This window comes from Brevibacillus laterosporus (assembly GCA_007833815.1).
Lineage (GTDB): Bacteria > Bacillota > Bacilli > Brevibacillales > Brevibacillaceae > Brevibacillus_B > Brevibacillus_B laterosporus_D.
This window is the reverse complement of record CP033464.1, coordinates 1-57,671: the sequence shown is the minus strand read 5'-3', so window position 1 is coordinate 57,671 and position 57,671 is coordinate 1. Positions and strand designations below refer to the sequence as shown.

The window sequence follows — 57,671 nt, the reverse complement described above, 5'->3', positions numbered from 1 at the left end:
TGAGCAAAGATGAGCCAATTCTATTAGCTTTAACTCGTCAAAACTTGCCTATTTACCAAGAGACCAAGGATTTGGCTCGCGAAGGTCTGGCTAAGGGTGCTTATGTTCTAAAAGATGCATCTACAAGTGAACCACAAGTGGTGTTAATCGCTACAGGTTCTGAAGTATCTCTGTGCATGGAAGCTCGTGAAAAATTAGAAACAGAAGGTATTCCAACTCGCGTAGTCAGTATGCCTAGCTTTAACCTATTTGATCGTCAATCTAAAGAGTACCGTGATTCTGTCATTCCTCCGCACGTTAAAGCGCGCGTTGGTGTAGAGATGGGTTCTCCACTAGGATGGGAACGTTACACAGGTGATCATGGAGCAATTATTGCTATTAACCAATTTGGTGCATCTGCTCCTGGCGATATCATCATGAAAGAATACGGTTTTACTGTAGAAAATGTGGTTAAAACAGCGCAAAACCTAGTAAAATAAGAAATGCTTTACCATGTACAAAACCTCCTCTAGCAAACAGAGGAGGTTTTACGATTTTCCATACTTAATTTGTGAAAGAGTTCGATTGACTTTTATTCATACTCTTCTTAAAATAAGTGAGAAACTTTTGATTTTAATCGTTAGAAACTTGCCTGTATAACAACATGTAAGTGGCGAAATTTTCAAAAGAGATGACATTTTGTACATTTCTTTTTTTCGTTCGCCCCCTATCCATCGGATGGGGGGTTTTGTGCTTGCAAAAATTAGATTCGAAAAGAAAGGAAGGCAACAAAAATGCTTAAATATGCTCTGCTGGTCTTTTTAGGGGCTTGTAGTTATGGAAGTTTGTCTACCATTATTAAGCTAGGTATGAAAGAAGGTTTTCAGGTAAGTCAATTGGTAGGAAGTCAATTTTTTATTGGTTGGTTGCTGTTAATCATTCTTACATTCCTGTTCAATAGAAAGCGTGTTTTTTTTCGTTCAATTTTACAATTGATATTGGGTGGTTTCGCATTAAGTGGTACCACAATTTTTTATAATTTAGCTGTAGCTGAATTACCTGCGTCTATTGCGGTTGTGCTATTATTCCAGTTTACTTGGATTGGTGTCTTATTAGAAGCTGTAGTCGATAAGAAAAAACCAAGCAAAGAAAAGGTTTTTTCCATTGTTGTATTGCTTACGGGAACGGTTCTTGCTGGAGGATTACTAGATCGGGGATTTGAATCGCTTACGGCAGCTGGAACGGTTTATGGTTTATTATCTGCAATTACATTTGCGCTCTATATTTTTGCTAGTGGTCGTCTGGGGCTTGATGTTCCTGTGTTTACGAAGAGTTTAACCATGGTTACGACGGCTGTGGTTATTGTGTTTGCAGTATTCCCACCAACCTTTTTCGTGGATGGATCACTAGAACAGGGTTTGTGGATGTATGGAATGGCATTGTCTTCATTAGGAATCATTATTCCTGTTGTATTTTTCTCTGTAGGTGTACCAAAAGTCGGTTCAGGATTGGGAACGATTCTTGGAGCAGCGGAATTGCCTGCCGCAGTTATTGCCTCTGTAACGGTATTAGGGGAACATGTAAGTACATTGCAATGGAGCGGTATTTTACTGATATTGCTTGGAATTATTGTGCCGCCATTGATGCTTAGTAAGCGTCAAACAGGGCATACGAGACCAGTTGTTCAGTAGGAGAAGCTAAAAAAATAATCTGACCTTGTTTCTTTCAATAGATAAAACTACGAATGGCTCTCTATTGGCAGGAATTGTTTGGTACAAAGCAGCCACTTTATACTATCATGGTAAAGTGGCTAGTTTTTATCTGTGGTTCGATTTTTGAAAGCAGGTGAATATACATGATACATCTTGATAAGCCCGATTATTTACAAATAGGCAATGACCGACAAAAACAAGCATTTATTGTGTTACAGGAACTTGAATTGTTTAATCAGTTGTCTATCTACGATCCAGTGCTAACAGGGACTATCCCACTTGGGATTGATATTGCTACAAGTGACCTTGATATAATCTGCCAGGTGGGATGTTCAGAGTTTGACCAGTTTACCCATGAGGTTGTGAATTTGTATGGAGATTGCGCAGATTTTCAATTGGAGCATGTAGATGAACTACGAGGAGGAAGGGCAATCGTTCTATCGTTCTCTTATCAAGGATGGCTAATCGAAATCTTTGGCCAATCTATACCTGTACGACAGCAGAATGCGTATCGACATATGATTGTTGAAGAACGAATGCTGCGGTTAGCAAAGGACTCGGCACGCACTGATATTCGATTATTGAAGGAGCAGGGATATAAGACGGAGCCTGCTTTTGTTTACTATTTTCAATTGGGTGGGGAAGACCCATATGACCGTATGCTACAGCTTTACGACTACTCAGACATCAAGCTGTTGGAGATGATGAATTCATCAAAAAGTAATGAGGGTAGTAACTAAATAAACGCTAACCAGAAACTTTTTTTTGACTTAATCGTCTAAAAAGGTGGAGAGAGGAAAGAAATCTGGAGGTAATGTATGGCTCAAGCCAAGAAGAAAAAAAAGAAAAAACTAGTCAATAAGTGGATACTGCTTATCATTGGGTTTGCGGTCTTTTTAATTTTATCCGTCATCGGGGGTTACTTCGCTCTCTTATATGCGGGTGGCAAAATGGTGGATATGGATGAGAATAAATTAAAAGACATCAAACTAGAAGCAACCAAAATTATTGATGTAAATGGAAAAGAACTATCAAAGTTATATGTGCTAGAAGATCGTGAATACGTCACAATTGACAAAGTCCCTAAAAAATTGGTGGATGCATTTGTGGCTGTAGAAGATAAACGCTTTTTTGAACACAATGGTGTAGACATGATTCGGATAGGTGGAGCAATTTGGAAAGATATTCGAGCAGGTAGTACGGTAGAAGGAGCAAGTACGATAACGCAACAGCTTGCGAAAAATGTGTTTCTCTCTCACGAAAAAACGTTTTGGCGAAAAACGAAAGAGGTTAGTATCGCGATTAACCTAGAGAACAGATTTACGAAAGATCAGATCATGGAGATGTATTTAAATAAAATTTATTTAGGTCATGGTGCATATGGAGTAAAGGCTGCCGCTAATTATTACTTTGGAAAAGAAAAGGCGGAACATCTCGATACATTAACTACGGCTGAAATTGCCCAATTAGCAGCCATTCCGAAAGGACCGACCATCTATTCTCCGTTTAAAAATCCGGAGAAATCAAAAGAACGTCGAGATACGATCATTCGCTTAATGGCGGAACAAGGAATTATTACGGTACAGGAAAAGGAAACTGCTCAACAACAATCACTACCTGATCCAAGTCGTGAAAAAGCCATTGGGGGAAACAAGGCGTATCAGGCTTTCCTAGATTACGTTGTTGATGAGGCCGAAGAACGATACGGTATTGCTGAAGATGAGCTGTATAGCGGAGGATATCTAATCTATACTACGCTAAACACGGATGTACAGGATGCAATGGTGAAGAACTTTGCTAATGCTAAGAACTTCCCGAAAGATGGGACAACTAATAAGGTAGACTCTGGAATGGTAGTCCTTGATGCTAAAACAGGTGGTATTGCTGGGATTGTAGGCGGCCGTAACTATGTGCATAAGGGCTGGAATAATGCATTAAGTCTGCATCAGCCTGGTTCCTCCTTTAAACCATTAGCGGTTTATGCACCAGCACTAGATACAGGCAAATGGCATGCAGGCTCTATGTTGAGTAATAAGCGCCAAAGCTTTAACGGTTATGAACCAAGGAACTGGAATAATCAATACAGCGATTCCATTCGGATGGATAAAGCTGTTCAGATGTCACTCAATATTCCTACTGTCTGGTTGTTAAATGAAATTGGAATCGATAAGTCATTGAAGTACATCAAGGATTTTGGTATTACGTTAGATCCGACTGATCGCAACTTGTCGATTGCATTAGGTGGTCTGCATAAAGGAACATCACCACTTCGGATGGCACAAGCGTATACAGCATTTACAAATGGCGGTAAGGTAAAAGAAGCTCACGCCATTGATAAAATTAAAGATATCAGAACAGGAAGAGAAGAGACTAGACCTGTTAAAGAAACGCAAGCTATTTCACCAAATGCTGCTTGGGAAATGCACGAGTTACTACGTAATGCTGTTCAAAGTGGTACAGGAACGAGTGCGAAAATGAAAAACTGGCCTGTAGCAGGTAAAACGGGAACCACACAATCAGCATTAAGCTCCAGTGCAAATAAGGATGCTTGGTTTGTTGGTTACAATCCTAGATATATCGGCTCGATTTGGATGGGCTTCCCAAAAGAAGATAAAGGCCACATCATGTATGATGGTAGTAGTAAGACTGCACATATGTTTAGTGTAATTATGCAAGAAGCGTTAAAGAACGAAAAGCCAACTGAGTTTGTACGACCAGACGGAGTTGCAGACCACCAAAAGGTTGAAGAGACTCAAGAAGAAGCAACAACCCCACCTTCTCTCTCAGTTCGACTTACCATTGAAGGTTCCCAGCCGGTTGCCTTATTGATGTGGGAAGATACTAATGAGAAAACAACGGGTTACGATGTGATGCGCTATTTGAACAGTCCTGAGTCGGCTGAAAAAATATCGTCCAAACAAAGTGGAAAAACCTTTGTTGATCCGGTTAAGGAAGGCGTATTATACAAATACTTTGTTGTACCTTATGATGAAAATGGTAACCCTGGAAGTTCATCCAATATTGGTGAAGTAAACACTAAACAATTGGAAGAACTTCTGCAAAATGGCGAAAATCAGAACGAGGACAACAATAATTCAACGGAGAATGGTCAACCTCCGAATAACGGTTCGAATGGTTCTAATGAACATGATGGCAATGGCAACGGTGATAACACTGGTAATGACAATTCGACACCGCCAGGCTTGCCAAATGGAAATAATCAAGATAACGGACAAGGGCACGGTCAAGGACAAGGAAATGACTCCTCAGGCAACGGATTTGATCCCAATGCTAACAACCAGAGACCAGCCGATATTCCAGATCCAAACCAAACGGTTGATCCCAACCAACAAGAATCAGGTAATTAACGAGTAAGAACAACAGATAGATCGCAATAAAGATTAGGAAAATAACGATGTAGAAATATGCATCAGTAACAAAAAGTAATAGAGAGAGGGCAACCGGAATGCAGGACGGGTGCCCTTTTTTTGTAGGTAAGATGTACTCCAACATTCTTACTGGTTACATTGACAAGATTATGACTATTTTCACAGACACAGGTGCGTGTTAGAATGGTGATATAAGTTTTGTTGGTTACTCGAATGAGGATTCTACATACAACGAAACTGTAAATGGAAAACTGGGGGGATTCATATGTCTACCTTTGCTCAGAAGGATTTGCAATCTTACTTCCAGGAAAAACTGGAACATGCGAAAGTTCACTTTGAACGGGCTCTTGACTGTAAACATACAGAGTTTGATGATTTGTATCCATATATGAATGAACAGCCGCAATTTTTCTGGTATAAGCGTTATGTGGCTTGGTCGGAGTTGTTAACGGTGGTGAGGATGGCCGAAGAGCTTAGTTTAGAATGGAAATCCTGTTTTTCCAGCAATCAGATTCAGTTTATTGAAGGACGTGTCCTTCAAGGCAAAGTATTGGATCATTGGCATCCAGAAGAGGAAAGAGAAGTAGAAGAGGTAGGTCAGCTAGAAGAATAACCAAATGTGTGGGTGCAGTTGCATAGTGGTTTTTATAGAAAACGCGTAGCGAACATGTTATGCGTTTTTTTGTTTTTGTGGTGTGAAAAATAAGTGACTTGATAAAAAAGAGCCCCCAACTAGTGAGGGCTAATGACCAGTTTTATTAAAAAGAGGGTGTAAAGAGAGAATACTTACATCTTAACCAAAGATTGCTGTACTTTTGAAAACCTCACCTTTAGTTGAAGAAGTGTTACCAGTTGCTGGTGCAACAACATTTGTTTCTGTCACTTGAATAGGAGTAGAAACTGGAGCGAAGATAGAGAAATTTACTACTTCACCTTTTGTAGTGTCACCAGTAAATTGAGTTGGCACAATAACAGATGCAGGTGCAACTGTTTGTGGTGCTACTTGAACATTAAAAAATGATTGTGGAGCAATAGTTTCGTGTTTTGTTGCGTTCTTATCTGCAGCAAATGCAGAAGTCGCAGAGAATGCACAGGCTAAAACAGTGATACCTAAAATTAGTTGTTTTTTCATAAAGTCCACCTATCCTTCCAAAGTACATTATTTTTTGTATTGACCAGTCAGCACAAAAGTCTTTCAGCAATTCTTATTTTACTCCTTTTATGTGATTTGTAAAGTAGTTATCTGCTGAAAAAGTGCTGATAAGTAAATTTTAATTTTTTGTAAAATATATAACCCGACATCTATTATAAGTAATTGATGGAAAATATATACTAAATAAATGTAGATAACCCACAATTTTCTGGATTTTTATTGCTTACTTAGGAGATTTTACACTAATTTCGAGAAAATAAAACAGTTTAAGTGCAAAAAAGTGTAAGTAACTATTCCTAATTTTCTTATCTTTTTATTTTTCATATAAATGAAATGAGTATATGATTATATGTGGCAAAAGAATGACATTTTGGTGTTTATATACAAAAAAGCAACCATTTGGAAAAATGGATGCTTCGTTTCACTGATTTCATAAAGATTCGTTTGGTTATGAGAGGAGAGCTATTTAGTTGTCTTTAGCTGGTTTATCTGTGGGAGCAATTGGTTTACACAGTGCCTCCGTGCGGAAGATGCGTTGCCCACGATTAGAGAAACGTTCTTCATATTCTGTCATCACATTGGTTGCGGCTTGTTCAGATGAATGAAGATCCAGTGAGACATGACGTAATTGAAACAGTTCGTTGGCGAATTGATTTAAAGAAAACTCAAACAGATTTTGATTATCTGTTTTCAAATGAATTTCACCGTCCTGTTTCAACACAGCCCGATACTGGCGCAAAAAGGAGAAATGCGTCAGACGGCGTTTGCTATGACGTTTTTTGGGCCATGGATCACTAAAGTTCAAGTAAATCCGATCCAACTCACCTGGCGCAAACAATTCCGTAATTTTGAAAGCATCAAATTGGATCAATTTTAGGTTGGGAATGTCTTTTTGTTCCGTACGTTGTGCTGTGCGATACAACACTTCTGCTTTTAGCTCAATCGCGATAAAGTTGGTTGAAGGAAAACGAGACGCCAACGTGTTAATAAAACGCCCTTTACCACTACCAATCTCAACATGAATCGGATTGCTATTCCCAAAGCAGTCGGACCAAGTTCCCTTATATTGAGCAGGATTATTTACATAGGTTGGAAATTGGCGCAGCATATCTTCTGCACCTGGAATATTGCGTAAACGCATAAAAACCTCCTTGCGAGCATTTGCGACCATCTAAGGACTAACTCTTCTACTTTATTATGCATGAGCGTTGGTTTCAAGTTAATTTTGTTGCCATTCCTTCTGTTTTTCAGATAAAAGAAAGAAGACCCCCTGTAGAAAAGGGAGCCTACGTACATTACATTTTTGATGTAATCACTTGATACAATATTTATATTTTTAATACGCCACCAGTTGATGCATTGGTGACTAGCTTAGAATAGCGAGCAAGATAGCCCGTTTTTACTTTTGGTTCGAATTCCTTCCAGCTTTCTTTGCGTTTTGCCATTTCCTCATCAGAAATTTCTAGTTGCATGGTACGTGCTTCCATATCAATGCTAATGATATCTCCATCATGGACGAAAGCAATCGGTCCTGCTTCAGCTGCTTCTGGTGAAACGTGACCAATACTGATTCCACGGGAAGCACCTGAGAAACGTCCATCCGTTACTAGAGCGACCTTGGTACCAAGTCCCATCCCGACGATTTGTGAAGTAGGCGCAAGCATTTCAGGCATACCCGGACCACCTTTTGGTCCCTCATAACGAATGACTACAACATGACCCTCTTTAATTTTACCATTCGCAATCCCTTCTAAAGCTTCTTCCTGAGAGTCAAAGCAAATAGCTGGACCCACGTGTCGCTGAATCGAACTATCTACGGCTCCAGTTTTAATGATGGAACCTTCTGGAGCTAGATTGCCGAAAAGAACAGCAAGACCCCCACGTTCACTGTATGGTTGCTCAAGAGGATGAATTACAGCTTCATCTAAGATTGTTGCTTCAGCTACGTTCTCACGTAGTGTCTTGCCTGTTACGGTAATGCGGTCAGGATGCAAAATTCCTTCTCTTTTCATTAACTCTCGTAAAATCGCTGACACGCCGCCAGCATTATGACAATCCTCAATATGAAAATCTGAGGCAGGAGCTAACTTGCATAGGTGAGGAGCGCGCTCCGCCACCTGATTGATCCGTTCAATTGGATATTCAAAGCCAGCTTCGTGGGCAAGCGCTAACGTATGCAGAACGGTATTTGTGGAACCGCCCATCGCCATATCTAAAGCAAAGGCATCATCTAATGCGTCCAATGTAACGATATCGCGCATTTTGATGTCATGTTTAATTAGGTTCATCAGAGCGCTCGCAGTAGATTTAACCAGCTCACGACGTTCTGGAGAGGTAGCCAAGATGGTACCGTTCCCTGGTAAGGCAATTCCTAACGCTTCTGCCAAACAGTTCATGGAGTTGGCTGTGAACATACCTGAACAGGAACCACAGGTTGGGCAACCGTATTGTTCTAATTCCAATAGTTTATCATCATCAATTATGCCAGCTTGGTGGGCACCAACGCCTTCAAAAACGGAAGACAGGGAGATAGAGCGTCCATCGCTTGTTTTACCTGCTTTCATCGGACCACCGGTGACGAAGATAGTTGGAATGTTTACACGTAAAGCCCCCATAATCATGCCTGGTGTAATTTTGTCACAATTCGGAATACAGATTAAGCCATCAAACCAATGAGCGGCAACTACGGTTTCTAAGCTATCGGCAATCAATTCTCGGCTTGGTAAAGAATAGCGCATCCCGATATGTCCCATGGCAATTCCGTCATCTACACCAATTGTGTTAAACTCAAAAGGTACACCGCCTGCTTCGCGAACGGCTTCTTTTACTATCTTACCAAACTCTTGCAAATGGACGTGACCAGGAATAATATCTATATAAGAGTTGCAGATGGCAATAAAAGGTTTGCCAAAGTCTTCTTCTCGTACACCTGCTGCTCGTAGTAAACTCCGATGAGGAGCTCGGTCAAAACCTTTTTTGATCATATCGCTTCTTTGTCTCATGTCACCTATCCTCCAGTATGGTTTGTCAGACATCATAAAAGTTGTTTCTTTGAGAGAATGAAGCCGTACGACAACACCCTGTCCAAGTATTTTCACTATTGTAGCACTACACTAAAGCATGAAACAAGCAAAATGATCTGAACATTTGTTCATTTGGGAAATAAGGAAATGTGATAAAGAGTGAAATCAGCAGAGACTGTCGCACGTATATGTAAGAGGAGGGATATTTAATATGAAGAAATTACCTAAATGGGCAAGAGAGTGGCTCCCAATAATAGCAATTGCCCTCGTGTTGAGCTTTACAATTCGTACGTTTGTGGTCCAAGCTGTTTATGTGCCATCCACGTCCATGGTTCCTACCTTACAAGTAAATGACCGTCTTTTCATTGAGAAGATATCCAACCCAGAAAATTTCCAATATGGCGATATTGTTGTGTTTTCTCCTCCCATACAGGGAAATAAAGATTTGTTCATTAAACGCTTAGTTGGAAAAGGCGGGGATATCATTGAGGTGAAAAATGGTGCCTTGTATCGTAATGGTGTAAAAATAGAAGAACCCTACTTACAAGAAGAAATGAACTATGATTTTGCTCCAGTACATGTGCCTGCAAATCACTACTTCTTTTTGGGGGATAATCGGAATGGCAGTTTTGATTCTCATTTATGGCCAACACCATTTGTTGAGAAAGCGGCAGTGATTGGTAAGGGGATCTTTTTGTACTATCCGTTTAATCATATGCGAATTATGTAAAAAACTGAATTGAAACAGGATAAAAAACCCGTGAAACAGTAACTCGTTACGCGGGTTTTTATTTTTGTTAAAAACGAATAATTATACATTATTCCGTTTATTATATTCATTTTTCCATCCGGTTATATGTACTGAAGTGTTGTAATATCTCAATGCACAAACGCTTTTGTGTATGAAAGCAATGAATAAACGCGTAATTTTGAAAAAATTCAGATATACCTAAAACAGCATATCTGGGTGTTACAATAACATCGGAACAAGCATGATTGTAACAAGTTCTACATATTTGATGGAAGGAAGGGAATCGGAGTGGGTACTCAAGGAACAAATAAAGCTAATCGAATCATCTATTTGATTCCCCTACTAGCTACTTTGTTGTGGGGAAGTAATTTCTTAGTTGGAAAAAATATATTACAACATGTACCTCCGTTTACCCTTGGACTTTTACGTTGGTCTTTTGCTCTTATTGTGTTATTACCTTTTACTTGGAAAGCATTGTGTGAAAATTGGAAATTGTATCTAAGGTATTGGAAAGAAATAGTACTGATGGGTTTTTTGGGCATTGCTTTTTTTACAGGGGTGGTATATTGGGGAATGGAGCATACCAACACGGTACATGCATCGTTGCTTTCTTCATTATCGCCAATCTTCATTACGATAGTAGCTTACTTTATGCTACATGAAAGAATAAATAGCAACCAAGTGATTGGTATTATTTTATCGTTGCTGGGAGTTTTGTGGATTGTAAGCAAGGGACACATCGGAACCATTGCTGATATGCGACTTAACAACGGCGATATCGTATTGATATTAAGTAATGTGATGATGGCCATTTATTCTGTTATGTTACGGAAAACAGCAGATCGGCTACCTGGCTTGATTGGTTTTACTCTGATTGTCTTGGCAGGCGTGATTACCGCAGTGCCGCTGATGCTGGTGGAAGTGAGCTTCCGTCCGGTACAGTTGTTCCTATGGAGTAATCTATGGTCAATAGCCTATCTAGGTATCTTTTCATCCGTGATTGCCTTCTTTTGCTGGACCAAGACTGTTCATCTTTTGGGGCCAACGAAGGCTTCTCCGTTTATGAATCTAGTCCCGGTTTTTGCTACCATGTTTGCTGTGTTATTTTTGGGAGAGGCTTTGCTTGTTCCTCAAGTAATAGGTGGGGTGTTCGTGCTATTGGGTGTCTATTGGTCATCGCGTCCGAAGAAGAGTCTTGTACCGATTTCACACACAAATCCGAGAGTTCAGGAGTTAAAGCTTTGAACCTCGCATGGCTAAAGCCACGAGATTCCTAAGTACGAAATAGTCAGCTCAAGTAGGCGGTCTCGATCCGAACGGTTATCGGAATGAGATGCCTACTTTTTCTTTTACGTGATAGGGTACACACGGTAGTAGATGTCTGCTTTTGTTTCCCCTTCTTTTTTTGTATGATCATAAGAGGATCAACATTACCATATGTCAGGCTATCGTTAGCTAAGGAGGCTTTATTAGATGCAGGAAGAATGGCAACAAATCATAAGTGAAGGCACGGATGAGGAGCGAGAAATTCTTCGTTTGGCCCTACAGGCAATTAAGCAGAAGCGTGAGCGAAACAGTGCTTATCTGTCCGGATTCTTAGGATTGCAAGGAGCTTTTATTGACGAAACAACTTATCAATTTGAGGTTCCGATCACTCCTTACATGCATAATTCCTTGAAGATTGTTCATGGTGGTGTTACGGCAACACTAATTGATAATACGATGGGTTCCCTGATTAATAAATTATTGGCCAAAGAAGGAAAGGCTGCTGTTACGAGTGATCTACAAATACGTTATGTGCGCCCAGGGAAAGGTAAGAAGCTGACATCAGTCGCCAAGCTCATTCATAAAGGTGGGCTAATGGCAACAATGCAGGGGTGTGTCTATGACGATCAAGGGCACCTGATTGCGCATGGTACAGGAACCTTTGTTATGATTGATCGGGGGAGAGTCTAGGCATTACCTAATCAAGCCCTGGGATGAATGATATGTGCAATATGAACAGCTAAAGAGAGATAGGAGAGTGGCCATGTTAGAAATCGCTAAAGAGGCAGCACATACAGCGGGAGCTTATTTAAAGCAACGTTTTTCTCAACAATTAATCCCTGAATTGGAATCGCACAATGATGTAAAGTTAGTAGAAGATCGGGAGAGTGAGCGTCGAATTATTGAAGTGCTTCACCGGCATTTTCCCGATCACTCCATTTACTCTGAAGAAATTGGGACAGTAAGCCGAGGTGACGAGTATTTGTGGGTTATTGATCCAATGGACGGTACTAATAATTTCTTTGTGGGACATCCTTATTTCTCTGTTTCGATAGCTCTAGAGTACCGTGGAGAGTTGATATTGGGAGTCGTGTATAATCCGATAGCTGACCAACTATTTTGGGCAGAAAAGGGCAAAGGAGCTTATTTAAATGGCAAGCCTATGCAGGTAAGTGACAAAAATGTGCTTGCCCGTGCGACCGGTTCTTATGTGCGAGGCAGAGATGCTTTGACAAGAGAGCAGGAACAGGAGACAACTAGAGGTTTGTTCTTACATACGAAACGTTTAATGAGAAATTATTCTCCTGCGTTAGACTTCTGCTTGCTGGCAAATGGCTGGCTTGATTATGTAGTAATGGAAAAAACAAATATGATGGACGTGGCTGCTGGTGTATTAATCGCTCAAGAAGCGGGAGCAAAAATTACTGGTTGGCATGAAGAAGTCTTTACGTATGAACCTTATCATCCCGAACGCCTAGTTAGCATGATTGTAAGTGGAGGAGCACTGCAAAACGAGTTGTGTGGTATGATGCGAGATTATTGTTAGTTAATTTTTTTCTTGAAAAGATTGCCAAAACCCCTAATTTTTGATTACAATACGGGAGGAAATCTTCCACAATCTAAGGGGGAGAGCTATGCCGAGATATAAGCGAGTGTTGGTCAAATTAAGTGGTGGAGCTGTAGCTGGAGACAAGGAATTTGGTTTTGAACCAAGCAAATTGACACACATTGCTGATGAAGTAGAGTCGTTACTACAGTTAGGCGTGGAGGTAGCCATAGTCATTGGTGGAGGCAATATTTTTCGAGGAAATATGGCCAATGAATGGGGTATTGGACGAGTGGAAGCAGACAATATCGGAACCATGGCAACCGTTATTAACAGTCTGATGCTACGTGGTGTGTTGAACAACAGAACAGATCATGAGGTACGTGTGATGACTGCGAACCCAATTAATTCAGTAGCAGAGCCTTACATTCGTTTACGAGCTATCCATCATTTAGAAAAGGGGCATGTCATTATTTTTGCAGGTGGAAATGGTCAGCCTTATGTGACAACGGATTATCCTGCGGTACAACGAGCTTTAGAGATGGAAGCAGATGCAATCCTTGTCGCTAAACATGGTGTAGATGGCGTACTGAATGGAGACCCTCGTATTTTGGCAGATACAAGGCTGTATGAATCACTTGGTTATGATGATGTGATTAGCCAAGGCTTGAAGGTGATGGATCAGTCCGCCATCATTTTGGCTCGTGACTATGCTCTGCCTATCCATGTCTTTAATTTTGATAAAAAGCATGTGATGAAGCGAATTTGTGAAGGCGAGAATCTCGGAACACTGGTTTCTGATCAAGTAAATACGGTACTTTCGCCTCTTTAAAAGGAAAGAATGGGCTTTTTGCCGAACTTGTCTTTATAAAGGAAAACAGAACCTCCTGTATCTAACGGGAGGTTCTTCCTAAACTTACTTCAAACGAATAATGCGTCGATCTAAAGTAAGAAAAGTTTGAATCATCTGTTAAAATTACAGCGCTTACAACGAGAAAAAGGTAGAAGGGAGAATAACATGAATTTGAATCAAATAGGAGTACGAATAGAACAGCAGCTCCAATTTTTAAGAGAAATTGATCAAATGAAACATATCTACCGACAGACCTTACTATTGAACGGCTCTAGGCGTGAAAATGACGCGGAGCATTCATGGCATGTAGCGATGTTAGCGACAGTTTTACAGGAACATGCTAGTGACACAGAGGTAGATTTGTTACGAGTGATAAAAATGTTGTTGTTGCATGATATTGTGGAAATTGATGCGGGAGATACATATGTGTATGACGAACAGGGGAATCTTGATAAAGAAGTACGTGAACAAGCTGCTGCCAAACGAATTTATGCCTTATTACCTGAAGATCAGGAATTGGAGCTTAAGGGATTGTGGGAAGAATTCGAACAGAGGAATACCCCAGAAGCACGTTTTGCTGCCGCTTTGGATCGTTTTCAACCTCTGTTGTTTAATTACTACACAGAAGGAGCTACCTGGAAAACAAATCACATTACTAGGGATCAAGTGATCAAACGTGTTAAACAACCGATTCAGGAGGGTTCTGAGTCACTTTGGACATATGCCGAGGAATTGATTAACAGTGCGGTAGAAAAAGGGTATTTGTTAGCGTAAAATGTGAAGAAAGACCGTAGATGATTGCATCTACGGTCTTTCTTGTATAAGCTAAGTGCTTATTTTGCTTTCGTTTCAGGAGTTTTTGGTTTAGCTTCAGCAGCCTTTTCTTTAGCTTCTAATTCTTCCATTTCAGCTTCAAATGCTTTCATTTCTTCTTCTTGTTTTTGTACTTCTTTAATGATTTTGTGGAAGAAGCCTTTTTCATCAAAGTTTTTGATCGCTTCTTTATCTTTAGCTAGATCAGAATAGTTAATGAAATCATTCTTGCCAGGAACTACGAATGGTGTTGCTTTACCAAAGTTCCATTGGTAGCTTTCAGAAATTAGACCAAAAGTAATCGGCGTTGCGTCTTTCGCGGTTGCTGATGGATCTTTCACGGCAACATCAATTGTAACGCTAGAGCGTACTGGCAATTTATCTTTATCAATCCAGTAGTCCAATTTCAACTTCAGGTTTTGTAATCCACCTTCTGTTTTAGCTAATTCTACTAGTTTTTCTGGGCTATTTTCTTTTTCAAAATCAGAAATACCAACCTTCGCAGCAGCTACCAAAAGATCTACTTGCTCTGTAGCTGTTTTGCGATATTCTTCGTCTTTTAGAAGAGTTTTCTTAGGCTCAATGATTTGATCAGAGAATTTGTTAGCCATAGACGCCAAATCAATTGCGAAAGAGCGAACTTCTGGATTAACAGTAGCATCTTTTGCAATATAGTAAGCTAATTCAATGATGTTTTTCGTATCTAGCTCAATAGTCAAGTGAGTTGCTTTTAATTCTTCACCGTTTGGTAATTTAACAGTTTCTTCTCCTTTGTTTTGTACAGAGGAGCCTTTAAAATCAAAGCCTTTGATGTATTTGTTAGCGAAATTCATCGATAGTTTGTTTACATCTTCGCTAAACTTTTTCACAAGGGCTGGATCAAGGTTATTTGTGCCAGCCAATTGCATATCTTGAGCATATTTTAGATATTTCTTGTCGATAGGAGACTTCAGATAGATATCTTGTTTATCAACAATCATTTCAACAGACGCTTTGTCTTTACCTTCCCACACTTTGTGGTCACGTAAAGCTTTATCGTTGTTTAGAGTCATTGTTATTTTAGAACTTGTGTCGGCTTGAACACCTTCAAATGAAATGCCGTCTTTCACGCTTTGCAGAATTCCTGCTTGTTCATCTGTTAGCGCTTGTTGTTTTTTCAAAACTTCATCAAAATTACCTGTTAGTTTAAATGAGCCAGCAAGATTGTAACTTCCTTTTTCTAAACTATTTAGGGTAGCATCTCGAAGCATTACTCCATCCGTTGAGCAACCTGTCATTACTAAAACAGATGACGCCAATACAGCAGCTCCTACAGTTGTTTTTTTCATAAAAAAAGCACCTCTTTTCAAATGGGTAGTCATAGTAGAAGATCTAGGTTGTATAAATTCCTTCAAAAGGTTATACGCATGAGAATCCAGATGGTTTCGAAATTTGTTCCAAAAAATTGAATTGACCCCTCTGGTTGTACAATTCGTGATAAAATGGATGACATACCCTTCTGTGCAAACAGGAAACAGAAGGAAGAGGAATTCAAAGTAATCCCTCAGCATCGCTTCTCTAAAGTTTATCGGGAAAAGCAGCCAGTTACGTAGCGAGAACACAGAAAAGCCAGCTTTTCTAAATTAAGAGAGGAAGAGAGGACTAGTAGGTATGGCTAGTTTGTTTGAACGTTTAAAGAAATTTTGGCAAGAGATGATGGAAGTAGAGGTAGAAGTAAGTGACCAAGGGGATAATCGGGAAGCTAAATACGTTCCTATAGATGAAGAGCAACCGACAGAATCTGTTAGCCGTCAAGCGAGGCAGACTTCTTCTACGAAAGCGCGCACCAAAAATATTTATCCGCGTAATCATAATGAACAAGATTTAGACGAGTTTATGGAAAGAACACGCCCGCGATTTTTCCGTTTCCCTGTGGTGTCAGACAACGAATTAGATAAGCAACGGAAAACAAAAAGGCATCTGACGGATATTGCTTCGGATAAGATGCCGTCTCAGTACCAACGCAATCAACAACAAAAAAGCGAGCAGGGACTGCGGAATTCAAGAGAGAGTAAGAGCGATGCGGATTATCTTTATATGCAACAGGAACGAATGGCTTCTGAATCAGAAGATCGTCAGAAATGGAAAGAAAGTTCCCTAGAGCGACCTATTACAGATAGCTACACGCAACGAGGGCAGCAAATGGATACAGATCCACGATATAGTAGTCGTTCTCCTCAGTCTGCACATCATGATGGAAATATTGCTAGTCCCACTCCACAAGACGACTACAATCAGCCTGAGCTATATAGACCTAAAAAACCATTTACACCCACAGAAATTTTCTCTCCGATCTATGGGAAAATCAAAGAAGGCGATAGCACAGTTAAAAATGAACAGGTTCGACAAGCTCGAATTAATGAGGATGGACAGATCGTTATTGTGAAAGTTGGAGAGTCGATTCAGGGAGAAAAACAACAGCAGGAGCAAGAAAATGCAGAAGTCGATTCTTGGAGAGAGCAAGCGGCAGCTGCGGCGGCTCAACGTTTACAAGAAGCAAGGCGAGGGAGAATGACCGAGCAAAGCGCAAGGGAGCTGACGAAGCGCACAGAACCAGAAGCGACAGAGGTTATGAAACCAGAAGTAATAGAGCAAGCGAAGCTAGAAGCGGCAGAGGATATGAAACCAGAAGCAGTGGAGCAAGCAGAGCTACATAACCTAGTGGTTGCTAATGGACAGGTAGATTCTGAGCAGCAGGGGCAGAACTCTATTATTCAACACCATTTGCGTGACGAGCATGATACTGGGAATACCATGCTACAACAGGATCATGTACACGGCTCTTCAATAGCTGATGAAGAGATTAAGATGGGGGTTAACAAACCAATCTTGCCTATTCCATTTTCCTATGTGGCAGCAAAGATGGAAAACACATTGGATGCATCTGCGTATTCCGTCCAAGCCGAAGAATCTGTGCCTCAACCTGTGCAACCAACAGAGCCAGTGCAATACGCTCAAGTAACGCAATCAGCACCACCGCTTCACACTACAAATCAATGGGAAAAGCCTGCATCTACGCAAGAAGAATTGTCCGAACAACTACCTGTGTATGAGTTTCCTACGATCTCTCTGTTAACACCTACTGTGGCTTTAACCGAAGATGATTACGAGCATACATTGGAGCAGAAGAGATTGCTAGAAGAGACACTTAGTAACTTTAATGTAAATGCGAATGTGGTTAATATAGTCAAAGGTCCTTCGGTGACGCGTTTTGAGCTACAACCGGCACCTGGAGTTAAAGTAAATAAAATCACTAGTCTCTCTGATGATATTAAATTAAATTTGGCTGCCAAGGATATTCGTATAGAAGCTCCCATCCCTGGACGAAATGCAGTCGGTATAGAGGTTCCGAATAGTAAAAGTGAGCCTATATTTATTCGACGTATACTGGAGTCTGATAAATTTAAGAACCACCCTTCGCCACTTGCTATCGCACTTGGGATGGATATTGGTGGAGAGCCGATCGTAGCAGATATTAAAAAGATGCCACACGGCTTAGTAGCAGGATCAACTGGATCAGGAAAAAGTGTTTGTATCAATTCGATTATTATAAGTTTGTTATTTAAATCTACACCAGAGCAAGTACGATTGTTGCTCATTGATCCTAAAATGGTGGAATTAGCCCCATATAATAATCTGCCTCATCTGGTTACTCCTGTTGTCACGGATGCCAAACAAGCAACTGCCTCCTTAAAATGGGCTGTGGAAGAGATGGAAAAACGCTACACCCTATTCGTTGAGGCAGGCGTACGTGATATTGAACGCTACAACCAAACAACAGACGATCAATTACCATATATTGTAATTATCATTGATGAATTGGCTGATTTGATGATGGTTTCCCCGCAAGATGTTGAGGACTGCATTATCCGAATTGCCCAGAAAGCACGAGCTTGCGGTATTCATTTATTGCTTGCTACGCAGCGTCCATCCGTAGATATCATTACGGGAAATATTAAAGCTAACGTTCCTACACGTCTTGCCTTTGCTGTTTTCTCTCAAATTGATTCCCGCACGATCTTGGATCAGAGTGGAGCAGAACGATTGCTTGGAAGAGGGGACATGCTTTTTTTAGAAAGCGGAACGGCACCGATTCGTTTGCAAGGAAACTATGTAAACGATGACGAAATTGATGCAGTGACATCTGTGATCAAGAAACAACGTAAGCCAGAATATATTTTTACGAGGGAAGAATTAGAGGCACAAGTCTCATCAATTGAGATGGGGGATGATCCCCTGTTCCACGAGGCACTTGTGTTTGTAGCCGAGCAAGCGCAAGCGTCCGCTTCAAGTTTACAACGTAGATTCCGTATCGGATATAATCGTGCTGCACGTTTAATTGAAATGATGGAGGCTAGCGGTTACGTTGCGGGTCAAAATGGTGGCAAACCACGCACAGTGCTAATTACAGCAGAGGATGCTCAAGCATTAGGGGAAGGAAGTAGTTTATTTTAGCGGGTAAGAAAAGCTACCAACTACAAGGGGGTTCTGAAGATGGAAGTGAATCATGATCGAAAGTCGTACCAGCTTGTTACAGAGGAGCTGGCGCTGTTTAATGAAGAATACTATCTATCTGTCTGGCGTATCTCAATTCCTACAACTCAAGACCTGACAACCTCTGATTTATTCGACACGCTATTTGCTTTTGAGCATCCTGATATCGAGTTTTCCGTAGATGTATCGGAGGAAGAGAAGGGAACGTGGTATTATCAACTATTGGTACCCGCTATGTTGACAACACCTGATGCTGCTATACGCCGTATGGAAAAAGGAACGAAAGCCTTATCGGAATATCTTACACAGCATAACATGTCGGCTGAGCATGCGGTTTTACAAAAAGAGGAGATGTTTCATTACCTTAAACGATACAATCCAGGCGTAACCATGGAGAACAAGTAAACAGAAGAATGATGAAAAGAGAACAACAGTGATCTGCTTTTGAGAAGGAGATCACTGTTGTTTTATGAATTATTCGAGAACACTACGTGATTTTAATCATGAGATGAATCGGCTTCGGGCAAAGCGTGTCTTCTGACATGTTAATTGTCCGACATATGTTGACTTGGTGATCAATAAAAACGCTGATATTTAGACAGAATAATTTGAAAAACTTTGACATGTGCTATCCTATCATTGAGGTGAATAACATGGGAGGGGAAATGATTGTAGTCCGCAACATTCAATTCCGAGTATCATCAAAGCGTTAAAAGGCGTTTCGGCAAGGTTGCTATTTAAAGAGTTCCCCCAGCTTAAAAAGAAGCTTTAGGGTGGGAATATTTGGAATCCTTCTTATTTTGTGGCAACGGTTAGTGAACACACAGAAGCACAAATACGACAATACATTCAAAATCAGAAAGTGAGGTGAGATCAATGGTAGTGAACAAAGCATACAAATTCCGTATATTTCCCAACAAGGCACAAGAAGTTCTCATTGCTAAAATGATTGGATGTAGTCGATTCGTTTTCAATCACTTTTTGGCTAAGTGGAACGATACGTACAATAAGACAGGTAATAGGTTGTCATATGGAACGTGTTCTTCCGAACTACCTAATCTGAAAAAAGAATTAACTTGGCTCAAAGAAGTAGATAGCATAGCTATTCAATCGTCTTTAAAGAATCTTGCAGACGCCTTTTCACGATTTTTCAAAAAACAAAATGATGCACCACGTTTCAAAAGCAAAAAGAACAAGGTTCAATCCTATACAACCAAACACACGAACGGAAATATGGCGATTGTAGAAAATAAAATCAAACTCCCAAAACTTGGTCTTGTTCGCTTTGCAAAATCAAGAGAAGTGGAAGGTCGTATTTTAAACGCTACAATCAGACGTAATCCTTCTGGCAAATACTTTGTCTCGTTGTTAGTGGAAACAGATGTACAACAATTGCCGAAAACGAACAAAGAAGTCGGGATTGACGTTGGACTTAAAGATTTCGCTATTCTATCCAATGGAGAAGTATTTAAAAATCCAAAATTCCTGAGGAATATGGAACGAAAACTAATTCGTGAACAACGCATCCTTTCCAGACGTGTGAAAGGTTCCTCAAATTGGAATAAGCAACGGATTAAGGTTTCTCGAATCCATGAACGGATTGCAAATGCACGAACAGACTATTTGCAAAAGATTTCAACGCATATTGTCAAAAACCACGACATCATTGCGATTGAAGATTTGCAGGTATCAAACATGATGAAGAATCACAAGTTAGCCAAAGCTATTAGCGAAGTGTCTTGGTATCAGTTCAGAACCATGCTTGAATACAAAGCATCCTGGTATGGTCGCACTGTCGTTGCAGTAGGAAAAACATTTGCTTCCTCTCAGATTTGTTCGTGCTGTGGATACCAAAACAAAGAGGTTAAAAACCTGAATTTGCGTAAATGGACGTGCCCAAGTTGCCACAGCGAATGGGACAGAGACGTAAACGCAAGTTTGAACATTCTTGCCGAAGGCAAAAGACTATTGACTGCATAATCGCATTAACCACAGGAACTGTGGGGATAGCCTAATCAATTAGAAACCGTTAGGTTTCCGTACTTAGGAATCTCGTGGCTTCAGCCGTGAGAGGTTCAAGAATGGGAAAAATGGTTACAGCGGCCAATAAATCGGTTATACTTATAAAATAGAACATGGTTTCACTAGGTGGAACGACCGTGAGAAGGAAGGGAATAGTCATGGAAGAACCCAAGGCAACCGTTCGTAGCGTAGAAAGGGCACTAGATGTCTTACTTTGTTTTACGGATGCAACGGAATTAGGATTAAGTGAAATCGCTACCCGGATTGGTTTGCATAAAAGTACTGTGCATCGGTTGTTGGCCGCACTTGAAACCAAGGGATTTTTACAACGTAATGTCCAAACGGAAAAATACCGTCTAGGATTTCGAGTATGGGAGTTATCTGCTAATTTGACCCGTGAGGATGATCCAGCAGTCATTTTATTACCAGAGATGGAGAAGCTACGCGATCTATTAGGAGAAACGGTAAGTTTGTATGTAATAGATGGGCTTGAGCGAATTCGAATTCAGGCGGTCCAAAGCAATCAGCCGATTAGACGAGTAGCGCCTGTGGGAGCTAAAATGCCGCTGGTGGTAGGAGCTTCCAGTAAAGTACTGGTGGCGTTTGCCGATAATAGACTGCTACAAGAATTAGTAATGGATCCAAATTGGCCGGATTCGGTAGATAAACATCAATACCAAGAGCAGTTGGAACAGATTAAGCAAGTCGGATATGCCACTAGTAGTGAAGAGCGGGAAATAGGTGCAGCAGCTGTATCTGCACCGATTTATGACAAGCAGGGAAACGTATTTGCTGCCTTGTCTGTTTCCGGTCCGTCTAGCCGATTAACTGAAGAGAAGATGAAGGAAATTGCTGCTCCTATTATGCATGCAGCGTTTCGAATGGGTAAAATGCTTATGTAGGAATGTAAAAAGACTCGAGTTTAGTGGCTCGAGTCTTTTTTGTGGAACAACAGATAAAAAATATGTTTTGTCCAAGTTGGAGAAAAAGGGCATTTCTATCGTTTTTTAGGTACATCACGCATTGACTTCGTAATCTTTTTCCAACGATCTTTTTCCGCAGATTGTGCCTGCCTGTTCTCTTTACGCGCGAGAAAGGCTAGCTCACGTTGTAGCTTTACATAGTTCTGATATCGTTTGTCAGTGAGTGTTCCATCTTCCAGTGCGGTTTGAATAGCGCAGCCTGGTTCTGTTGTATGTTTGCAGTCATAGAAGCGACAACGTTCTGCCAGCTCCTCTATATCTTTAAAGGTATCTGCTAATCCTTCATTGGAATCCCAAAGTTGTAGCTCCCGCATTCCTGGGGTATCAATCATCAGTCCCCCAGAAGGTAAAAAGAACAACTCGCGGTGGGTGGTCGTATGTTTTCCTCGATCATCACCGCTACGGACTTCCTGTACGACCTGAAGCTGTTGGTTACTTAACGCATTGACCAGTGAGGATTTACCAACCCCAGATGATCCAAGCAATGCAACAGTTTGCCCAACTTGAACATAGGGGAGTAGCTGCTCCAAACCTTGGTGAGCTACAGAACTAATCGCAAAAATTGGTACTCCTAATGCAATGGATTCCACTTCAGCGATCTTGTCCTCGATATCTTCGCATAGGTCTGCTTTGCTAAGTACGATAACTGGATTAGCCCCTGATTCCCATGTGACCAGCAGATAACGCTCAATACGACGAAGGTTAAAATCTAAATTAAGAGCATTGACTAAAAATACGGTATTTACGTTCGCTGCGACGATTTGTTCCTCTAGAGAACCGCCAGCGGCTTTACGTGAAAACTTACTTCGTCGTGGTAAAATAGCATGAATGGTAGCTTTTTGCTCTTCCCAGCGGGGGTGCATTACGACCCAATCTCCTATTGCTGGATAATCTTCCCGATCAAAAGCTTGATACCGCATTTTTCCACTGATCTCAGCAAGTAATTCGCCACCTTCAGTCATGACGCGATATATACGTTTATGCTCTAATGTAACCCGCCCTACAATTAACGTGGGATCGGTGTATGATGCAAAATGTTGTTCGAAATGTTGGTTCCAGCCTAATGTTTTGAGATCCAAAGTAGGACTCCTCCTCTAATCATGTATAGAACTATGACATGACCACAGAAGAATCCAGTTCTAGGAAATATGCCTATGTTAACAGGATTCTCTGTGATCCCCACCAGCAATTGGATGTACGACAATACTATTTCTCATATTACACATCTCCTTTCGAGTACAAGCGGTTTGTTTTCAACAGTAGTGTACTACATTTTTCAAATAAAGGAAAAAGAAATTTGTTTATTTTTCTGAAAGTTATTCGGATTTCTGTATAGCGTATGCAGGTAGTGCATTTTGTCTACTCCTTAAGCAGAAAATAAGGCGATTGGAGAAGGTGCCAGGATTGTAGCCTTTGATATCAACAAAAGCCTCTATTATCTGAAACTGATTTTATTTTATAAAAAAATCCCCCGCTCCTATTAGCAGGGGATTGTACTCTCAACAAATTACTTGCTTTCTTCAAACAATTGGCGAAGTACCGTTTGTAGGATACCGCCATTTCGATAGTAGTCGATATCAACCGTACTATCCAGACGAGCGATGGTTTCAAATACAAAGGTAGAGCCATCTTCGCGAGTAGCTTCAACTTTCAAGATTTGACTTGGTTGAACATTATCGCTTAGACCAATGATGTCAAATGTTTCACGGCCTGTTAATCCAAGCGTTTGCCAGTTCGTACCTTCCAAGAATTGTAGTGGAAGTACTCCCATACCGACCAAGTTAGAGCGGTGAATACGCTCAAAGCTTTCTGCGATAACAGCCTTGACGCCTAACAGGAATGTACCTTTTGCAGCCCAGTCACGGGAGCTTCCAGTACCATATTCTTTACCAGCAATAACAACTAAACCTTTGTTATCCGCTTGATATTTCATAGATGCATCATAGATGGACATCACTTCATCAGTAGGTAGATATTTCGTAACGCCACCTTCTGTACCTGGAGCTACTTGGTTACGGATACGGATATTAGCAAACGTACCACGCATCATGACGTCATGAGAACCACGACGAGCACCATAAGAGTTAAAGTCCTTGCGTTCTACACCGTTTGCTTGCAGGTAGACACCAGCAGGGCTAGTCGGTGTGATGTTACCAGCAGGAGAGATATGGTCGGTTGTTACGGAATCACCAAGGAGCGCCAATGTGCAAGTACCTTTGATTTCACCGATATGACCAGCTTCTTTTGCTAGATTTTTGAAGAATGGAGGTTCTTGAATGTAGGTAGATTTGCTATCCCACTCATACAAATCTCCAGTTGGAGCATCAATTTTATTCCAGCGCTCGTTCGCAGTAAATACATGTTCGTACTCAGCACGGAACAGGTCTGGATTTGTTGCTTTTTTCATTGCTTCATCTAGTTCAGCAGGAGTTGGCCAGATATCTTTTAGATATACAGGCTTACCGTCATTACCGATACCGATAGGCTCTGTGGTTAAGTCAATATTTACTGTACCAGCTAACGCGTAGGCGATTACCAATGGAGGTGATGCCAAGTAGTTCGCTTTCACCTGTGCATGGATACGACCTTCGAAGTTACGGTTACCAGAGAGTACGGCTGCTACAGTCAAATCATTGTCGGCAATAGCTTGACTAGTTTCTACAGGCAATGGACCGGAGTTACCAATGCAAGTAGTGCAACCAAATCCAACGATGTTAAAGCCGATTTTATTTAAAGAATCGATAAGACCTGCATCTTCTAAGTATTGAGCTGCTACGCGGGAACCTGGAGCCAAGGAGCTCTTAACGAAAGCTGGTTTGGTTAATCCACGTTCTACCGCTTTTTTCGCTACGATACCAGCAGACAGCATTACGCTAGGGTTAGACGTATTTGTACAGGAAGTAATCGCAGCAATCACTACGGCACCTGTTTTCAATACAGCTTTTTCCCCATTCGCATACGCAACGTCAACAGAAGTAGAGATCTTCTCATCACTTAGTCCGAAACCACCTTTTTCGATCGGAGTACGGATGCTGGAGTTAAAGGATTCTTTCATATTAGTTAATTCAATACGGTCTTGCGGACGTTTTGGACCAGCAAGGCTCGGTACTACTGTAGATAAGTCGAGAGAGAGTGTCTCAGAATAAACAGGCTCTTCTGTGTCATCTGTACGGAACAAGCCTTGAGCTTTGGTATATGTTTCAACTAGTTCGATTAAATCTTCGCTACGACCTGTTTGACGCATATAGTCTAAAGTCAGATGGTCAACTGGGAAGAAGCCCATTGTTGCACCATACTCTGGAGCCATATTGGCAACGGTTGCACGGTCAGCAAGAGAAATATTAGATAGACCGGAACCATAGAATTCAACGAACTTACCTACAACGCCTTTTTTACGAAGCATTTGTGTAATCGTAAGGGCTAGGTCAGTTGCCGTAGAACCTTCTTTTAAAGTACCAGTTAATTTAAAACCAACGACTTCAGGAGTAACGAAGTAAAGCGGTTGTCCAAGCATACCAGCTTCTGCCTCGATACCACCAACACCCCAACCAAGTACGCCTAATCCATTGATCATAGTAGTGTGAGAATCCGTACCTACCAAGGAATCTGGATAAGCAAATGTTTCACCATTGACTTCGCGATTAGCAACAACAGATGCTAGGTACTCAAGGTTAACCTGGTGAACGATACCTGTAGCAGGTGGCACAACGCGGAAATTATCAAATGCAGTTTGCGCCCAACGAAGAAAGCGGTAACGCTCTTCATTGCGTTCAAATTCTAAATCCATGTTGGTTTCCAAAGAATTTGCTAAACCGTATGAGTCAACCATAACGGAGTGGTCAATTACCAAATCCACTGGGACAAGTGGGTTGATACGACGAGGATCTCCACCATTGTTTTTCATTGCGACACGCATAGCAGCCAAGTCTACAACCGCAGGTACACCGGTAAAGTCTTGTAGAACGATACGAGCAGGCATCAGCGGAACTTCTTGATTGCTGTCACGGCCTTTGGTCCAGTTTGCGAGAGATGAAACATGCTCTTTTGTTATTGCACGATTATCAAATTGGCGAACAGCAGCTTCCAACAAGATTTTAATGGAGAAAGGTAGTTTAGATACCTCACCGACTCCTTGCTCTTCCAAACCTTGCAAACGATAGTACTTGTAGGTTTTGTCACCAACTTGCATGGACGATTTCACTTTGTAATCATCTTGAAAAGCCAAAAGAATAACCCCCTTCGAGCAAATAAATTCAACTGTTACATATTCCTTACCCGTTTGTTTCACTAGATGAAACCGCGTTTCGTTTCCGTTGCAAATTTATTATACTCGAAAGCGTGTTACTCTTCCACCCTATTTTAACGAAATAGTAACAAAATTACCTAATTACCGATAAATTTGGCGAATAGGCTACGTGCAATGGTAATATCGTCTGTACCTTGAACGAGCACACGACCGTCTGGAAAGATCACTAAGGTGTAAGGCTCGGTGTGGAATCGCAGTAAGAAACGATTCAGTTCCACGACTCCCAAAGGAGCGAGCCGTTCTGCCAATTGAGATAAATCAAGCGTAATCGTTTCACGGGGACTTAATTGCACCGTATCTCGACCACATAAGGTCGTAGCCAGCTCATCATCAGGATTAATCTCCAAAAACGTGAAATTTCGCTGACCGCAAGTAGGGCAGTTAGGACGTTTGGCTTTAGTGACTTTGACTTGTTGATGAGTATTATTCCACAAATCAAAATGCTCCAGATGAGGATTGTAGGAATTGGTTTCATCTAAAAGAATTTTCAAAGCTTCTGTCGCTTGATAGGAGGCAACAACATGTATGATTGGACCAATTACGCCAGCAGTATCGCATGTGGCAGTCGATCCTGGCTTTGGTGCTTCAGGAAATAGACAACGTAAGCAGGGCGTTTCCTCTGGTCGAATAGCGGTAAATGTGCCAGTTGCGCTGACAGCCCCGCCATAAATCCAAGGGATATTGTGCTTGACGGCTACATCATTAATGAGATAACGCACCTGAAAGTTATCGGTAGCGTCTAAAATGAGATCAACATCCGATAAATACTTCTCTGCATGAAAAGCAGTCACATCTGCTACAATGGGTTCTAATACGACCTCTGAGTTTATTTTGGACAATTTCTCAAAAGCGGCTATCGCTTTTGGTAGGTTTTGTCTTGCGTCTTCTTCGTCATATAACATTTGACGCTGTAAATTGCTTGGTTCTACAAAATCTCGGTCTATAAACCGAACAAACCCGACACCAGCTCGTACCAGATGATTGGAGAGCACTGTTCCCAGCGCTCCCATACCAACAATAGCAACACGACTTTTGCGTAAACGCTCTTGTCCAGCTGTACCGATCGGGGCGAATAAGATTTGTCTAGAATATCTTTTCTCATTCATGCTTATTATGTTCACTCCATCCTAACAATAAGAAATACACTACTTATCCACATTATCCAAGTCAGTAGTTGGATTCCATGGCCCTAGCTGATGACCCTTCCACTCATTTCCGTCTTCCCACATTTCCTTTTTCCAGATAGGCACAATTTGTTTCAATCGCTCAATAGCGTAACGGCCAGCTTCAAAGGAATCATTGCGATGCGGAGATGAGACAGCGATTACTACTGCGATCTCTTCAATCTGTAGATCACCAATTCGATGATGGATGGCTACACGTATATTTTCCCAGCGTTCGTGGATTTCTGCTTCCACTTGTTTAAGCTTTTCAATCGCCATCGGAATGTATGCTTCATATGAAAGATAGACGGTACGCTGACCTTGCGTCATTTCTCGTACTGTACCGATAAAAGTTAAAATAGCTCCACAGTTACGGTGAGAAACTAGTTTAATTAAAGGTTCCACAGAGAGGGGTTCTTCTGTAATAGCAAAACGTGGCTCTTCGCCACCACTAACAGGAGGAAGAAGGGCTACCTCGTCGTTTTCCTTTATAATGGTATGATTTTCGGCATATTCTTGGTTTACCGATATGAAACAGCTGGGTAGCAATTCTTTTAACGCTGGATATTGATGAGGCAATCTGACCAGCAAGTCTTGTACAGTGCTAGAATCGGGTAATTCAATCAGTAATTTATGTTGTCCAGCTCGTTCTGCCAAACCGGCAAATAATAATAGGGTAACATGCATGTCTTTGGCCTCTTTTCTTTCGCTCTGTTTACTATTTTCCGTTTCCCTCTTGAACATACCATATCACTATAGCGAAATGAAGGGAGGAAGCTTGGTCGAGTAACAATCTACGTTATTTTAAGGAAGCGATAGAGGGCTTTTCAATAGAGTGAACGGATTGCTTTGGATAGTTTAGTCGTTTACATTTAACATAGAAGGATTCTTAAAAGCACGTTTGTAAAAAAGGAGAACAACAATCATGTCGACACACGATCAACTTTCGCATTTTAATGAACAGAACAGGGCACGTATGGTGGATATCTCAGACAAAGCGGTTACGGAACGTGAGGCTATAGCCAGAAGCCGTATTGTGATGAAACCAGAGACACTGCTACGCATAAAAGAGGGTAAGGTTAGCAAAGGAGACGTACTGGCTGTTGCACAGGTAGCGGGGATTATGGCTGCCAAAAAAACCTCTGATATCATTCCGATGTGCCATCCATTAGCCTTAACTGGTGTAGATGTTACGTATGAATTTGAAGGTGAGGATACTATAGGGATATGGGTTAAAGTGAAAACAACGGGCAAAACAGGTGTAGAGATGGAGGCATTGACGGCTGCTAGTGCTGTGACACTAACCGTCTATGATATGTGTAAGGCAATGGATAAAGCAATGGTAATTGGTCCTACGTATCTGGTGAAAAAAACGGGTGGCAAGAGTGGGGATTATGAGCGGATAGAAAGATAGACATGAATTTTGTGTTGCCGTTTTTTTAATAGTCACTCCGAAGTAAAAGTCCCGTCTTTGCATCAATATTTGATGTGCTAATGTATGCTGGCAAGGGGGATCCCGACTGTTGCTTTTGCAGGACCAAATCTGCTCGATTTAGTAACGCAAAAAAATCTGACTGTATCTGGAAAGGCTATACTTAGGTAGTGTCATTTACCTAAGTACGGCCTTTTTTTATTATGAGATAATTGCTCACTAGATCATGTGTTTGTCGACATTCTAATCAAAAAGAGATAAACTTTTCTATAATTAACCAAAAAAATAAATCAATTTTTGAAAAAAAGAAATTTTTTGTAAGGAGTTACGTATTATCAGATAGACCAAAGCTGAGCAATGGGAGAAACTGTGTTTTGGCATATGTAGCTCCGGATATTTCTTGATGCAAAATAGTCACCATGACATAATGTTTCGTATAGCGAAATAAAAACAATAGAGGGAGGTAGCCGTGATTCTATGCAGGAGCTAGCTGATCGATTGATGGACATGTGGAAATTATACATCGGGATTTTTACACAAGAGCTGATGAAGAGCGGCATTACTAAGCCTCAGATCATGGTGATTGAACAAGTAAAAGAAAATCCGAGAACCATTGGAGAAATCAGCAAGAAGCTAGAGCTATCCTATAGCACGGTTTCTGGTATCATTGATCGTTTGGAAAAAGCAAATCTGGTTATTCGCAAGCGAGATCATAACGACAGACGCATGGTTTGGGTTTCGCTTGTTCATGATTTTTCTCAGATTCAGAATCGATTTCCAGTTATGAAAGATCACTATCTACCTGATGTATTTGTGGGAATGAAGGAACAAGAGCAGAAACAAATTACTCAATCTTTAGAATTGCTCAATCATTATCTAGAGAAAAAATATCATTCCTTATTAAAGGAGAGAGGGAACAGAGATGAACATTTCAAGGTTTGCGATTAACCGACCCGTAACCATCGTGATGCTGGCTGTAGCCATCCTCATTTTTGGGTTCGTGTCGCTACCCAAATTGGCGGTAGAACTCTATCCTAACTTGAACTTGCCGGTTGCTGTTGTAGTAACCTCAATTGAGGGTGGGACGCCTGCATCAGTAGAAAAACTGGTGACAAAACCCGTAGAGGAAGCATTAGGGACTGTTCCTAATGTAAGTAAGCTCTCGTCTTTTTCCATGAGTGGAGCCTCGCAGGTCATTGTCCAGTTTAACTGGGGTACAGATATGGACCAAGCCACGCTAAACATGCGTGACAAGGTAGACCAAGTGCGCGGAGCATTGCCGGATACGGCTAAATCTCCACGCGTTCTCAAGTTAGACCCGAACAGCGAGCCAATTATGACGTTTGCTTTGACGGGTAGTGATGACATTACTAAGTTAAAAGCATTAGCTGATAATGTCATTAAATCTCGGATTGAACGTATTGACGGGGTTGCTTCCGTTGGGATTAATGGTGGGAAGGAACGTATCATCGAAGTAACGCTGGATTCCGACAAAATCACTGCATACGGTATTAGCTTGGAGCAGGTACAGCAAGCTTTAATGGGTACCAACCTATCCGGAGCAGCTGGTATGGTGCGTGAAGGCGATAAAAAACTAAGTATTCGTGTGCAAGGAGAGTATACGACTATTCAGGATATCGGTGAAACACCGGTAGTGATCGGTCTCTCAACTATCCCGCTAAAAAACATTGCATCCATTGAAGATACGTATAAGGAAGAATCACAATTTACTTATTTTAATGGGAAACCAACTGTAGGGATTTCTGTTACGAAAGCTTCGGGTGGTAACACCATCGAAGTAGCAGATAAAGCAAAGGCAGAGATTGACAAGTTAAGAGAGAGCTTGCCACCAGGCACAGAGATTTCCATGATCACGGATACCTCTCAGTTCATCAAAGATTCAATCTACACAGTGGCTGAGCATGCCTTGATAGGGGCTGCGTTCTCGATCATTATCTTGTTACTGTTTTTAAATAGTGTTCGTTCTGTTTTCATTATTGCAGTTGTTATACCAATTTCTGTTATTGCTACATTCTGCTTGATGTATTTTACGGGTCAGACAATCAATCTAATCTCTCTTAGTGGCTTAACACTCGGATTAGGTTCACTGGTTGACTTCGCTGTTGTAATCTTAGAAAATATTTACAGGCATCGTCAGGAAGGTAAATCCATGATGCAAGCTGCTCGCTATGGTTCCCAAGAGGTTGGAACAGCGGTTATGGCTTCTGCACTTGCGCAAATTTGTGTATTCTTGCCAATCATGTTCGTTGAAGGATTGGCGTCTCAATTATTTGGACCGTTGGCATTGACGGTTGTATACTCACATATAGCAGCACTCTTCGCTTCCATTGCGCTAGTGCCTATGATGTCTGCACGAATCTTGAAACGCATTCCGGATGAAGAAATTTATCATTCTGGAACGTATCGGGGCTACAACCCGATCACGTGGTTTAACATTGGTTTTACAAAAGTCTCTAATTTCTATGGGCGCTTCCTAAAATGGGCGATCCAGTGGCGTAAGACTGTTTACCTCGGTGTAGCTCTTATGTTTGTCGGTGCTGTGGTTTTGACACCGTTTATTGGAGCGGAATTTATTCCATCCATGGATCAGGGAAAGGTTACAGTCGCTGCTAAACTTCCTAATAATACGCAGATTCAAGAAACGGAAAAAGTGATTAAGGAACTTGAGGGTATTGTGAAAAAGGTACCAGAAGTAAAAGAATTGTATGTATCCATGGGAAGTGCAGGTACATCTGTGTTAGCGAGTACTGCTACTAACCGTGGGGAACTACAACTTACATTAGTGGATGTAAAGGATCGTACTCGTACAACAGACCAAATCATTGATGATTTACGCAATCAGGTAAAAGGTATTCCAGGTGCAGAAATTACAGTAAAGCATATGGATGCCAATGGTGGCATGGGCGGTACGCCACTTGAAATCAGCTTGCGTGGTGATGATTTAGAGGTTTTGGATGATATTAGTAATATCGTGATGGGTGTTGTTAGCGGGGTATCTGGAACAGCAAACGTAACCACTTCTTTAGAAGAAAAAGATCGTGAGTTCCAAGTGATAGTCAATCGTGAAAAGGCTAGTCAATATGGCCTAAGTACACAACAAGTTCTATCAAACGTGCGGACGGCTTTTGAAGGGCAAACCTTAACGCGTTATCAAACAGGCGATGATGAGATTGACGTAAAAATTCGTTTGCCGAAAAGCATTCAGGATGAACCAAAGCATATAGAACGTCTAACCATTACGACTACCAGCGGAGCACAAGTATCACTTGGTGCTATTGCTAAAGTGGAAAAAGTGGATGTAGCACAAATGATTAAACGTGTGGATCAGACTCGTGAAGTTTCGATTACTGGTGATACTAGCGGTCGTGACCTTAACTCCATTATGTCTGAGGTACAAGAAAAACTAGCTAAGTTGAACCTTCCAGACGGTTACCATATTGAGTATGGTGGTCAGTCCAAAGATATGGAAGAATCCTTTGGTAGTCTCAGTTTTGCCATTCTATTGTCTGTTGTACTAGTGTACATGGTTATGGCAAGCCAATTTGAATCCCTGTTTAGTCCATTTATCATTATGTTCTCTGTGCCGCCTACCTTTATCGGGGTTGTGGTTGGATTGTTCGTGACAGGTCAACCATTGTCAGTACCAGCCTTGATCGGTTATATCTTGTTAGTAGGTATTGTCGTAAATAATGCGATCGTTCTGGTCGATTACATTATTACAGCTCGTAAAGACGGCCTGGATCGAGATGAAGCTATCTTAAAAGCAGGTCCGATTCGTCTGCGTCCGATTATGATGACTACATTAGCGACTGTGCTAGCGATTACTCCACTAGCATTTGCAGGTGGTTCTGGTAACGAATCTCAAGCGCCAATGGCAGTGGTAGTTATTTTCGGTCTGACTTTCTCCACGTTAATTACTTTGGTGCTTGTCCCTGTCGTATATGTAACATTCGATAACTGGGGCCGTAAGTTTAAAGATCGTTTTAATCGTAAAAAGAAAAAAACGCCAACTGTAGTAGAAGAAGTGTAATGATGTAAAGGAGGATTAACAATGGTAAAAAGTAAATGGGGCTTACCGCTTGTACTCGTTGCTGCTTTGACAGCAACGGGGTGCACGAGCGAACCAGCTGCAGCCCCTCAAGTTGCTCAGGCGGAAGCCCCTACACCGGTGCAAATAAGCCAGGCAATAGAAGATACAATTGCATCGGGAGCAGGTTATACTGGTAAACTGGCACCGAGCCAAGAAGTAAAGATGTCCCCAAAAGCACCGGGCAAAATTCAAACCCTCAATGTTAAACTGGGGCAATATGTGAATAAGGGATCTGTTTTATTTACACTGGACCAAGAAGACCTCAGAAATGCGGTTCGTCAGGCTGAAGCCCAGTATCAGGTATCGGTAGCAAATCTTAACCAAAGTGGTACTAGCACTACACAATCTGTTGAAACATCAAAAAATGCTGTGGCACAGACAGAACGTGCTTACCAGGATGCTAAGCGTGAAGCAACCCGGAACCAAGAACTATTCAATCAAGGAGCCATCTCCTCCCAGCAGAATGAACAAGCGCAAGCAGCATTAAAAAATGCAGAAACCGCTGTTAATAATTCCAAAGTAGAATATAATACGGCTACTAAAAAAACAGGTATCGTGGTTTCAGAAGCAACTGTTAACCAATATAGAGTGGCACTTGCCGGCGCACGCGAGCAGTTGAGTAATTCAACTGTAACAGCACCTATCTCTGGTTATGTATCTCAGGTAGGTGGGCATGTGGGAGAAATGGCTTCCGGGCAAGGACCCGTTGTTGTACTGGTTAATACCAATCCTCTCTTGGTAAAAGCGAACTTATCAGAAGATGAAATTACCAAGATAAAAGTAGGAGATCGTACGACTGTTGAATTGACTGCATTGAATAAAAAAATCGAGGCAACTATTACAGCCGTAAGTCCTACAATGGATCAACAACTGAAAGCATATCCAATCGAAATTACAGTGCCAAATCCAAAAAATGAATTAAAAGCAGATATGGTTGTAAATTTAAAAATCCAATCCACTTCCAGTAAAGCTCAGAAGGCTGTTGCAATTCCACGTAAGGCAGTATTTGAAGAAAATGGCAAAAAGTTTGTATATAAAGTGGAAGGCGAGGTAGCTAAGAAAGTAGCAGTAGAAACAGGCGAGGAATCAAGTGATCTGATTGAAATCAAACAAGGCGTTGCTTTGGGAGAGAAAGTAGTAATCAGAGGTCAGTCCATGCTTAAAGATGGAGCAAAAGTTGAGATTCAAAAAATGGATTGACAGAATAAGCTGCACTAACTAGTATAAAATCATTGTTACACAGATGACTCCTTTCTTTGTTTACAGAAGAAAGGGGTCTTTCTCTTACAAATCAAAGAGATGTTAGTATCTACATAAATGTCAGTTTACTCTGAAAAAAAGAAAGTAGGGAAAGCGATGCGTATCACACCTGCTTCCATGATGGAACAGTTACCCAGCCAATTTTTTTCAACGTTGGTAGCAAAGGTTAACAAGGTTATTGCAGAGGGTCATGACGTTATTAACTTAGGACAAGGAAATCCTGATTTACCCACACCCTTACATATTGTAGAGGAACTGGCAAAGCAGGCGAAAGATCCCTTGCATCATAAATATCCACCTTTTCAGGGACGGCTAGAATTAAAGCAGGCCGTAGCTCATTGGTATAAACAGGAATTTGACGTAGATCTTGATCCAGAAGAAGAAGTAGCCATTTTATTTGGAAGTAAGATAGGGCTAGTAGAGATTTGCCAAGTCTTGATGAATCAGGGGGATGTTGCTCTGGTCCCTGATCCTGGCTATCCAGATTATTGGTCGGGTGTAGCTATGGTAGGTGGGCGAATGGTTCCCATGCCGTTGACAGCAGATCATCAGTTTTTACCTGATTACGGAAAATTAGATGCGGCTGATCTAGAGAAAGCGAAGTTGATGTTCTTAAACTATCCGAACAATCCAACAGCGGTCACGGCACCGTATGAATTTTATGAAGAAACGGTCAAATTTGCTCGAAAGCATGAGATCGTAGTTTGTTCTGACTTTGCTTATGGGGCCATTTCTTTTGATGGGAAGAAACCGATCAGTTTCATGCAAGTTCCTGGTGCTAAAGAGGTAGGAGTTGAGTTCTATACCTTGTCAAAAACCTATAATATGGCAGGTTGGCGCGTAGGTGCGATGGTAGGAAACCGCGAGTTGGTTAAGTTAATCAACACGTTACAAGATCACTACTTTGTAAGCTTATTCGGGGCTGTCCAGATGGCTGCAGCTAAAGCGATGACCAATTCTCAAGACTGCGTCAGTGAGTTGGTTGCTACCTATGAAAGTAGACGAAATGCTCTGTATACTTCGTTGCATGAAATTGGCTGGAAGGCGACGCCATCGCAAGGCTCGTTCTTTGCTTGGCTCCCGATTCCAGAAGGCTATACCTCTGCCCAATTGGCGGATGAACTCTTATTTAAAGCACATGTAATGGTTGCCCCTGGGATAGGTTTTGGCACGCATGGAGAAGGCTATGTACGCTTGGGACTATTAAACACGGAGGAACGCTTGCGTGAAGCAGTGAGACGTATTCAGAAGCTTGATTTGTTTATGAAATAGACTTCAAAACAAGAGTAAGACAACGATAGGAACAATAATTCAAAGCTCACATGGCGGTAGATATACCGTAAGTGAGCTTTTTTATTTGAGCAGATTTAACCTACTGATATACATATATTTTTTACTTTTAGATAAATATTATTTACATTATGTAAAAAATATATTACATTAAAGCGAAGGAGATGGTTGTTTGGAAAAGGAAGGTAGAATTCAAAATGAATTATTTGTGCTGCGTGCCAAGAAAAGATGGTCGCAAAAAGAGGTAGCAGACAGACTAGGTGTTAGTAGACAAACCATTGTTTCATTAGAAGCGAATCGCTATAATCCTTCTCTCATGCTAGCCTTTAAAATTGCTCATTTATTTGAAGTCGATATAAATGAAGTCTTTCAATATGAAGTAGATAAGGGAGATGCACCAAAATGTTAGAAGTTTTATTTATTTTACTTGTGATTACCTATACCATTTCGGTTTCTTACACCGTAGCTTTTACGAGATCAGAAGGAAAAGATGAACGTGGTAAACAAATTTTGACGAATGGATATACATTGGGTTATTCCATTGCTGTAATTGGAATCCTTCTTTCCTTTCTAACAGCAAAGCTATCATTTATTTCTGTTGGATACAAAATTGCTTTTGATTTTGCTCTGATGTCTATTTGGATATCTGGTATTTTTATTGCCGTCTATATCTTTTATAAAAATAAAACTGTTTAATCAAACATGTACTTAGTTTTCGAGATGCAGACTACTATTTGTTACCAAATCATTGATAAACCGTCTATATAAATAAGAGTAAAAACCAAAAACCCGTTTTTCGCGATAAAAGTGAGACGGGTTTTTGTGTTGCATTGGACCATTTTTACAGATTAAACAAGAGGTATTCGGGAAAAGATACATGATAATCTAGATAAAAACATTGGTTACAATCTCAATATTGACTAATAATGATTTTCATTATACGATACAAATAACAAATTTGATAATGAGTCTCATTAGCAGATACGATAAGAATAGGAGTGAATTTCCGATGACGAGGTATCAAATTAACGGTTATACCGATATGTATACAGTTGTATCCAATGAGCGTAAAATAGGCGGCGCAGTTGAAGCGGATACCATCAAGCTCCGCTCTGGAGAAGAGTATAAACACGCGGTGATTACTCGTCTAGAGATGTCCGATTCTCAGTTCTGTTCTCTGGGATTTGTTACAGAAGAAGGAAAACGTCTGATCGTTCACATTCAGGATATCAGCATGATAGTGGATGCTCGCCATCTCAATGTTTGTGAATTGGTTAATAATTATATGCGGCAGCAAAAAGTGGCAGAGCGACTCAAACATTTAAAACGCCTGTGCGAATTGAACGAAGGAAGCTGTACACTGCCTTTTTGTGAAGAGGTAGATGTATTAGTTTGTGATATTGGTTATGAAACAGCGATTAGCCACGTAGATATGCCTTTCTTACATACTGCTGATACACAAAAAATCGTTCGGATTGCGTAATCGCTTTCTACCATACATGTATGTCTGCCTTAGGGTCGTTCCTAAGGTTTTTTATCCCTTTTAAATAACTGAAAATTTTGATTAAAAATAATATTGGATCAAGAAATAAGAGAGATAGCCACCAAAAAAGAATGGCTATCTCTCTTTCTACATACGTAGATTGTTTTGTCTATTCTTCTGTCATTTCCAATGTGCAAATTGCACTTGGACGCTTAATGCGTAGAACAGCACACTCATATACGCGCATGAGGCTGTTCATTTGTTCGTCTCCTAGGAAAGCTGAATCAAAATCCTCAGCAATCGCAAGGTCTAGGTTATGTCTTCCTGTAGCTACTAGAACACCGCCTTTGATTACAGGAGATTGGAATACACCGTCTGTAACCAAGTTGCGAACGTGATCAATTTCAAGGACATTGGTGCCTTTGTGTACACGGTGGAGCAAAGAATACAGCTCTGGGGATACAACAAGGGCATATGGACCGCTGTGGCCCATTTTTAACAGCTTATTTCTAGCTTCTACGATATCGGCAAAAGCATTGCCTGATTCCATCCAGTCGCTCTTAATATGCGTGAGACGTCCTTTTACATTCATGATACCTGGCAAGTCAAACTCAGGGCTACCATTAAAGATCATATCATCTTCCATAAGAGCGCAACTACTGGCAGCATTTGCCGCAGAGCTGAGATCAATTGGCATACCCAATGTGCGGGCTTGTGCCATATCGCGCCAGTACAGCATGAAATCTTTGTACACGATCGGAATCGTTAAGCTAACTCGTTTACTTGGCTGTGTTAATTCTAGTGATTCACCGCGCAAACTCATATTTCCGAAACGAGATTCATCATAAATATCGTTGGTAATGGTTTGAATACCTTCTCCTAGTGGGCCGTAAATGTCAATGAATCGACGACCTACGAGTTGACGACGAGCCATTTCAACAATGGTATCGTCTAATTGACGCCATTCTTCCTTTGACAATGGGGAGTCTGGGAATTTCTGTGCTTTATCCATAAAAGCCTCCGATCTTGAACTGTTCTCTTATACGTGACGATTGAGATGACGCAGACTTCCAACTGTAAGTCCTTTTTTGGCAACAGACGACTCTGATGAATGACTGTGAGCTTCAGCAGGTACAGTCGATGTTTGCTTGGAGCTACTAGAATCTTGCAACGCGGACGAAACCTCAAAGTGATTTACCTGATGGACATCATGGCCATGGTCATGGTCGTGTGTATCCACTTTTGCCGGAACGACATCAGAGAATTTTTCACTTAGCTTACCCATGATCTCTTTGGTTGCTAAATAGTCTTGATGAGTGTTTTCACGCATGCTGTCCAGCTTTATTCGGCTAGGTTCATCTGTAAATTCATACAGGGCTAATTCTAAATGCTCACGGAAATTGTGTAAGCCAAACCGCTCTAAATGTAAGTCAGAAAGCAAGTGAGACAGCTCGCGATCACTCAGTTGATCCAGATTGTTCTCCCGAATGAGTAGCGACAAACGAGGGACGAGATCATTCAATCGTTCTTCCCGTTGTTCTTCTTCTTCAGAAATGTGGTGATAGTAAAGCTTCATATGTTCATCTCTTGCGTGATCGATCAAAGGTTGGACCATGGTGCGAAAAACATTGATGCCTTCTAATGTGCGGGTAAAGATGGTGTGGAGCTGCTTGATTTCTTGCATCATAAACTCCCACCTCCTTTTTTAAGAATTGTGATAGCTTGATTATAACCGTGGGAAAAGCATCCAATCAAGGATAGAGCTGTAGCTTGTAAAAATAGTGTGAACAAACGATAAAAAAATAGTACAGAGTATTGTCAAACTTAATTGGTAATGATAATATTTATCAATAAGAATGATATTTATTCTCAATTAACTTTTTGGCTTCAGAAACATATAACGAATAAACAGTGATCTAACTGTTTTTTGACCGTCAGGGGTCTTATGCACAAACAATCTAAAGGAGGATTTCTATTATGTCTATATTAATCATTGGTGGGGATAGGTTAGGCAATATTTTACAAATACTTGAAGAGGTGGGGTATAAAAAGATCCACCATATTACAGGTAGGAAAAGCTCAGAGACCAGTTTGAAAATTCCATCTGATGTTAAAATGATTTTAGTTCTAACCGATTTTGTTAATCATAACTTGGCGAAAAAAATCAAATCGAAAGCAAAAGACAAACAAGTGCCTATTTGTTTTTGTAAACGTTCTTGCTCGGCTGTATCTCAAGTGTTGCAAACGCAAACGGTTAGTGCTTAATTTTGACCAAAATAATCACTCAATCCTTAGTTATTACAGAAGCGCATGTTTTCCTCCCCCACAGGACAATCTACATAAGAGCTTGTGAATTGTGGAAGGTAGGTGAGAAAATGGAACATAAACATCTTAGTGAAATGCCATTTGCAGAGTTAGACTCTGCGCAGCTACATCAATTAAAACAAATGGAACAAGAATTAAACATTCAGGGCGATCAGGAGGTCTATCTGATTGCATTCAACAAAAAGCAGGAAGAGTAGCAAACAGCTTCCTAGCACTTGATAATGAATATAAACATGAGAAACTCATTTCTTATAGAGAGTAAAAAGCAAGGTGGATCGAATGTATCCATGTTGCTTTTTTTATATGTATGATGAAAGTGCTTCTTCGCGGGAATACTGCACTACGTTGCTCCTTTACCAAATGCCAAAAGGATGTCGTTTTGCGCCTCGCTGTTCAAAGGTGATGTCAATCTGTGAGCAAGCACAACCTCCTTTACTCGAATTACCTAAACATAAATACCGCTGTTGGCTGTATCAGGAGGTGTCAAAATGACGCAACCTTTAATTAGAAGTAAAAAATTTGAAAAAATATTTTCCGATTCAAGCGGGATTTTTGAACAAAACGGTTGGCCATGTAAAAGCGGTTGAGGTATTCATTAAACGGTCTATCCGGGTGAAACGGTGGGCATTGTAGGAGAATCAGGCTGTGGGAAATCAACGACGGGTCGAACCATTTTATGTTTATTAGAACCGTCTGAAGGAGATCGATTTCTAGTTACATCCTCAAGCAGCTCTGGATGCCCCTAGATGGCAATGGATTGAGGGTAGGTGGTACAGAGATCCACGGACCGATGGAGCCGTGGCTGTCTGGTAAACATACAAGTAGATGGAACACAAAGATAACTCCAGATCACAGAAAAAAGGTTGCCAGCTCTCCATGGTGAGACGGCAACTCTTTTTCACTGTACACGTTTATTGTTACGTGTGGTGGGAAAAAACTAAGCTATAAAAGTTGCTGGATTTTCTTCTTAATACTATCAATTCCAATGGCAAAACCAAGGCATTGACTAGACTGGATGATAAATGCGTTTAGACCTATTACTTCACCGTGTAAATTAATTAAGGGGCCTCCGCTGTTACCGGGATTAATGGCAGCATCTGTCTGGAAGATTTCATCGTATAATCTTTTAGATACCTGAATACGCCTGTTTTTGGCACTTATAATGCCCGCTGTAACTGAATTTTCTAAACCAAGGGGACTTCCGACGCTAATGACCCATTCACCTACGCGTGCCTCACCTGAATTGCCAAGAGGCAGTGGACTAAGACGAATATCTGTTTCAATTTTTACGATAGCGTAATCCCGTTGAGGATCACTAAAAATGAGCTTAGCTTCAAATACCTTTCCGTTCCACATTTTTACATAAATAGATGTGGATTTGCCTATAACGTGTTCACTGGTGAGAATATAGCCCTTGGGATGAAAAATGAAGCCGGAACCAAAGCTTTTTTCCGTCTGACCTGCTTCGAGCGGTTCCATGTCCAAAAAGCTTTGCAAAATCTGATCGATGTCTGGAGGGGAGGTGTTGTCTTCGCAGATAAGAGAAACTACGCCATGCTTTACCTGTTCCACTAACGGAACAAAGAAGTTGAATGGATGTAGATTACTCATCTGCTGATATTTTGTATTCGTATAGGACCAGCCTCTTGGTTTCACAACTTCATCTCCTTACTTCCCTGCAGATAGGTATACATCATCTTATGGAGAGAGGATAAAGGTGGAACGCCCAATTGTGTGAGGAGATATTGTATTCATCTCAAAGCCAAGTAGGAGTAATTAGATATCGCAGAAAATTCCTAAAAACAAAGACAAAAACTAGGAATATAGGATGCTTTTACTATATGCGAGAGAGGGAAATAAGCCTAAAGCAACTTGTGCTATGACGATTTAAAGCGTTACTCTCATAATAAGGGGGAGAAGGATTCATTTCTTGTTAAAATCTTGTTAAAATCTTGCTAATATCAAGTTAAACATTTTATAATATTGAAATAAACAAAGAATAATGTAAGTAAATAATTGAAATTTTGTACCAAGCCTACATCCGGAGGAAATGTTATGGACGTCAAATCAATCATTTTAGGCTTATTACATTATCGTGAAATGAGCGGCTACGATATAAAGCAGTTCTTTACGAGCAGCATAGGTTTCTTTTACGATGCGAGCTACGGCGCGATTTATCCCGCTCTAAAAAAGTTGGAACAAGAAGGACATGTTACAAAAGAAGAAGTGTTACAGACAGGAAAGCCAAACAAGATTATGTATCGTCTGACGCAACAAGGACGCGATCAATTTCATCAGGAGTTAAAGACGGAAATTGAAGGACCGATTGTTCGGTCAGATATGTTAACGCGCTTATTCTTTTGTGATTTACACCCGGCAGAAGATCAAAAGTACTTTTTTGATGATTTGATTGCTTATCAAGAGAAGCGACAGGAGATCATTCGAAACAGTTATCAGAAAAGCGTGGAAGAGTTGAATGAGTATCAAAAAATGTGTTGGGAGTTTACCCTACATCAATTAGAAGGCGCTGTTCAATTTCTAAAGAATAAAAAACAAATGCTTGATAAAGGGCAAAACGTAGTTCATACATCATAAAATGGCTACGCTTCCTTTCAAATGGAACAATTAAAACAAAACCTCGGGGATTTTAGTTCCTCGAGGTTTTGTTTTGTTGCATTTATTTAAGATTTTCAGGGTTGAGACACTCTAGCTCAGGAAGGACAAAGCGTCCATCTTTACGGATCAAAACATCATCAAAGTAGATTTCTCCACCACCCCATTCAGGACGTTGGATTAGTACCATATCCCAGTGAATGGAAGATTTATTACCGTTGAATGCTTCATCGTAAGCTTGTCCTGGTGTAAAGTGAATGCTTCCGTCAATTTTTTCATCAAACAAGATGTCTTTCATTGGGTTTTGAATATAAGGATTCACCCCAATAGCAAATTCTCCAATGTAGCGTGCGCCTTCATCTTCGTCAAAGATTTTGTTAATGCGCTCTGTGTCATTTGCGGTGGCCTCAACGATTTTTCCATCTCTGAAGGTCAGCTTCACATTTTCAAATGTAAAGCCTTGGTATGGAGATGGCGTGTTATAGGAAAGGGTACCATTTACAGAGTCTCTCACAGGAGCTGTGAAAATTTCACCATCCGGAATGTTACACTCGCCTGCGCATTTAATCGCTGGGATGTCTTTAATAGAGAAGGACAAGTCTGTTCCAGGAGCTGTTAAGCGAACTTTATCTGTTTTGTTCATAAGCTCTACAAGGTTGTCCATTGCTTTGGACATTTTGCTGTAGTCTAGATTGCAAACATCAAAGTAAAAGCTTTCAAACGCTTCTGTACTCATACTAGCCAATTGAGCCATGGATTCGTTTGGATAACGCATAACTACCCATTTTGTTTCAGGTACACGGATATCTGTAACAGGTCGCTGCAACTGACGGGAATACATACTCATTTTGTCGCTTGGAACATCGGAGAGTTCTGTAATGTTTTTACCTCCGCGAATCCCAATATAACAATCCATTTTTTTCATAAAAGCAACTTCAGCTTCTCGCATGACAGCAAGATGTTCTTCGTTTGTGTCCATTAACAATTCCCGTTGAATGGCAGGATCTTGAAGTTGTACATATGGGTGAGCTTCAGCTTCATATACCTTGCGAATTAAGGCTTTTACTAATTCAGGCTGATGACCGGTAGAATGAATGAGTACGTGCTCGCCCTTTTGAGCGCGAATGGAATAATTGACCAAATTGTATGCCAATTGTTCTAAACGTGGATCTTTCATATATGTATCTCCTCGCTTTCATGATCTTGCTCATATTGTACACAAAAAAATTTGGAAAGCGAAGTACCTTGGTAAAAATATTTTTACTGATGTTTATTATTCTGAAAATGTGGAAAAGCTGAATGATAACAAAGACATTCACAAAAAGGAAGGGGATGGATATGATGAATCGAGACATTTACGCGTTACAACCCAAGGAACATTTGTATATGACTATTTTTGTGGGAGAAGATTTTAAATCGATTGCTTGGAAAGCGCAATATGATATGGAATTTAACTCTGAGTGCTTGTTCTGTTCCTCAGAAAAAATTACCGGTTATCGGGTAGAGGATGAAATAGGACATTCGGGTAAAATTGCTATTTGCCCTACATGTGAGAAAGTAAACGCTATTTATCACTAATTGTAGGCTATAAGTATGCTGGCATCTTTGGCATTTATCTACCAAATTAAGTGGGTAGATGCCAAAGTTTTCATCTAGTTACAGAAAGTATGACATGTAAAAGTGAAAGGAAACCCCTACAATGTGTAGAGGATACGCTTTTACATATGGGGAAAGCGTTTGTGCGTTTGGAAGTTAAACAAGTACTGCCATCATGTACCAACATACCTTCAGCAGGATTATTATATCCCTCACTCGAAATGGGTGACTTAGAAAAACAGACAGATAAATCTGGAGGAAAGGCAGTTTGAGAGAGGAGAAGTACAGATGAAATATTGCAGCCAATGTGGCAAAGAGATGGACATCGCGCTGCGCAGTGTAATCTATCGCAGTCGGGTGAAAATTCTTAATGTGCCAATTCATGTCTGCAAAGATGAAGAATGTGCTTGCACGTCTGTTGTCGATCTCGTAAAGGATGATCTAAAACAACTGATGAGAAACCTGGGAGACCAACCGGAAGAGCAAGAGGTTGCCTTTGAAGCAATCAGCGAGTTTGCCAATCTACTCGTCATTATAGCGGAACAGAGCGAAGATGAAGAATTGAAAGACAAGATTGATGAGAGAGTAAATGAATTACTTGATCTATATTTGTTGGCCAAGTCACTTCATGCTCAGCAATGGATAAGTGAGATTCAACGGAAGCTGACACAAATCAAACTAGAAGTGTAACGTAACTTGGAAAAAATTTGCCTTTCGCTATCTTTCTCTTTATCATTAATTATCATCTACGTTATTGAGAAGGGAGCGAGTTTATTTGGCATTTCAACAGTTGCAATCCCAAGAAGAACTACAAGCATTCTTAGAGAAGAAAGGCAAACTACTACTGTTTAAACACAGTACAGTTTGTCCGATCAGTACGTCTGCTCATGAGCAGTTCCATGCGTATTTGCAAGCAAACAGCGATGTGGAGGCAGCTGTGGTACTCGTTCGTGAGGCTCGCCCTGTCTCTAATGAAATTGCAGAGCATTTTCAGATTAAACACGAATCACCACAAATCTTTCTAATTGAGAACGGTGCAGTCTCGTGGCATACCTCTCATTGGAAGATTACGAAGGATGCAATCGAGCAAGCTATGAAATAGGCAGACAAGAGAAAGACCCCAGCTATGGGGTCTTTTTTCATGCTATTCCCAGTACAGTTCTACTCTATCCCCACTTACTAAAGGGGTTTGAAAGGAAGCTACTTCATTATTTACCTTCATGATGAAATTGGGCAACTGATTTGTCCCAATAGGCTGAGCGGGAATCTCTACATAACGGAAGATGTCACTTAACATAGGAGCTTCTCCTACTACAGAATGTATCGTTACAACAGCATCATTTTGTAGTTGGGTTTGCATGGTAGCTGGGCTTCCATTAAGTTGTATGTCCATGTGGCCTGTTTCTAAGGATATGAGTTGGTCATTTACATACACGTTCACAGTTTCTTGAACCATATCATCTGGTGTTATCAAATCGCCTATAGTAGGAGTTTCTAGATCATGAACTTCGCAATGAATGATATCTTGTGAATAAACAGAATCCAACAAAGAAGCTTTTTTTCCGTTTAAAAGAATATGTAACTCTTTACGTGGTATGGAATAGGTTTGCTTGTTACATGTCATCACAAACAAGGGAGCTTCGGCTACTTCTTGTATCAGCGAAGCATATTTGCTGGACTGAATAGCTTCTCCGATGGTTTTAGGTAGGCGCATCTCTAGGTCCATACGATCACATAGCAGGGCATCATTTTGTAGGATTAAACTGTCATGTAAAACAATAGGTAGCTGTACAAATTCCTCACCATTAATAGTGAGTGTAAGTGCCATACTTGGATCAATAAGATCATGAGCTACGGCAGTTGCCTCTTTACCATTCATACCAGAGACTACACTAATAGTGTCTCCATCTGAAATGAGAGAGTCCAGAGAGCCTGACAGACCATTGATCAGAATGGTCGGAGAGGTGCCGTGCTCACCTGGAATGATCTTAAGACGTCCGTTTACACTGACTGACATAGCTAGCCCAGGACGACCGTGTAGACGCTTAATATCCATACCAGCAGCTAATAGTGCATCGCCTAATGTCATTTTACGTAGATCAAAGAGTCTTACCTGCGTATCATTAATAGTCACCGTCACATAACGAATAGGCTGTGAATGTGCTGCGAGGGCAATTCCAACAGGTGTTACGAATGCTGGACCATTTAGCAAGGGATGCTCTCCAACAAATTGCTTGATCGCATCTGCTCCTCTAACAGCCACACGATTAGCGGGCAGTCCCAAGTGTTGCGCTACTTTTGTTGGGAGGGTCGGGGTTAAGCTTCCGCCTCCAATTAGCATAACTGCTTGTGGGGCCTTACTATTAAGTTCCAAAATTTTATGGGCGATCTGTTTTGCAAGGGACTCGATATCAGATTCAATAGCCGCAATGACTTGTTCTGTGCTTACATCATGCTCAATTCCCAAAATATCATGGAACTGGACAGTTTCCTGATCATGTAGGTGGCGTTTTACCTCCTCTGCAACAGGGAAATCTAGCAAAAATGCATTCATAAGGGCATCTGTAATCTCATCTCCAGCCGTAGGTACCATGCCATAGGCCGTAATGCTTCCGTCTTCTGTTAATGCAATATCAGAGGTCCCTGCACCGATATCAACTAGTGCAATATTTAATCGGCGCATCGTGGTAGGGATCAACACATGGATGGCAGCGATTGGCTCCAGGGTAAGAGCTTTCATCTCTAGACCACTACGTTTTAGAGCAGCCAATAAGGAATCTACAACGACACGGGGTAAAAATGTGGCAATTACATCAACAGAAGCGTTCGTTCCACGTTGATCGATTAGATTTCCAATGATTTCTTCATCTAAATGGTAGTTGACCACGCTGTATCCTACACAATAATAGCGTGTAATATCCGTCTCATTTAGCTCTTGAGCTAATTCAGCCTGAGCCTTTTGTACAGCGGAAAATTCTAGGGTGAGCACATCATCCCTGGTCAGCACAGGCAAATGCGAGATAGGGAGCTCGAAGCGAACTCGCTTTGTTTTGAGCGAGCGTCCAGCTGCCGCTACTGCTACTTCTTTTAAGGTGCCATGCTTTTGAGACAAATGCTGTTTGATCCGCTCTATTACTTCAGCGACTGCGAGCACATCATGGATTTGCCCATCCAACATAGAACGTTCCGTATGCTCTAAAATGTAACAATCTTTAATTTGAAATTTGTCTTCAAGTGGTTCTACAATAAGTCCTACCACACTACGGGTACCGATATCTAAAGCAAAAAGAGTGTTATTTTGCTTGTCTGCATGTTGTTCTAGCAAATGAATTGACTCTCCTTCCCATCTGGAATGGAAGATTTACGTATTTTCTCTATCATATACTAGCTTCTAAAGATAATAAAACCCTATTAAATTAACCTTTTTCAAAATATTTATGGCTGTTAACAATTACTTTCGCGCTTTTTGGTACTAAAGGGCTGGTCAAACGCCTAATCATCTACTATAATAACAGGTAACTCAGAACGTCTTATGAATAACCATACTGTATTTTGTAAACGATAAGGGAAAAAGTAGAAGGGTGGAGTAGAGATGAGTAATGAGCAGATTGAGGTCATTCGCCAAAAACTGGATACAATTAATTTGCAATTATTAGAATTGATCAACAAGCGTGCCTCTTTGGTTCAGGAGTTAGGCCAAGAGAAGAGCAAGCAGGGCGTAAATCGTTTTGATCCAGAACGTGAGCGTGACATGTTGAATCTAATTGTAGAGAATAACAATGGACCATTCAGTGATGAAGCCATTCGCCATCTATTTAAACAAATCTTTAGTGCATCTCTTGATCTACAAAAAGATGAGGATAAGAAAATTCTATTAGTAAGCCGTAAAAAACAACTAGAAGATACTGTCCTAAACATTAAAGGTGTGGAGTTTGGTGGTAAAGAGAAGGTTCTGATCGCTGGACCATGCTCGGTAGAAAGCTACGATCAAGTTCGTGCTGTAGCTGAAAATCACGTGAAACAAGGCTTACGTGTACTCCGTGGTGGAGCATACAAGCCACGCACATCTCCTTATGACTTCCAAGGACTTGGATTGGAAGGGTTAGAGATTCTTAAACGTATCGGGGATGAATTTAATTTAGTGACGATCAGTGAGATCGTAACGCCTTCTGATCTTGAGATAGCTACTAAATATGTAGATGTTATTCAAATTGGTGCACGTAACATGCAAAACTTCGAACTGTTAAAAGCAGCAGGTCGCACAAACCACCCTATCTTATTAAAACGTGGATTGTCAGCAACCATCGAAGAGTTCATTTACGCTGCTGAATATATTTTATCAGAAGGAAATACGCAAGTTATGCTTTGCGAACGCGGTATTCGTACTTACGAAAAAGCGACACGTAACACCCTTGATATCTCTGCTGTGCCGATCTTAAAACAAGAGACGCATTTGCCAGTATTTGTAGATGTGACACATTCGACTGGTCGCCGAGATCTATTGCTTCCAACAGCGAAAGCTGGCTTAGCAGTAGGTTCTGACGGTATCATGGTAGAGGTTCATCCTGATCCAGATGTAGCGCTATCCGATGCAAAACAACAGCTTACCATCCCTGCTTTCAATGAAATGCTAGATGAACTGTATGCTTCTGGTCTTTACAAGCCAGAGCTTGCTATCGTGAAGTAAAAGCAGAACCGAACCATGTGTAATTCTAGCAGGCCTCTCGTCAGAGCGGTCTGCTTTTCTCTTATGATAGATTAATTTAGGGAATGTTTGTTATACATAACGTAAAGATAAAAACACATGAATTGTTTTCTTCTGTTAAAATTAGACAATATAAATGGACTAGATTCTTTCATTTTCGATCGTGACATATCAGATTGAGAGATAGAAGAGCCAAAAAACGCGAAATTATACCGTTAATAGGAAAAATATAGACCGAGAAAACGGTTGCAACTATGGGTATCATATCGTATTATATGGCTATAAATTTATGAAAATAATACTGAAAGGTATAATTTGGAAAAGATAGGTGGACGTAATATGCCAATTACAATATATGATGTAGCACGTGAAGCAGGGGTATCGATGGCAACTGTATCGAGGGTCGTTAACGGCAATCCCAATGTCAAACCATTGACACGTAAAAAGGTTATGACTGCAATTGAACGCCTAGGATATCGCCCTAATGCAGTAGCACGCGGTCTAGCAAGCAAGAAAACAACAACGGTAGGAGTGATTATTCCGGATATCTCAAGTCAGTTCTTTTCTGAGCTAGCACGAGGAATTGAAGATATCGCTACCATGTACAAATACAACATCATTCTCTGCAACTCTGACCACCGTTTGGAAAAAGAATTGCAATTAATTAATACCTTATTAGAAAAACAAGTAGATGGCTTGTTGTTCATGGGCGCTGAAATTAAAGAAGAACATTTCCATTCTTTAAAAACGGCTTCCATTCCAACTGTTTTGGCAGCTACTCGTGATCCAGAAGGAAAATTGCCTGCCGTGACCATTGATCACTTCCAAGCGGCTTATGATGCTACCCAAGCTCTCATTAGACGTGGGCATAAGCGTATTGCAATCATTACCGGACCAATGTCTTATCCGCTAGAAGGACTCGTACGCTTTGAGGGATACAAACAAGCGTTACTGGATGCAGGTTTGTCTTATGATGAGAATTTGGTTGCCAATGGTTCTTTCCGCTATGAATCAGGCTTGCAAAGCATGGGAGACTTCATGAAACTAGCAGAACCGCCAACAGCAGTATTTGCAGCAAGCGATGAAATGGCTATTGGAGCGATTCATGCTGTACAGGATTTGGGACACTCTGTACCAGAAGATGTGGAAGTAATCGGTCATGACAATGTGCGTCTGGCAGAAATGGTACGCCCTCGCCTGTCTACGGTTGTTCAACCGATGTATGATATTGGGGCTGTTGCTATGAGGTTGTTAACCAAGTATATGAATAATGAACAAGTTGAAGATCATATTGTACTATTGCCGCATCGCATTGAGTATCGTCAAAGCACGAAGGAAATGGCAGAGGAAGAGTAAAGCGTTAGAGGGAGAGATGAAATGATCATCGGAATCATGGGAGCGATGGATGAAGAGATCGCTCTATATCTAGAGGATATGCAAAACAAACAAGCTGTAACAAAAGCGGGTATAACCTATCATATAGGTGAATTTCACGGACAGAAGGTAGTACTCTGCAAATCGGGTGTAGGCAAGGTAAATGCTGCTGTCTGCACACAAATTCTTATTCAAGAATTTCAGGTGAGTCAAGTGATCTTTACTGGTGTGGCGGGGGCCGTCCATCCTGATTTACACATTGGTGACATTGTCATTTCCACAGATTGTATGCAACATGATATCGATGCTACTTCACTTGGCTTTCAACCAGGAGAGATTCCTTATGAGAAAACCTGGTGTTGGATCGCAGATGAAAAATTAAAGGGATTGGCGATGAATGCTGGGCATCAGCTAGAAGATGATATTCAGATCGGTGCAGGACGCATCCTATCAGGCGATCAATTTATTGCAGATCGTAATAAAGTCCAACAATTATCGGAGACATTTCAAGCATCTTGCACGGAAATGGAAGGGGCAGCAGTAGCTCAAGTGTGCTCTATGAATGAAGTACCTTTTGTTATTGTACGAGCGATGTCTGATCGTGCAGATGGATCTGCACATGTTAATTTCCTTGAATTTACGAAGCTTGCTTCCAAGCGATCTTATCAAATGGTGAGCCATATGCTTCGTACTTTTGAGAAAGAGGGGCTTAACAAGCATGAGTCAAACAACGGCGATTGTCTATTCCACAAAAGGTTGCATCGAGTGCGACATGGTTAAAAAAATGTTGGATGAGAAGGCTGTCACTTATGAAGTGCGAGATGTCATGAGCAGTAGCCAGTATCAGGAAGAGGTAGAGGCATTCGGATTTATGGGGGTGCCTGTTACTGTAGTGAATGGAAAAGCAGTGAAAGGCTACCAGCCTGAAGATATTTTACAAATGTTAGGGGTTTCAAAATAACAAAATAAACTCGGTAACTCATACTTGAGTGTAAGGGATACCGAGATCAGCCAAAGCGGATTTGTATCGTATGCTTCATGCATCGTACGAATTCGCTTTTCTTTTCCAGTAAAAGAGCCAAGAATAACTCATAGTAATGTAAAACTAGATATGAATTGACAAGGATCTTTTTACCATATATACTTACAATAAGTAATCAACTTACTTTTAATTAATTATTGAAAGCTTTTGGATAAGAAATCAGGCAAAAGGGGTTGGAAAGAAATGAACTTTCATGGCTATCCTTATACATTTGTGAGTCAGGTTCATCTTATAATAGAAAATCTAGAACGTTCTGTAACGTTTTACAGAGATATGCTAGGACTTCAGGTTCTCCATCGCACCGAAACAAAAGTAGTATTTACTGCTAATGGCAAAACTCCTCTGGTAACGATCGAACAGCCGGATAAAGTGGTACCAAAAGAACCCCGGACGACAGGGTTATATCATTTCGCCCTCTTAGTACCACAACGTGCCGATTTAGCTAATATCCTATTTCATCTTTTGCAAAAGGGTTATCCCTTACAAGGTGCTTCTGATCATCTTGTCAGTGAGGCGCTTTATTTAGCAGACCCAGATGGTAATGGAATTGAAATATATGTAGATCGCCCTTCCAAGACTTGGATTTGGGATGGTGACAATGTAGGAATGAGTACAGAACCGTTGGATATTGAGGGACTTTTACAAGAGAATAAAGAGCAAGATTGGCAGAGGATGCCAAGTGAGACAATCATGGGACATATTCATTTACAGGTAGCAGATTTAAAACAGGCAGAGGAGTTTTATACGCAGGGGCTTGGATTTGAGGTCACATCAAGATATGGAAGTCAGGCACTCTTTATATCAACAGGGAAATACCATCATCATATCGGTTTAAATACATGGGGAAGTGCTGGAGCACCTGCTCCAAGTCCAAATAGCGTTGGATTACAATCGTATACGCTGGTATTATCTGACGAGGAATCAAGGGAAAGAATGGTTCAGCAGGTAAAAAATATGGGGCATCAATCATAGAAGAAAACGGAGTAATCATTACGAAAGATCCGTTTGGTACTACTATTCATTTAGTGGTTTACTAACATAGAAATTCTAGGTTATCGTGCCTAATGAAATGGAAAGAGGAATGCAAATTATCTGCATACCTCTTTCGCATTTTCGTAAAGAGGTAACGTATAAATGCCTTCACTGATAGTGTGGAAAGCTTTTGAAAACGAAGAAAGTCCAGATCGTCTATTAGAGATATGGAGCATGCAAGACTGCTTTTCCCAAGGACAAACGATTCTTTTCACTAATTTCACCACGTCTTGGTATCGGCATAAAAGAACCCACATCATCAAATAAACAGGTAGGTAATTCTAAAGGACTGTAAGGAAGCCATTTCTGCAACCATTCTATGGGAAGTGGACCGTCCTGTAGATATTGATCAGTCATCTCACTCCACAACATGGTCCAAGCACGTGGAACAACACGCCAAATATCATAACCGCCTCCGCCAACAGCCACCCATTTTCCTTGACATAATTCATGAGCCAGCTGATGAGCAAGTCGGGGAATTTCCTGATAGATACGCATAGAGCAACTCAAATGTGTGAGGGGATCGTAGCTGTGAGCATCGCAACCATTTTGAGTAATGATGATATCAGGTTGGAAGCCGCGTGCGATTCTAGGGAGGAGTGAGTCATAAATTTCTAGGAATGAATCATCTTCGGTGAAGGCATCCAGTGGCACATTTACACAATAACCAAAGCCTTGGCCATCTCCGCGCTCCGTGACATTTCCTGTACCTGGAAAAAGGTATTTGCCTGTCTCATGCAGGGAGATCGTCATGACATTGGGGTCGTCATAAAAAGCCCATTGAACGCCGTCACCATGATGGGCATCAGTATCGATATACAAGACGCGGGCATTCCAATGTTTGCGTATGTATGCGATTGCCACCGAGCAATCGTTGTAAATACAGAAGCCAGATGCTTTCCCGCGAAAGGCATGATGCAATCCACCGGCAGGATTAAAGGAGTGGTCTGCCTGTCCATTCATCACTACATCGACGGCTGCGATTGTGCCCCCTACAATAAGCGATGTGGCTTCATGCATATTTGCAAATATAGGTACATCTTCCGTTCCTAAACCATAGCTAGCGGCAAGGGGCAATTCTTCCTGTTGAGCACCTTGCCGTTTTACTACCTCTACGTATCGTGGATCATGTACAAGCAGTAATTCATCATCGGTGGCATGGCGTGGAGCCATGATATTCTCTGGGGTCAGTAATCCATAAGCTTGCATGAGATCATATGTCAGTAACAGTCGTTTTTGATTAAAGGGGTGCTCCTCATGAAAAAAGTATTTGGTATAGTCAGCTGAATAGATCAAACGGGAGTTACGAGTCACGAAGGGAGTCCCCCCTGATCGGGTCGAGGACATGGAAGCCTTTATCACGTAACATGCTTGTCACTATACGAGTATCCATGGTTGTCACTCGAAATACCAGATTTTTTTTACCTTCTGAGGCTGAGGGAAACACAATAACACTGCTTACATTTACTTTAGATTCGCGGAAAACGTGGCTTACTTCAGCCAACACGCCGTAGCGATCTTCCACTTCTAATTCTATTTGAGAGCTAGCCTTGTTTACACCAAACAGTTCTATCATTTTATATAAAATATCAGATTCTGTTACAATGCCTACTAATTTGTTTTCTTCGAGCACAGGCAACGAGCCTACTTTGTACTCATACATGGTCTTGGCAGCTTCTTCAAGAAAATCGAGAGGATGGGCAGTGATAACATCTGTATTCATGATTTCGTGTACTGGTTTAGCCATGATAATATGATCATCAGATCTAGCGTATAGAGACGAGGGAGAGCATCTCGTAGGTCTCGGTCGGAGACAATCCCTACCAGAATCTGATTATCCAATACAGGCAGATGGCGAATGCGATTTTGCTTTAAGAGGGCTAAAGCTTCTCGAATGCTCGTGGTCGCGGTAGCTGTGACTACCCGTTTGCGCATAAAGTCTTCTAAACGCATAGACAAACTCCTTTCAATCAAGAGATAGATTCTTAATACATATAACGTGATTGAAAACGCATGCTGTCAAAGGTAGTCATACTTTCAAGTGGAACACGTTTACCGATACGGGTCATTAGGCAGTTCGCTGGATGAGAGCAGATTTCAGGATCATCGGTGGCCATCCACATCATGCCGACGCTCCCCATCACTTTTTCCATCATTTTGCGATAGTCCCAGACATTTAATCCTGTTCCTTGTAAATCCCAATGCCAGTAATACTCCGTTGTTAAAATAATGTAATCCTCTAACGCATTGTCCATGAAGGCCACTTCTAGCATCTGTTTTGCTATACCACCGTTACGAATTTTGGAACTTACCTCAATAGCTCCTAACTCCAGTAAATCATCCATTGGTATCATGGACCAACGCTCAAGTGGGTCAGGATGTAGGAAGGTGACGTAGGCCAACACCACATTTTCATGGCGTGCTACAATGATTCGTCCTTCTGGCAGTTCAGCAATTTCGACTAGGGCTTCTTGTTGTAGTTTGGGAGCCCGAAATGCTTTTAAACCTTCATCAAATTCCATGCTAGCCAAGTCTTCAGAGCGTACTGGGCCTTCAATTACGATCTGCGTATCATTAACCCATACTTTTTTTGAAAAAATGTTTTCCTATGAATCATTAGGGCTCACCATCGCTTCCCTCGAATCTTCATGCTTAGTATATCTCATTCCACACAAAAGGAGTCTTATCTTTTCGAAAATTCAATAATCTGTCATGGATGCAAAAAAGACTGCTGGGCTAATCCCCAACAGTCTTTACGTGGTTTGTTAATTTACTTTTGCATGAGCGGAGGGAGCTGATTCACCATAGGTATTAACTGCAGTGATGTAGAAGCTACCCCCAACTTCGTTTGTGGTTAACACAAAGCTTGTCTCGGCTACTGAATCCATCAGTTGATAACTCGTTGTGCCGCTCATAGCATAGTAAACGTTGTAAGCAACAATGTGATCTTTTTCCGGTCCCTTTTTCCAACTAACTTTAACACCATCTGCGGTTTTAGAAGTGCTGACACCTTGGATTTTACCAGGTGCACTTGTAGCTACTGGTGGTGTGTAGTTTGTCCGCCATCAGGTGGAACAATAGGGTCCACTCCAGTGCCAGATTGGTTGTTGTCAGGATTCGGCTGTACAGGTGGATTGATTTCACTTGGTATGTCTATATTTCCGTTCATTCCTGCACCTGACGTAGATTCATTACCCGAGATGTCGACAGCTGTCACATAGTAGCCATGTTCTCCACTGCGTCCAGCATCGGTATAATTGGTCGTTTTCGGGTCTTTTACAGTTGCAATTTTTCAAATCCGCCGTTTAAGCTTGTGCGATAGATACGATAGCCGAGTACATCTGCTTCTGGGCTGGCACTCCAGGATATGGTAGTACCACTACCTGATTTGACAGTAATAACTCCTGCTGGAGCAGCTGGTGTACCATCCACAGCTTCACGTGGATCTACTTTTTCTGGCATTCGTTCTGCCCAGTCGGCAGGCTTGGTTCCAACATTGCTGTTTTTAGCGGAAATTTGATCAGAAGATGGGAGTGGTTCTGGGCTCTTAAAGAAGACGCCCTCCGTAACAAAATCATCTGGTGTATTTTCGCGAGCTAGATAGAGAACTTCACCGACTTGAACGACACGCACTTTTTGATGAGAATCGTCCACTTTAGTTGGTACGAATTTTTTATTAAACAAATCGGTAATGACATGACCGGTTTGTTTGGATAGTTCACTTGGTAATAAACCAGATTTACTATCGATTGTTGCGCTGACAATGCCGCTTGGTTTGACAAACTTCGCTGATTTATCGGCAACTTTTGGATCAATTTTAAAGACCTCAGTCATGACCTTGCCCCAAATTTCCATTGGTCGGCGTTGTGCTGAACTAGGAATGGTGGTTGGAACATCATAGCCTGTCCATACACCAAGTGTAACATCTGGTGTGTACCCTACGAACCAAAGATCCAAAGAATCATTGGTAGTTCCTGTTTTTCCTGCTATATCAACTCCCTGTGGTACATATCTTCGTACAGAAGCACCAGTACCAGAGTTAACTACGGTACGCATCATGTCTGTCATCAGATAGGAGGTCTGCGGGCTAAATACCTTCACTGGCGTGACATTGTGTTCAAAAACGACATTTCCACGACTGTCTACGATTTTTTGAATCATGTAGGCATCTACAAAATTTCCATCATTGGCAAATGTAGAAAATGCATTTGTTATCTCTTCACTGTTCAGACCATAGGCTAGTCCACCAATAACTCCGGTAGCTGCATAATTATCGCTTTCCACCAGTGTAGTGACACCCATTTTCTTCACATAGTCTAAAGCGGTTGGAATTCCCACTTTGAGATAGGTTTTAATAGCTGGTACGTTCCAAGATTGACGCAGAGCTTCACGAGCGCTCATCATACCATGATATTTGCGATCCCAGTTAAGTGGCAAGTGAGTACCCTTGCTTCATCTGCCAACAGTACAGGAGAATCGTCAATAGGACTACCAGGCTGTAAAAGCCCCAATTCAATTGCTGGTGCATATGCAGCGATTGGTTTCATCGCCGAACCTGGTTGTCGTGGTGCGGTTGCGTGATTGGTCTGCTCTACATTAAAATCACGTCCACCCATCATGCCGATTATCGCGCCTGTCTTGTTGTCAATGAGCGTTGCCCCTACTTCCTCCAAGGCGTTTTCGATCTTTTCTTTTTTTCCACCGCGCGTCACAGAGTAAGTACGATTACTACCAAAGTTTTCCGGATTGGCAGCGATCTTCTCCATGGCGTTGTTGATATCTTTGTGTACAGTGGTGTACACATGATAACCCTTTTGTAGAATTTGACGTCGTTGCTCTTCTAGAAGCTGACGATATTCATTACGTCCAATCTGAGACTTATCACGGCCGTCTTTTAATAGCTTTTGGTCCAATAGAACTTCTGCTGTACGTTCCTCAATTTCCATCATGAGGAATGGATGCTCAGCGTACGCACGTTTTTCCGGTTTAGCGAGCTGTGCCTGTAAATTAGTGGAGAGAACCTGTTGTTGCTGAGCAGATGTTATGTAATTGTTCTCTCTCATCCGTTCGAGCACCATTTTCTGGCGCTCCAGTCCACGACGGTACCCTTCTTTGTTAAAAGGAGAGTAGGCGATAGGACTTTGTGGAAGCCCAGCCAAATAAGAGGCTTCTGCTAGATCAAGATTACTTGCATCTTTGCCAAAAATCCTTTTGCAGCTGCTTGAACGCCATAAATGTTGGAGCCATTGGCGTCCTTACCAAAATATACGTCATTCATGTAAGCTTCCAAAATCTGATCCTTGGTAAACATTCTTTCAATTCGTATCGCATGAAGAATTTCTTTTGCTTTCGTTTATGACTTACTTCAGGTGAGAGGATGGTACGTTTAATCAATTGTTGTGTAAGAGTACTACCACCTGTTATGACACTTTGTTTGGTAATCTCCTGAATGGTTCACGTAAGGTGGACTGAACAAAATTCCATTATGTTCATAGAAATACTTATCCTCTGTAGCAATGATTGCGTTAATGAGAGAAGGTGAAATCTCCGAAATTTTAACCATCCGGCGATCTTCTCCCTTGGCTCGAAGCTGACCGATCAAGGAACCATCTTGATAGTAGGCAAACCCTGTCTGAAACTTGCTAAACAAGAGTTCTTGAATTTCATCTTTGCTTCGGATCGGTTCATCTTTCACAAGAGCAGCTATGTAGCCCGTAGCAATCCCGCCTGCGAGAAAAAGCCCCATAAATCCTAACAAAAGACAGAATGTAAGAACTACTAGTATAGGGTTCTTCTTTCTGCCGCGTTGCCTATTTTACGCCTAGGCCTCTTGGCAGAAGCATCTTTATTCTGCATATAAGTCCTTTCCCCCTTAAAAGATCAGCCCCATTATACCATAAGTAAAAATACTGGGGT

46 protein-coding genes and 7 pseudogenes (1 of these 53 running past the window's edge) are annotated in these 57,671 nt (G+C 41.2%); 36 read left to right on the top strand and 17 right to left on the bottom strand.

What is annotated here, in order from left to right:
- The 5 genes from tkt to EEL30_01410 form a co-directional block, all read left to right on the top strand.
- Window positions 1-479: the 3' portion of a transketolase gene (gene tkt, locus EEL30_01430; GenBank protein ID QDX91168.1), read on the top strand. Its footprint begins 1,528 nt before the window's first position; 479 of the gene's 2,007 nt are visible here — the last part of the coding sequence; the start codon falls outside the window, past its left edge; the stop codon is at window positions 477-479.
- A gap of 294 nt (window positions 480-773) precedes the next feature.
- Complete coding sequence (locus EEL30_01425) at window positions 774-1,670, top strand: EamA family transporter (protein ID QDX91167.1); 897 nt, start codon at window positions 774-776, stop codon at window positions 1,668-1,670.
- 164 nt (window positions 1,671-1,834) lie between these two features.
- The gene (locus EEL30_01420) at window positions 1,835-2,431 is read left to right on the top strand and encodes a DUF4269 domain-containing protein (GenBank protein QDX91166.1); all 597 of its coding nucleotides are present in this window, start codon (window positions 1,835-1,837) and stop codon (window positions 2,429-2,431) included.
- Window positions 2,432-2,509: 78 nt separating this feature from the next.
- A complete protein-coding gene (locus tag EEL30_01415; GenBank protein QDX91165.1) occupies window positions 2,510-5,059 on the top strand; it encodes a PBP1A family penicillin-binding protein in 2,550 nt (849 codons plus the stop codon).
- Between the two features lie 286 nt (window positions 5,060-5,345).
- The gene (locus tag EEL30_01410) at window positions 5,346-5,693 is read left to right on the top strand and encodes a hypothetical protein (GenBank protein ID QDX91164.1); all 348 of its coding nucleotides are present in this window, start codon (window positions 5,346-5,348) and stop codon (window positions 5,691-5,693) included.
- Window positions 5,694-5,873: 180 nt separating this feature from the next.
- On the opposite strand, the gene EEL30_01405 is transcribed toward EEL30_01410, so the two are convergent.
- From EEL30_01405 to ilvD, 3 genes are all read right to left on the bottom strand, one after another.
- Complete coding sequence (locus EEL30_01405) at window positions 5,874-6,212, bottom strand: hypothetical protein (protein QDX91163.1); 339 nt, start codon at window positions 6,210-6,212, stop codon at window positions 5,874-5,876.
- A 487-nt stretch (window positions 6,213-6,699) separates the two neighbouring features.
- Entirely contained in the window at window positions 6,700-7,374 is a 675-nt protein-coding gene (gene trmB / locus EEL30_01400) for a tRNA (guanosine(46)-N7)-methyltransferase TrmB (protein ID QDX91162.1), read from the bottom strand.
- 187 nt (window positions 7,375-7,561) lie between these two features.
- A complete protein-coding gene (gene ilvD, locus EEL30_01395; GenBank protein ID QDX91161.1) occupies window positions 7,562-9,235 on the bottom strand; it encodes a dihydroxy-acid dehydratase in 1,674 nt (557 codons plus the stop codon).
- A gap of 232 nt (window positions 9,236-9,467) precedes the next feature.
- Here ilvD and lepB point away from each other — a divergent pair, with 232 nt between their 5' ends.
- From lepB to EEL30_01365, 6 genes are all read left to right on the top strand, one after another.
- Window positions 9,468-9,986, top strand: a complete 519-nt coding sequence (gene lepB, locus EEL30_01390; GenBank protein ID QDX91160.1) for a signal peptidase I — start codon at window positions 9,468-9,470, stop codon at window positions 9,984-9,986.
- Between the two features lie 309 nt (window positions 9,987-10,295).
- Window positions 10,296-11,252, top strand: coding sequence for a DMT family transporter (locus EEL30_01385; GenBank protein QDX91159.1), 957 nt, complete (start codon window positions 10,296-10,298; stop codon window positions 11,250-11,252).
- Window positions 11,253-11,480: 228 nt separating this feature from the next.
- Complete coding sequence (locus EEL30_01380) at window positions 11,481-11,963, top strand: PaaI family thioesterase (GenBank protein ID QDX91158.1); 483 nt, start codon at window positions 11,481-11,483, stop codon at window positions 11,961-11,963.
- A gap of 73 nt (window positions 11,964-12,036) precedes the next feature.
- Entirely contained in the window at window positions 12,037-12,819 is a 783-nt protein-coding gene (locus EEL30_01375; GenBank protein QDX91157.1) for an inositol monophosphatase, read from the top strand.
- A gap of 88 nt (window positions 12,820-12,907) precedes the next feature.
- A complete protein-coding gene (gene pyrH, locus EEL30_01370; protein QDX91156.1) occupies window positions 12,908-13,651 on the top strand; it encodes a UMP kinase in 744 nt (247 codons plus the stop codon).
- 186 nt (window positions 13,652-13,837) lie between these two features.
- The gene (locus tag EEL30_01365) at window positions 13,838-14,446 is read left to right on the top strand and encodes an HD domain-containing protein (protein QDX91155.1); all 609 of its coding nucleotides are present in this window, start codon (window positions 13,838-13,840) and stop codon (window positions 14,444-14,446) included.
- A 59-nt stretch (window positions 14,447-14,505) separates the two neighbouring features.
- On the opposite strand, the gene EEL30_01360 is transcribed toward EEL30_01365, so the two are convergent.
- Window positions 14,506-15,813, bottom strand: coding sequence for a hypothetical protein (locus EEL30_01360; GenBank protein ID QDX91154.1), 1,308 nt, complete (start codon window positions 15,811-15,813; stop codon window positions 14,506-14,508).
- A gap of 322 nt (window positions 15,814-16,135) precedes the next feature.
- Here EEL30_01360 and EEL30_01355 point away from each other — a divergent pair, with 322 nt between their 5' ends.
- From EEL30_01355 to EEL30_01335, 5 genes and pseudogenes are all read left to right on the top strand, one after another.
- Window positions 16,136-18,979: a DNA translocase FtsK gene (locus EEL30_01355; GenBank protein QDX91153.1), complete on the top strand. Its 2,844-nt coding sequence runs from the start codon at window positions 16,136-16,138 to the stop codon at window positions 18,977-18,979.
- 39 nt (window positions 18,980-19,018) lie between these two features.
- A complete protein-coding gene (locus tag EEL30_01350) occupies window positions 19,019-19,423 on the top strand; it encodes a hypothetical protein (GenBank protein ID QDX91152.1) in 405 nt (134 codons plus the stop codon).
- A 262-nt stretch (window positions 19,424-19,685) separates the two neighbouring features.
- Window positions 19,686-19,889, top strand: a pseudogene (gene tnpA, locus EEL30_01345) (IS200/IS605 family transposase).
- A gap of 5 nt (window positions 19,890-19,894) precedes the next feature.
- On the top strand, window positions 19,895-20,998 hold the full coding sequence (locus EEL30_01340) for a transposase (protein ID QDX91151.1): 1,104 nt from the start codon (window positions 19,895-19,897) through the stop codon (window positions 20,996-20,998).
- A gap of 200 nt (window positions 20,999-21,198) precedes the next feature.
- Window positions 21,199-21,942, top strand: coding sequence for an IclR family transcriptional regulator (locus EEL30_01335; GenBank protein ID QDX91150.1), 744 nt, complete (start codon window positions 21,199-21,201; stop codon window positions 21,940-21,942).
- Between the two features lie 95 nt (window positions 21,943-22,037).
- Here EEL30_01335 and rsgA read toward each other — a convergent pair whose 3' ends face one another.
- The 4 genes from rsgA to moaD form a co-directional block, all read right to left on the bottom strand.
- Entirely contained in the window at window positions 22,038-23,102 is a 1,065-nt protein-coding gene (rsgA, locus tag EEL30_01330) for a ribosome small subunit-dependent GTPase A (protein QDX91149.1), read from the bottom strand.
- A 428-nt stretch (window positions 23,103-23,530) separates the two neighbouring features.
- Window positions 23,531-26,248, bottom strand: a complete 2,718-nt coding sequence (gene acnA / locus EEL30_01325; GenBank protein QDX91148.1) for an aconitate hydratase AcnA — start codon at window positions 26,246-26,248, stop codon at window positions 23,531-23,533.
- 158 nt (window positions 26,249-26,406) lie between these two features.
- A complete protein-coding gene (locus tag EEL30_01320) occupies window positions 26,407-27,435 on the bottom strand; it encodes a thiazole biosynthesis adenylyltransferase ThiF (protein QDX91147.1) in 1,029 nt (342 codons plus the stop codon).
- A gap of 39 nt (window positions 27,436-27,474) precedes the next feature.
- Window positions 27,475-28,179: a molybdopterin converting factor subunit 1 gene (gene moaD / locus EEL30_01315; GenBank protein QDX91146.1), complete on the bottom strand. Its 705-nt coding sequence runs from the start codon at window positions 28,177-28,179 to the stop codon at window positions 27,475-27,477.
- 238 nt (window positions 28,180-28,417) lie between these two features.
- On the opposite strand from moaD, the gene moaC reads away from it, so the two are divergent.
- The 8 genes from moaC (at window position 28,418) to EEL30_01275 (ending at window position 37,068) form a co-directional block, all read left to right on the top strand.
- Window positions 28,418-28,906, top strand: coding sequence for a cyclic pyranopterin monophosphate synthase MoaC (gene moaC, locus EEL30_01310; GenBank protein ID QDX91145.1), 489 nt, complete (start codon window positions 28,418-28,420; stop codon window positions 28,904-28,906).
- A 495-nt stretch (window positions 28,907-29,401) separates the two neighbouring features.
- The gene (locus EEL30_01305) at window positions 29,402-29,872 is read left to right on the top strand and encodes a MarR family transcriptional regulator (GenBank protein ID QDX91144.1); all 471 of its coding nucleotides are present in this window, start codon (window positions 29,402-29,404) and stop codon (window positions 29,870-29,872) included.
- Entirely contained in the window at window positions 29,847-32,975 is a 3,129-nt protein-coding gene (locus EEL30_01300; GenBank protein ID QDX91143.1) for an efflux RND transporter permease subunit, read from the top strand. Before EEL30_01305 ends, EEL30_01300 begins: the two co-directional genes overlap by 26 nt.
- A 21-nt stretch (window positions 32,976-32,996) precedes the next feature.
- On the top strand, window positions 32,997-34,235 hold the full coding sequence (locus EEL30_01295) for an efflux RND transporter periplasmic adaptor subunit (protein ID QDX91142.1): 1,239 nt from the start codon (window positions 32,997-32,999) through the stop codon (window positions 34,233-34,235).
- A gap of 156 nt (window positions 34,236-34,391) precedes the next feature.
- Window positions 34,392-35,567 carry a pyridoxal phosphate-dependent aminotransferase gene (locus EEL30_01290; GenBank protein ID QDX95634.1) on the top strand — a complete coding sequence of 392 codons (1,176 nt, stop codon included), beginning with the start codon at window positions 34,392-34,394 and terminating at the stop codon, window positions 35,565-35,567.
- Between the two features lie 190 nt (window positions 35,568-35,757).
- On the top strand, window positions 35,758-35,994 hold the full coding sequence (locus tag EEL30_01285) for a transcriptional regulator (protein QDX91141.1): 237 nt from the start codon (window positions 35,758-35,760) through the stop codon (window positions 35,992-35,994).
- Window positions 35,988-36,281, top strand: coding sequence for a hypothetical protein (locus EEL30_01280; protein QDX91140.1), 294 nt, complete (start codon window positions 35,988-35,990; stop codon window positions 36,279-36,281). The genes EEL30_01285 and EEL30_01280 overlap by 7 nt, the downstream gene beginning before the upstream one ends.
- A 313-nt stretch (window positions 36,282-36,594) precedes the next feature.
- Entirely contained in the window at window positions 36,595-37,068 is a 474-nt protein-coding gene (locus tag EEL30_01275; protein QDX91139.1) for a hypothetical protein, read from the top strand.
- A gap of 169 nt (window positions 37,069-37,237) precedes the next feature.
- Here the strand turns inward: EEL30_01275 and EEL30_01270 are convergent, their stop codons facing one another.
- Both EEL30_01270 and EEL30_01265 read right to left on the bottom strand, forming a co-directional pair.
- Window positions 37,238-38,080, bottom strand: coding sequence for a bacteriocin (locus EEL30_01270; protein QDX91138.1), 843 nt, complete (start codon window positions 38,078-38,080; stop codon window positions 37,238-37,240).
- A gap of 27 nt (window positions 38,081-38,107) precedes the next feature.
- On the bottom strand, window positions 38,108-38,755 hold the full coding sequence (locus tag EEL30_01265; GenBank protein QDX91137.1) for a hypothetical protein: 648 nt from the start codon (window positions 38,753-38,755) through the stop codon (window positions 38,108-38,110).
- Window positions 38,756-39,045: 290 nt separating this feature from the next.
- On the opposite strand from EEL30_01265, the gene EEL30_01260 reads away from it, so the two are divergent.
- The 3 genes and pseudogenes from EEL30_01260 (at window position 39,046) to EEL30_01250 (ending at window position 40,097) form a co-directional block, all read left to right on the top strand.
- A complete protein-coding gene (locus EEL30_01260) occupies window positions 39,046-39,333 on the top strand; it encodes a DUF2325 domain-containing protein (protein QDX91136.1) in 288 nt (95 codons plus the stop codon).
- Window positions 39,334-39,741: 408 nt separating this feature from the next.
- Window positions 39,742-39,885: pseudogene (locus tag EEL30_01255) on the top strand (ABC transporter ATP-binding protein).
- A gap of 27 nt (window positions 39,886-39,912) precedes the next feature.
- Window positions 39,913-40,097 (top strand): annotated as a pseudogene (locus EEL30_01250) (ATP-binding cassette domain-containing protein).
- 238 nt (window positions 40,098-40,335) lie between these two features.
- Here the strand turns inward: EEL30_01250 and EEL30_01245 are convergent.
- The gene (locus EEL30_01245; GenBank protein ID QDX91135.1) at window positions 40,336-41,049 is read right to left on the bottom strand and encodes a serine protease; all 714 of its coding nucleotides are present in this window, start codon (window positions 41,047-41,049) and stop codon (window positions 40,336-40,338) included.
- A 399-nt stretch (window positions 41,050-41,448) separates the two neighbouring features.
- On the opposite strand from EEL30_01245, the gene EEL30_01240 reads away from it, so the two are divergent.
- On the top strand, window positions 41,449-41,988 hold the full coding sequence (locus tag EEL30_01240; GenBank protein QDX91134.1) for a PadR family transcriptional regulator: 540 nt from the start codon (window positions 41,449-41,451) through the stop codon (window positions 41,986-41,988).
- Between the two features lie 82 nt (window positions 41,989-42,070).
- Here EEL30_01240 and EEL30_01235 read toward each other — a convergent pair whose 3' ends face one another.
- The gene (locus EEL30_01235) at window positions 42,071-43,183 is read right to left on the bottom strand and encodes an aminopeptidase (GenBank protein ID QDX91133.1); all 1,113 of its coding nucleotides are present in this window, start codon (window positions 43,181-43,183) and stop codon (window positions 42,071-42,073) included.
- A 164-nt stretch (window positions 43,184-43,347) separates the two neighbouring features.
- On the opposite strand from EEL30_01235, the gene EEL30_01230 reads away from it, so the two are divergent.
- The 3 genes from EEL30_01230 to ytxJ all read left to right on the top strand — a co-directional run bounded on the left by EEL30_01230 (window position 43,348) and on the right by ytxJ (window position 44,704).
- Window positions 43,348-43,584, top strand: coding sequence for a hypothetical protein (locus EEL30_01230; protein ID QDX91132.1), 237 nt, complete (start codon window positions 43,348-43,350; stop codon window positions 43,582-43,584).
- A gap of 306 nt (window positions 43,585-43,890) precedes the next feature.
- A complete protein-coding gene (locus EEL30_01225) occupies window positions 43,891-44,292 on the top strand; it encodes a hypothetical protein (protein QDX91131.1) in 402 nt (133 codons plus the stop codon).
- An 85-nt stretch (window positions 44,293-44,377) separates the two neighbouring features.
- Window positions 44,378-44,704 carry a bacillithiol system redox-active protein YtxJ gene (gene ytxJ, locus EEL30_01220; protein QDX91130.1) on the top strand — a complete coding sequence of 109 codons (327 nt, stop codon included), beginning with the start codon at window positions 44,378-44,380 and terminating at the stop codon, window positions 44,702-44,704.
- A 42-nt stretch (window positions 44,705-44,746) separates the two neighbouring features.
- On the opposite strand, the gene EEL30_01215 is transcribed toward ytxJ, so the two are convergent.
- Complete coding sequence (locus tag EEL30_01215; protein ID QDX91129.1) at window positions 44,747-46,927, bottom strand: cell division protein FtsA; 2,181 nt, start codon at window positions 46,925-46,927, stop codon at window positions 44,747-44,749.
- A gap of 267 nt (window positions 46,928-47,194) precedes the next feature.
- Between EEL30_01215 and aroF the strand changes: the two genes are divergently transcribed.
- From aroF to EEL30_01190, 5 genes and pseudogenes are all read left to right on the top strand, one after another.
- On the top strand, window positions 47,195-48,289 hold the full coding sequence (aroF, locus tag EEL30_01210; GenBank protein ID QDX91128.1) for a 3-deoxy-7-phosphoheptulonate synthase: 1,095 nt from the start codon (window positions 47,195-47,197) through the stop codon (window positions 48,287-48,289).
- Window positions 48,290-48,646: 357 nt separating this feature from the next.
- Window positions 48,647-49,663, top strand: a complete 1,017-nt coding sequence (gene ccpA, locus EEL30_01205; protein ID QDX91127.1) for a catabolite control protein A — start codon at window positions 48,647-48,649, stop codon at window positions 49,661-49,663.
- Between the two features lie 21 nt (window positions 49,664-49,684).
- Window positions 49,685-50,389, top strand: a pseudogene (locus EEL30_01200) (5'-methylthioadenosine/adenosylhomocysteine nucleosidase).
- A gap of 10 nt (window positions 50,390-50,399) precedes the next feature.
- A complete protein-coding gene (locus EEL30_01195; GenBank protein QDX91126.1) occupies window positions 50,400-50,642 on the top strand; it encodes a glutaredoxin family protein in 243 nt (80 codons plus the stop codon).
- 264 nt (window positions 50,643-50,906) lie between these two features.
- Window positions 50,907-51,760 (top strand): annotated as a pseudogene (locus EEL30_01190) (VOC family protein).
- Between the two features lie 154 nt (window positions 51,761-51,914).
- On the opposite strand, the gene EEL30_01185 reads toward EEL30_01190, so the two are convergent.
- The 4 genes and pseudogenes from EEL30_01185 to EEL30_01170 form a co-directional block, all read right to left on the bottom strand.
- Window positions 51,915-53,069, bottom strand: a complete 1,155-nt coding sequence (locus tag EEL30_01185) for an acetoin utilization protein AcuC (protein ID QDX91125.1) — start codon at window positions 53,067-53,069, stop codon at window positions 51,915-51,917.
- A pseudogene (locus EEL30_01180) lies at window positions 53,059-53,708 on the bottom strand (CBS domain-containing protein). Before EEL30_01180 ends, EEL30_01185 begins: the two are co-directional and overlap by 11 nt.
- A 32-nt stretch (window positions 53,709-53,740) precedes the next feature.
- Window positions 53,741-54,355, bottom strand: a complete 615-nt coding sequence (locus EEL30_01175) for an N-acetyltransferase (GenBank protein QDX91124.1) — start codon at window positions 54,353-54,355, stop codon at window positions 53,741-53,743.
- 165 nt (window positions 54,356-54,520) lie between these two features.
- Window positions 54,521-57,611, bottom strand: a pseudogene (locus tag EEL30_01170) (penicillin-binding protein).
- Between the last annotated feature and the right edge of the window lie 60 nt (window positions 57,612-57,671).

Excerpts from the sequence above, each read along its gene's own strand:
- EEL30_01335 (QDX91150.1), top strand. The coding sequence starts at position 21,199 with ATGGAAGAACCCAAGGCAACCGTTCGTAGCGTAGAAAGGGCACTAGAT.
- EEL30_01360 (QDX91154.1), bottom strand. The coding sequence starts at position 15,813 with ATGAAAAAAACAACTGTAGGAGCTGCTGTATTGGCGTCATCTGTTTTA.
- EEL30_01365 (QDX91155.1), top strand. The coding sequence starts at position 13,838 with ATGAATTTGAATCAAATAGGAGTACGAATAGAACAGCAGCTCCAATTT.
- EEL30_01375 (QDX91157.1), top strand. The coding sequence starts at position 12,037 with ATGTTAGAAATCGCTAAAGAGGCAGCACATACAGCGGGAGCTTATTTA.
- EEL30_01260 (QDX91136.1), top strand. The coding sequence starts at position 39,046 with ATGTCTATATTAATCATTGGTGGGGATAGGTTAGGCAATATTTTACAA.
- EEL30_01230 (QDX91132.1), top strand. The coding sequence starts at position 43,348 with ATGAATCGAGACATTTACGCGTTACAACCCAAGGAACATTTGTATATG.
- EEL30_01290 (QDX95634.1), top strand. The coding sequence starts at position 34,392 with ATGCGTATCACACCTGCTTCCATGATGGAACAGTTACCCAGCCAATTT.
- moaC (QDX91145.1), top strand. The coding sequence starts at position 28,418 with ATGTCGACACACGATCAACTTTCGCATTTTAATGAACAGAACAGGGCA.
- EEL30_01280 (QDX91140.1), top strand. The coding sequence starts at position 35,988 with ATGTTAGAAGTTTTATTTATTTTACTTGTGATTACCTATACCATTTCG.
- EEL30_01350 (QDX91152.1), top strand. The coding sequence starts at position 19,019 with ATGGAAGTGAATCATGATCGAAAGTCGTACCAGCTTGTTACAGAGGAG.
- EEL30_01410 (QDX91164.1), top strand. The coding sequence starts at position 5,346 with ATGTCTACCTTTGCTCAGAAGGATTTGCAATCTTACTTCCAGGAAAAA.
- EEL30_01305 (QDX91144.1), top strand. The coding sequence starts at position 29,402 with ATGCAGGAGCTAGCTGATCGATTGATGGACATGTGGAAATTATACATC.
- moaD (QDX91146.1), bottom strand. The coding sequence starts at position 28,179 with ATGCATGTTACCCTATTATTATTTGCCGGTTTGGCAGAACGAGCTGGA.
- EEL30_01225 (QDX91131.1), top strand. The coding sequence starts at position 43,891 with ATGAAATATTGCAGCCAATGTGGCAAAGAGATGGACATCGCGCTGCGC.
- pyrH (QDX91156.1), top strand. The coding sequence starts at position 12,908 with ATGCCGAGATATAAGCGAGTGTTGGTCAAATTAAGTGGTGGAGCTGTA.
- EEL30_01320 (QDX91147.1), bottom strand. The coding sequence starts at position 27,435 with ATGAATGAGAAAAGATATTCTAGACAAATCTTATTCGCCCCGATCGGT.
- EEL30_01425 (QDX91167.1), top strand. The coding sequence starts at position 774 with ATGCTTAAATATGCTCTGCTGGTCTTTTTAGGGGCTTGTAGTTATGGA.
- EEL30_01275 (QDX91139.1), top strand. The coding sequence starts at position 36,595 with ATGACGAGGTATCAAATTAACGGTTATACCGATATGTATACAGTTGTA.
- EEL30_01195 (QDX91126.1), top strand. The coding sequence starts at position 50,400 with ATGAGTCAAACAACGGCGATTGTCTATTCCACAAAAGGTTGCATCGAG.
- EEL30_01300 (QDX91143.1), top strand. The coding sequence starts at position 29,847 with ATGAACATTTCAAGGTTTGCGATTAACCGACCCGTAACCATCGTGATG.
- EEL30_01235 (QDX91133.1), bottom strand. The coding sequence starts at position 43,183 with ATGAAAGATCCACGTTTAGAACAATTGGCATACAATTTGGTCAATTAT.
- EEL30_01405 (QDX91163.1), bottom strand. The coding sequence starts at position 6,212 with ATGAAAAAACAACTAATTTTAGGTATCACTGTTTTAGCCTGTGCATTC.
- lepB (QDX91160.1), top strand. The coding sequence starts at position 9,468 with ATGAAGAAATTACCTAAATGGGCAAGAGAGTGGCTCCCAATAATAGCA.
- EEL30_01270 (QDX91138.1), bottom strand. The coding sequence starts at position 38,080 with ATGGATAAAGCACAGAAATTCCCAGACTCCCCATTGTCAAAGGAAGAA.
- aroF (QDX91128.1), top strand. The coding sequence starts at position 47,195 with ATGAGTAATGAGCAGATTGAGGTCATTCGCCAAAAACTGGATACAATT.
- EEL30_01340 (QDX91151.1), top strand. The coding sequence starts at position 19,895 with ATGGTAGTGAACAAAGCATACAAATTCCGTATATTTCCCAACAAGGCA.
- EEL30_01240 (QDX91134.1), top strand. The coding sequence starts at position 41,449 with ATGGACGTCAAATCAATCATTTTAGGCTTATTACATTATCGTGAAATG.
- EEL30_01265 (QDX91137.1), bottom strand. The coding sequence starts at position 38,755 with ATGATGCAAGAAATCAAGCAGCTCCACACCATCTTTACCCGCACATTA.
- EEL30_01420 (QDX91166.1), top strand. The coding sequence starts at position 1,835 with ATGATACATCTTGATAAGCCCGATTATTTACAAATAGGCAATGACCGA.
- EEL30_01380 (QDX91158.1), top strand. The coding sequence starts at position 11,481 with ATGCAGGAAGAATGGCAACAAATCATAAGTGAAGGCACGGATGAGGAG.
- trmB (QDX91162.1), bottom strand. The coding sequence starts at position 7,374 with ATGCGTTTACGCAATATTCCAGGTGCAGAAGATATGCTGCGCCAATTT.
- ilvD (QDX91161.1), bottom strand. The coding sequence starts at position 9,235 with ATGAGACAAAGAAGCGATATGATCAAAAAAGGTTTTGACCGAGCTCCT.
- EEL30_01295 (QDX91142.1), top strand. The coding sequence starts at position 32,997 with ATGGTAAAAAGTAAATGGGGCTTACCGCTTGTACTCGTTGCTGCTTTG.
- EEL30_01415 (QDX91165.1), top strand. The coding sequence starts at position 2,510 with ATGGCTCAAGCCAAGAAGAAAAAAAAGAAAAAACTAGTCAATAAGTGG.
- ccpA (QDX91127.1), top strand. The coding sequence starts at position 48,647 with ATGCCAATTACAATATATGATGTAGCACGTGAAGCAGGGGTATCGATG.
- EEL30_01355 (QDX91153.1), top strand. The coding sequence starts at position 16,136 with ATGGCTAGTTTGTTTGAACGTTTAAAGAAATTTTGGCAAGAGATGATG.